Annotated in this window: 54 protein-coding genes, 2 pseudogenes and 1 riboswitch; of the genes and pseudogenes, 30 read left to right on the top strand and 26 right to left on the bottom strand. The window is 70.0% G+C overall.

The annotated features are described in order from the left end of the window. Positions 1 to 348 (bottom strand): Fur family transcriptional regulator (locus tag ACTWQJ_RS01885; protein WP_443304851.1); only part of this gene is annotated, 348 nt, incomplete at its 3' end. A gap of 125 nt (positions 349 to 473) precedes the next feature. Between ACTWQJ_RS01885 and ACTWQJ_RS01880 the strand changes: the two genes are divergently transcribed. Continuing rightward, positions 474 to 1,946, top strand: a complete 1,473-nt coding sequence (locus tag ACTWQJ_RS01880) for a catalase (protein ID WP_443304850.1) — start codon at positions 474 to 476, stop codon at positions 1,944 to 1,946. A 93-nt stretch (positions 1,947 to 2,039) separates the two neighbouring features. Here the strand turns inward: ACTWQJ_RS01880 and ACTWQJ_RS01875 are convergent, their stop codons facing one another. Further along, positions 2,040 to 2,432 (bottom strand): CBS domain-containing protein, encoded by a 393-nt coding sequence (locus ACTWQJ_RS01875; RefSeq protein WP_443304849.1) that lies wholly within the window; start codon positions 2,430 to 2,432, stop codon positions 2,040 to 2,042. 124 nt (positions 2,433 to 2,556) lie between these two features. After that, a complete protein-coding gene (locus ACTWQJ_RS01870; protein WP_443304848.1) occupies positions 2,557 to 3,408 on the bottom strand; it encodes an inositol monophosphatase family protein in 852 nt (283 codons plus the stop codon). 150 nt (positions 3,409 to 3,558) lie between these two features. Here ACTWQJ_RS01870 and ACTWQJ_RS01865 point away from each other — a divergent pair, with 150 nt between their 5' ends. Beyond that, entirely contained in the window at positions 3,559 to 4,167 is a 609-nt protein-coding gene (locus tag ACTWQJ_RS01865) for a TetR/AcrR family transcriptional regulator (RefSeq protein WP_443304847.1), read from the top strand. 9 nt (positions 4,168 to 4,176) lie between these two features. On the opposite strand, the gene ACTWQJ_RS01860 is transcribed toward ACTWQJ_RS01865, so the two are convergent. The 4 genes from ACTWQJ_RS01860 to ACTWQJ_RS01845 all read right to left on the bottom strand — a co-directional run bounded on the left by ACTWQJ_RS01860 (position 4,177) and on the right by ACTWQJ_RS01845 (position 7,844). Next, positions 4,177 to 4,500: a DMT family transporter gene (locus ACTWQJ_RS01860; protein WP_385513396.1), complete on the bottom strand. Its 324-nt coding sequence runs from the start codon at positions 4,498 to 4,500 to the stop codon at positions 4,177 to 4,179. Between the two features lie 136 nt (positions 4,501 to 4,636). Then, on the bottom strand, positions 4,637 to 5,647 hold the full coding sequence (gene rsgA / locus ACTWQJ_RS01855; RefSeq protein ID WP_443304846.1) for a ribosome small subunit-dependent GTPase A: 1,011 nt from the start codon (positions 5,645 to 5,647) through the stop codon (positions 4,637 to 4,639). An 18-nt stretch (positions 5,648 to 5,665) separates the two neighbouring features. Then, the gene (gene aroA, locus ACTWQJ_RS01850) at positions 5,666 to 6,982 is read right to left on the bottom strand and encodes a 3-phosphoshikimate 1-carboxyvinyltransferase (RefSeq protein ID WP_443304845.1); all 1,317 of its coding nucleotides are present in this window, start codon (positions 6,980 to 6,982) and stop codon (positions 5,666 to 5,668) included. Between the two features lie 148 nt (positions 6,983 to 7,130). After that, positions 7,131 to 7,844: a M50 family metallopeptidase gene (locus tag ACTWQJ_RS01845; RefSeq protein ID WP_443304844.1), complete on the bottom strand. Its 714-nt coding sequence runs from the start codon at positions 7,842 to 7,844 to the stop codon at positions 7,131 to 7,133. Between the two features lie 49 nt (positions 7,845 to 7,893). Here ACTWQJ_RS01845 and ACTWQJ_RS01840 point away from each other — a divergent pair, with 49 nt between their 5' ends. The 10 genes from ACTWQJ_RS01840 to ACTWQJ_RS01795 all read left to right on the top strand — a co-directional run bounded on the left by ACTWQJ_RS01840 (position 7,894) and on the right by ACTWQJ_RS01795 (position 18,040). Continuing rightward, complete coding sequence (locus ACTWQJ_RS01840) at positions 7,894 to 8,709, top strand: SOS response-associated peptidase (protein WP_443304843.1); 816 nt, start codon at positions 7,894 to 7,896, stop codon at positions 8,707 to 8,709. A gap of 1 nt (position 8,710) precedes the next feature. Next, entirely contained in the window at positions 8,711 to 9,337 is a 627-nt protein-coding gene (locus tag ACTWQJ_RS01835) for an alpha/beta hydrolase family protein (RefSeq protein WP_443304842.1), read from the top strand. Positions 9,338 to 9,593: 256 nt separating this feature from the next. Beyond that, positions 9,594 to 10,289: a sigma-70 family RNA polymerase sigma factor gene (locus ACTWQJ_RS01830; RefSeq protein WP_206307036.1), complete on the top strand. Its 696-nt coding sequence runs from the start codon at positions 9,594 to 9,596 to the stop codon at positions 10,287 to 10,289. Then, positions 10,286 to 10,600 (top strand): mycothiol system anti-sigma-R factor, encoded by a 315-nt coding sequence (rsrA, locus tag ACTWQJ_RS01825; RefSeq protein ID WP_224736765.1) that lies wholly within the window; start codon positions 10,286 to 10,288, stop codon positions 10,598 to 10,600. The genes ACTWQJ_RS01830 and rsrA overlap by 4 nt, the downstream gene beginning before the upstream one ends. A 143-nt stretch (positions 10,601 to 10,743) precedes the next feature. Further along, positions 10,744 to 12,057, top strand: a complete 1,314-nt coding sequence (locus ACTWQJ_RS01820; RefSeq protein WP_443304841.1) for an HD-GYP domain-containing protein — start codon at positions 10,744 to 10,746, stop codon at positions 12,055 to 12,057. After that, positions 12,054 to 13,310 carry an HD-GYP domain-containing protein gene (locus tag ACTWQJ_RS01815; protein ID WP_443304840.1) on the top strand — a complete coding sequence of 419 codons (1,257 nt, stop codon included), beginning with the start codon at positions 12,054 to 12,056 and terminating at the stop codon, positions 13,308 to 13,310. The genes ACTWQJ_RS01820 and ACTWQJ_RS01815 overlap by 4 nt, the downstream gene beginning before the upstream one ends. Before the next feature lie 178 nt (positions 13,311 to 13,488). Further along, positions 13,489 to 14,469 carry a tetratricopeptide repeat protein gene (locus ACTWQJ_RS01810; RefSeq protein WP_224736768.1) on the top strand — a complete coding sequence of 327 codons (981 nt, stop codon included), beginning with the start codon at positions 13,489 to 13,491 and terminating at the stop codon, positions 14,467 to 14,469. Between the two features lie 183 nt (positions 14,470 to 14,652). Next, positions 14,653 to 15,303, top strand: a complete 651-nt coding sequence (gene def / locus ACTWQJ_RS01805) for a peptide deformylase (RefSeq protein ID WP_443304839.1) — start codon at positions 14,653 to 14,655, stop codon at positions 15,301 to 15,303. 281 nt (positions 15,304 to 15,584) lie between these two features. Next, the gene (gene cyc1 / locus ACTWQJ_RS01800) at positions 15,585 to 16,670 is read left to right on the top strand and encodes an epi-isozizaene synthase (protein WP_443304854.1); all 1,086 of its coding nucleotides are present in this window, start codon (positions 15,585 to 15,587) and stop codon (positions 16,668 to 16,670) included. Then, positions 16,667 to 18,040 carry a bifunctional albaflavenone monooxygenase/terpene synthase gene (locus tag ACTWQJ_RS01795; RefSeq protein ID WP_443304838.1) on the top strand — a complete coding sequence of 458 codons (1,374 nt, stop codon included), beginning with the start codon at positions 16,667 to 16,669 and terminating at the stop codon, positions 18,038 to 18,040. The genes cyc1 and ACTWQJ_RS01795 overlap by 4 nt, the downstream gene beginning before the upstream one ends. A gap of 15 nt (positions 18,041 to 18,055) precedes the next feature. On the opposite strand, the gene ACTWQJ_RS01790 is transcribed toward ACTWQJ_RS01795, so the two are convergent. Next, complete coding sequence (locus ACTWQJ_RS01790; protein ID WP_443304837.1) at positions 18,056 to 19,018, bottom strand: GlxA family transcriptional regulator; 963 nt, start codon at positions 19,016 to 19,018, stop codon at positions 18,056 to 18,058. 93 nt (positions 19,019 to 19,111) lie between these two features. On the opposite strand from ACTWQJ_RS01790, the gene ACTWQJ_RS01785 reads away from it, so the two are divergent. Next, positions 19,112 to 19,354, top strand: a complete 243-nt coding sequence (locus ACTWQJ_RS01785) for a hypothetical protein (RefSeq protein WP_443304836.1) — start codon at positions 19,112 to 19,114, stop codon at positions 19,352 to 19,354. Here the strand turns inward: ACTWQJ_RS01785 and ACTWQJ_RS01780 are convergent. The 8 genes from ACTWQJ_RS01780 to ACTWQJ_RS01745 form a co-directional block, all read right to left on the bottom strand. Next, the gene (locus ACTWQJ_RS01780) at positions 19,267 to 20,277 is read right to left on the bottom strand and encodes a ribonucleotide-diphosphate reductase subunit beta (RefSeq protein WP_443304835.1); all 1,011 of its coding nucleotides are present in this window, start codon (positions 20,275 to 20,277) and stop codon (positions 19,267 to 19,269) included. The genes ACTWQJ_RS01785 and ACTWQJ_RS01780 overlap by 88 nt on opposite strands. After that, positions 20,277 to 22,658, bottom strand: coding sequence for a ribonucleoside-diphosphate reductase subunit alpha (locus ACTWQJ_RS01775; RefSeq protein WP_443304834.1), 2,382 nt, complete (start codon positions 22,656 to 22,658; stop codon positions 20,277 to 20,279). The genes ACTWQJ_RS01780 and ACTWQJ_RS01775 overlap by 1 nt, the downstream gene beginning before the upstream one ends. A 123-nt stretch (positions 22,659 to 22,781) precedes the next feature. Beyond that, positions 22,782 to 22,917, bottom strand: a riboswitch (cobalamin riboswitch). A gap of 52 nt (positions 22,918 to 22,969) precedes the next feature. After that, complete coding sequence (locus tag ACTWQJ_RS01770) at positions 22,970 to 23,476, bottom strand: GNAT family N-acetyltransferase (protein ID WP_443304833.1); 507 nt, start codon at positions 23,474 to 23,476, stop codon at positions 22,970 to 22,972. Positions 23,477 to 23,556: 80 nt separating this feature from the next. Beyond that, positions 23,557 to 25,167, bottom strand: coding sequence for a monocarboxylate uptake permease MctP (gene mctP / locus ACTWQJ_RS01765; protein WP_443304832.1), 1,611 nt, complete (start codon positions 25,165 to 25,167; stop codon positions 23,557 to 23,559). Then, positions 25,164 to 25,427, bottom strand: a complete 264-nt coding sequence (locus ACTWQJ_RS01760) for a DUF3311 domain-containing protein (protein WP_443304831.1) — start codon at positions 25,425 to 25,427, stop codon at positions 25,164 to 25,166. The genes mctP and ACTWQJ_RS01760 overlap by 4 nt, the downstream gene beginning before the upstream one ends. 98 nt (positions 25,428 to 25,525) lie before the next feature. After that, a complete protein-coding gene (locus tag ACTWQJ_RS01755; protein ID WP_443304830.1) occupies positions 25,526 to 25,732 on the bottom strand; it encodes a YbdD/YjiX family protein in 207 nt (68 codons plus the stop codon). After that, a complete protein-coding gene (locus ACTWQJ_RS01750; protein WP_443304829.1) occupies positions 25,698 to 27,842 on the bottom strand; it encodes a carbon starvation CstA family protein in 2,145 nt (714 codons plus the stop codon). The genes ACTWQJ_RS01755 and ACTWQJ_RS01750 overlap by 35 nt, the downstream gene beginning before the upstream one ends. A 74-nt stretch (positions 27,843 to 27,916) precedes the next feature. Continuing rightward, complete coding sequence (locus tag ACTWQJ_RS01745) at positions 27,917 to 28,681, bottom strand: GntR family transcriptional regulator (RefSeq protein ID WP_443304828.1); 765 nt, start codon at positions 28,679 to 28,681, stop codon at positions 27,917 to 27,919. Between the two features lie 393 nt (positions 28,682 to 29,074). Here ACTWQJ_RS01745 and ACTWQJ_RS01740 point away from each other — a divergent pair, with 393 nt between their 5' ends. From ACTWQJ_RS01740 to ACTWQJ_RS01725, 4 genes are all read left to right on the top strand, one after another. Then, a complete protein-coding gene (locus ACTWQJ_RS01740) occupies positions 29,075 to 30,349 on the top strand; it encodes an extracellular solute-binding protein (RefSeq protein ID WP_443304827.1) in 1,275 nt (424 codons plus the stop codon). Positions 30,350 to 30,429: 80 nt separating this feature from the next. Further along, complete coding sequence (locus ACTWQJ_RS01735) at positions 30,430 to 31,416, top strand: carbohydrate ABC transporter permease (protein WP_443304826.1); 987 nt, start codon at positions 30,430 to 30,432, stop codon at positions 31,414 to 31,416. Beyond that, the gene (locus tag ACTWQJ_RS01730) at positions 31,413 to 32,243 is read left to right on the top strand and encodes a carbohydrate ABC transporter permease (RefSeq protein WP_443304825.1); all 831 of its coding nucleotides are present in this window, start codon (positions 31,413 to 31,415) and stop codon (positions 32,241 to 32,243) included. Before ACTWQJ_RS01735 ends, ACTWQJ_RS01730 begins: the two co-directional genes overlap by 4 nt. Before the next feature lie 8 nt (positions 32,244 to 32,251). After that, a complete protein-coding gene (locus ACTWQJ_RS01725; RefSeq protein WP_443304824.1) occupies positions 32,252 to 33,742 on the top strand; it encodes a glycoside hydrolase family 3 protein in 1,491 nt (496 codons plus the stop codon). Positions 33,743 to 33,937: 195 nt separating this feature from the next. Here ACTWQJ_RS01725 and nagB read toward each other — a convergent pair whose 3' ends face one another. Next, positions 33,938 to 34,723: a glucosamine-6-phosphate deaminase gene (gene nagB, locus ACTWQJ_RS01720; RefSeq protein WP_443304823.1), complete on the bottom strand. Its 786-nt coding sequence runs from the start codon at positions 34,721 to 34,723 to the stop codon at positions 33,938 to 33,940. A 296-nt stretch (positions 34,724 to 35,019) separates the two neighbouring features. Here nagB and ACTWQJ_RS01715 point away from each other — a divergent pair, with 296 nt between their 5' ends. The 3 genes and pseudogenes from ACTWQJ_RS01715 to ACTWQJ_RS01705 all read left to right on the top strand — a co-directional run bounded on the left by ACTWQJ_RS01715 (position 35,020) and on the right by ACTWQJ_RS01705 (position 38,108). After that, complete coding sequence (locus ACTWQJ_RS01715) at positions 35,020 to 36,108, top strand: SIS domain-containing protein (protein ID WP_443304822.1); 1,089 nt, start codon at positions 35,020 to 35,022, stop codon at positions 36,106 to 36,108. A 23-nt stretch (positions 36,109 to 36,131) separates the two neighbouring features. Further along, positions 36,132 to 36,260 (top strand): annotated as a pseudogene (locus tag ACTWQJ_RS01710) (TetR/AcrR family transcriptional regulator); the annotation flags it as partial. Between the two features lie 381 nt (positions 36,261 to 36,641). Then, complete coding sequence (locus tag ACTWQJ_RS01705; protein ID WP_224737322.1) at positions 36,642 to 38,108, top strand: sensor histidine kinase; 1,467 nt, start codon at positions 36,642 to 36,644, stop codon at positions 38,106 to 38,108. 173 nt (positions 38,109 to 38,281) lie between these two features. On the opposite strand, the gene ACTWQJ_RS01700 is transcribed toward ACTWQJ_RS01705, so the two are convergent. Next, positions 38,282 to 38,539 (bottom strand): WhiB family transcriptional regulator, encoded by a 258-nt coding sequence (locus ACTWQJ_RS01700; RefSeq protein WP_003992873.1) that lies wholly within the window; start codon positions 38,537 to 38,539, stop codon positions 38,282 to 38,284. A 318-nt stretch (positions 38,540 to 38,857) separates the two neighbouring features. Continuing rightward, positions 38,858 to 39,826: a diacylglycerol/lipid kinase family protein gene (locus ACTWQJ_RS01695; protein ID WP_224737311.1), complete on the bottom strand. Its 969-nt coding sequence runs from the start codon at positions 39,824 to 39,826 to the stop codon at positions 38,858 to 38,860. A 227-nt stretch (positions 39,827 to 40,053) separates the two neighbouring features. On the opposite strand from ACTWQJ_RS01695, the gene ACTWQJ_RS01690 reads away from it, so the two are divergent. Beyond that, positions 40,054 to 40,506, top strand: a complete 453-nt coding sequence (locus tag ACTWQJ_RS01690) for a hypothetical protein (protein WP_443304821.1) — start codon at positions 40,054 to 40,056, stop codon at positions 40,504 to 40,506. 3 nt (positions 40,507 to 40,509) lie between these two features. Here the strand turns inward: ACTWQJ_RS01690 and ACTWQJ_RS01685 are convergent, their stop codons facing one another. From ACTWQJ_RS01685 to ACTWQJ_RS01675, 3 genes are all read right to left on the bottom strand, one after another. After that, positions 40,510 to 41,652: an RNA polymerase sigma factor SigF gene (locus ACTWQJ_RS01685; protein WP_443304820.1), complete on the bottom strand. Its 1,143-nt coding sequence runs from the start codon at positions 41,650 to 41,652 to the stop codon at positions 40,510 to 40,512. 17 nt (positions 41,653 to 41,669) lie between these two features. Further along, a complete protein-coding gene (locus ACTWQJ_RS01680; RefSeq protein ID WP_129802215.1) occupies positions 41,670 to 42,083 on the bottom strand; it encodes an anti-sigma regulatory factor in 414 nt (137 codons plus the stop codon). A gap of 262 nt (positions 42,084 to 42,345) precedes the next feature. Beyond that, on the bottom strand, positions 42,346 to 42,606 hold the full coding sequence (locus ACTWQJ_RS01675; protein ID WP_224737314.1) for a UBP-type zinc finger domain-containing protein: 261 nt from the start codon (positions 42,604 to 42,606) through the stop codon (positions 42,346 to 42,348). A gap of 61 nt (positions 42,607 to 42,667) precedes the next feature. On the opposite strand from ACTWQJ_RS01675, the gene ACTWQJ_RS01670 reads away from it, so the two are divergent. Beyond that, positions 42,668 to 44,263 (top strand): Na+/H+ antiporter, encoded by a 1,596-nt coding sequence (locus ACTWQJ_RS01670; RefSeq protein ID WP_443304819.1) that lies wholly within the window; start codon positions 42,668 to 42,670, stop codon positions 44,261 to 44,263. Positions 44,264 to 44,471: 208 nt separating this feature from the next. Here the strand turns inward: ACTWQJ_RS01670 and ACTWQJ_RS01665 are convergent, their stop codons facing one another. Both ACTWQJ_RS01665 and ACTWQJ_RS01660 read right to left on the bottom strand, forming a co-directional pair. Further along, complete coding sequence (locus ACTWQJ_RS01665; RefSeq protein ID WP_443304818.1) at positions 44,472 to 45,380, bottom strand: 1-aminocyclopropane-1-carboxylate deaminase/D-cysteine desulfhydrase; 909 nt, start codon at positions 45,378 to 45,380, stop codon at positions 44,472 to 44,474. Positions 45,381 to 45,402: 22 nt separating this feature from the next. Beyond that, positions 45,403 to 45,993 (bottom strand): N-acetylmuramoyl-L-alanine amidase, encoded by a 591-nt coding sequence (locus ACTWQJ_RS01660; protein ID WP_443304817.1) that lies wholly within the window; start codon positions 45,991 to 45,993, stop codon positions 45,403 to 45,405. A 296-nt stretch (positions 45,994 to 46,289) separates the two neighbouring features. Between ACTWQJ_RS01660 and ACTWQJ_RS01655 the strand changes: the two genes are divergently transcribed. From ACTWQJ_RS01655 to ACTWQJ_RS01645, 3 genes are all read left to right on the top strand, one after another. Next, on the top strand, positions 46,290 to 47,696 hold the full coding sequence (locus tag ACTWQJ_RS01655) for a family 2B encapsulin nanocompartment shell protein (RefSeq protein WP_443304816.1): 1,407 nt from the start codon (positions 46,290 to 46,292) through the stop codon (positions 47,694 to 47,696). A 130-nt stretch (positions 47,697 to 47,826) separates the two neighbouring features. Next, positions 47,827 to 48,960, top strand: coding sequence for a family 2 encapsulin nanocompartment cargo protein polyprenyl transferase (locus ACTWQJ_RS01650; RefSeq protein ID WP_443304852.1), 1,134 nt, complete (start codon positions 47,827 to 47,829; stop codon positions 48,958 to 48,960). 184 nt (positions 48,961 to 49,144) lie between these two features. Further along, complete coding sequence (locus tag ACTWQJ_RS01645) at positions 49,145 to 49,765, top strand: GNAT family N-acetyltransferase (protein WP_443304815.1); 621 nt, start codon at positions 49,145 to 49,147, stop codon at positions 49,763 to 49,765. Here the strand turns inward: ACTWQJ_RS01645 and ACTWQJ_RS01640 are convergent. Continuing rightward, positions 49,762 to 50,352 (bottom strand): TetR/AcrR family transcriptional regulator, encoded by a 591-nt coding sequence (locus ACTWQJ_RS01640; protein ID WP_443304814.1) that lies wholly within the window; start codon positions 50,350 to 50,352, stop codon positions 49,762 to 49,764. The genes ACTWQJ_RS01645 and ACTWQJ_RS01640 overlap by 4 nt on opposite strands. A gap of 118 nt (positions 50,353 to 50,470) precedes the next feature. On the opposite strand from ACTWQJ_RS01640, the gene ACTWQJ_RS01635 reads away from it, so the two are divergent. From ACTWQJ_RS01635 to ACTWQJ_RS01615, 5 genes are all read left to right on the top strand, one after another. After that, positions 50,471 to 51,055, top strand: coding sequence for a dihydrofolate reductase family protein (locus ACTWQJ_RS01635; protein ID WP_443304812.1), 585 nt, complete (start codon positions 50,471 to 50,473; stop codon positions 51,053 to 51,055). A gap of 26 nt (positions 51,056 to 51,081) precedes the next feature. Beyond that, complete coding sequence (locus ACTWQJ_RS01630) at positions 51,082 to 51,306, top strand: hypothetical protein (RefSeq protein WP_443304811.1); 225 nt, start codon at positions 51,082 to 51,084, stop codon at positions 51,304 to 51,306. A 109-nt stretch (positions 51,307 to 51,415) separates the two neighbouring features. Continuing rightward, on the top strand, positions 51,416 to 51,829 hold the full coding sequence (locus ACTWQJ_RS01625; protein WP_443304810.1) for a YciI family protein: 414 nt from the start codon (positions 51,416 to 51,418) through the stop codon (positions 51,827 to 51,829). Between the two features lie 34 nt (positions 51,830 to 51,863). After that, on the top strand, positions 51,864 to 53,090 hold the full coding sequence (locus tag ACTWQJ_RS01620; RefSeq protein WP_443304809.1) for an RNA polymerase sigma factor: 1,227 nt from the start codon (positions 51,864 to 51,866) through the stop codon (positions 53,088 to 53,090). A 38-nt stretch (positions 53,091 to 53,128) separates the two neighbouring features. Next, positions 53,129 to 53,389: a hypothetical protein gene (locus tag ACTWQJ_RS01615; protein ID WP_443304808.1), complete on the top strand. Its 261-nt coding sequence runs from the start codon at positions 53,129 to 53,131 to the stop codon at positions 53,387 to 53,389. Here the strand turns inward: ACTWQJ_RS01615 and ACTWQJ_RS01610 are convergent. Then, positions 53,376 to 53,479: pseudogene (locus ACTWQJ_RS01610) on the bottom strand (VOC family protein); the annotation flags it as partial. The gene ACTWQJ_RS01615 and the pseudogene ACTWQJ_RS01610 overlap by 14 nt on opposite strands.

Here is a 53,479-nt window from a genome sequence, read left to right as displayed (position 1 = left end):
GCGCTCCGAGTCCGGGAGGTCGGCCAGCGGGTTGCCGTTGGGATGGACGTCGCGGATCGCGCCGCACTGGGCGCACACCAGGTGGTGGTGGGGCCGGTGGGCGTTCGGGTCGTACCGCTTGGCGCGCTTGTCGGTGGCGACCTCGAGCACCTCACCGAGGGACACCAGCTCGCCCAGCGTGTTGTAGACGGTCGCCCGGGAGATCTCGGGCAGCTTGGCGACAGCCCGCGCATGGACCTCGTCGGCCGTCAGGTGGACGTGTTCGCCGTCGAGGACCTCGGCCACGACGCGCCGCTGCGCGGTCATCCGCCATCCACGTCCGCGCAGTCGTTCCAGAAGGTCACTCATAAAGCTCAGCTTAGCAGCTGGTAACCAGTTTACGAACAGGTGTGGCTTTAGAGCTCTACTTGACTTAGACAGTGTCCATTGTAGGATCGAACCTGGTTTTGGCCGAGGGACAGGAACGGTCAGGAATGACGCAGGAGGCGCACGTGACGCAGGGACCGCTTACGACGGAGGCCGGTGCCCCGGTCGCCGACAACCAGAACAGCGAGACCGCGGGCGTCGGCGGCCCGGTGCTCGTCCAGGACCAGCTCCTGCTCGAGAAGCTCGCCCACTTCAACCGTGAGCGCATCCCGGAGCGGGTCGTGCACGCCCGTGGCGCCGGTGCCTACGGCACCTTCACGGTGACCGCCGATGTGACCAGGTACACGCGTGCCAAGTTCCTCTCCGAGATCGGCAAGCAGACCGAGGTCTTCCTGCGCTTCTCGACCGTGGCCGGCAACCTGGGTGCGGCGGACGCCGTCCGTGACCCGCGTGGCTTCGCGCTGAAGTTCTACACCGAGGAGGGCAACTACGACCTCGTCGGCAACAACACCCCGGTGTTCTTCATCAAGGACGCCATCAAGTTCCCCGACTTCATCCACACGCAGAAGCGCGACCCGTACACCGGCTCGCAGGAGGCCGACAACGTGTGGGACTTCTGGGGGCTCAGCCCGGAGAGCACCCACCAGGTGACCTGGCTGTTCGGCGACCGCGGCATCCCCGCCTCGTACCGCCACATGAACGGCTACGGCTCGCACACGTTCCAGTGGAACAACGAGGCCGGCGAGGCCTTCTGGGTCAAGTACCACTTCAAGACCGACCAGGGCATCAAGAACCTGACCGCCGAGGAGGCGGAGATCCTGGCGGGCAAGGACCCCGACTCGCACCAGCGCGACCTGCGCGAGGCCATCGAGCGCGGCGAGTTCCCGACCTGGACCGTGCAGGTGCAGATCATGCCGGCGGCGGACGCGGCGACGTACCGCTTCAACCCGTTCGACCTCACCAAGGTGTGGCCGCACGAGGACTACCCGCCGATCGAGATCGGGAAGCTGGAGCTCAACCGCAACCCGGAGAACATCTTCGCCGAGGTCGAGCAGTCGATCTTCTCCCCGGCGCACTTCGTGCCCGGCATCGGCCCGTCCCCGGACAAGATGCTCCAGGGCCGCCTCTTCGCCTACGGCGACGCCCACCGCTACCGCGTCGGCATCAACGCCGACCACCTGCCGGTGAACCGCCCGCACGCCACCGAGGCGCGCACCAACTCCCGTGACGGCTATCTGTACGACGGCCGCCACAAGGGCGCGAAGAACTACGAGCCGAACAGCTTCGGCGGCCCGTTCCAGACGGACCGGCCGCTGTGGGCCTCCAGCTCGGACTTCACGGCCGGCACGGGCAACCACCCGGCGCCGGTGCACGCCGAGGACGACGACTTCGTCCAGGCGGGCAACCTCTACCGCCTGATGTCCGAGGACGAGAAGGAGCGCCTGATCAACAACCTGGCGGGCAGCATCGCCGGGGTGTCGCGCGACGACATCGCCGAGCGTGCGATCAACAACTTCCGCCAGGCGGACGGTGACTTCGGCAAGCGGCTGGAGGCCGCCGTCCAGGCCCTGCGGGACTGACACCGACCAGCACTGGATCGCTTGCCGTGGCAGCGGGCCGGGTTCCTCGGGGAGCCCGGCCCGTTCCGCGTCTGAAGGTGACTGTTCGGAGGGTCAGGCCGGTACCTGCTGCCGGGCCGGTACCCAGCAGCGGATGATGTCGCGGACCGAGACGATGCCGACGGGTTCGCCGCGGTCGAGGACGATGAGATGGCGGAAGCCGCCGTGCGCCATGGCACGGGCCGCCTCCTCCAGGGTCCAGGCCGGGGCGGCGAAGACGACGTCGGTGGTGGTGTGGGCGTGGGACAGCTCCGTGTCCGGGTCCTGGCCGAGGCCCACGGAGTTGAGGATGTCCCGCTCGGTGAGGATGCCGATGCCGCCGGCGTCGGGGTCGAGGACCACGGCCGCACCGACCCTGCGGGCGGACATCAGGGCGGCTGCCTGGCGAAGCGTGTGGGTGGGGCCGATGGTGAGGACCACCGTGCTCATGGCGTCGCGGACGAGCATGGGATGGAGCCACCTCCTGAGGAAGCCCCGGCTTCGGTCATTGCACTTTGTTCACCGTTTCACAAGTTCACAAGGCCGGGGATTCTCAGAGTGACAGGCGAAGAGAGGGTCAACAAGGGGGCGTTCAGTAGCGCTGGTTGAGGTAGCCGAGCAACTCGTCGTGGAGCAGGCCGTTCGACGCGGCCGCGTTGCCGCTGTGCGGGCCCGGACGGCCGTCGAGACCCGTGAAGGTGCCGCCGGCCTCCGTCACGATGATCGCGTTCGCGGCCATGTCCCAGAGCGACAGCTCGGGCTCGGCGCACATGTCGACCGAGCCCTCGGCGACCATCATGTACGGCCAGAAATCGCCGTACGCGCGCGTGCGCCAGACCTCGCGGGTGAGGTCCAGGAAGCCGTTCAGACGGTCCTGCTCCTCCCAGCCGGACAGGGAGGAGTACGCGAACGAGGCGTCCGACAGCTTGGAGACACGGGAGACGTGCAGCCGGGTGGCGGAGGACAGGCTGCGCCCGGTGAAGGCGCCGTGGCCCTTCGCGGCCCACCAGCGGCGGCCCAGCGCGGGGGCGGAGACGACGCCGACGACGGGCTGGTATCCGCCCTCCCGTCGCCCACCACCACCCTCAAACGAGCCGCTTCGCGGCGCCTCGATCGGACCCGCCTCCATCAGCGAGATGAGGGTGGCCCAGACGGGGACGCCGCGGACGTAGTTCTTGGTGCCGTCGATCGGGTCGATGACCCAGCGGCGCGGGCCGGTGCCCTCGATGCCGTACTCCTCGCCGAGGATCGCGTCGCGGGGGCGGGCGCGTTGGAGCTGGCCGCGGATGAGCTCCTCGGCCGCCCGGTCGGCCTCGGACACCGGCGTCATGTCGGGCTTCGTCTCGACCTTGAGGTCGAGGGCCTTGAAGCGGTCCGTCGTCGCGGCGTCGGCGGCGTCCGCGAGGACGTGGGCGAGACGCAGGTCGTCGAGATAGTCGGGCATGAGCGAACGGTATCTGGATCTGTTGGTACGGGGCTATGGGGGGCGGCGTGGGAGGGGTGCCCTGGTGCGCCCCCTCCGCGCCTGTGCGAACCCTTGACAGTGCCCCCGGGCGCGTCAAATCTGGGCAGGAATTCGTTGTCCCGGGAGGCGATGATGCCTGCAGCGCGGGAGTCCCTGCTGGATGCCGCTTACACGGCGCTCGCCCGTCGGCCGTGGGCCGCGGTGCGGATGGTGGACGTGGCCGCGGCGGCCGGGGTGTCCCGGCAGACGCTGTACAACGAGTTCGGCAGCAAGGACGGGCTGGCCCGGGCGCTGGTCCGCAGGGAGGCCGACGGGTATCTCGCCGGCGTCGAACGCGCACTGGCCACCCACAGCGACGCCCGCGAGCGGCTCACCGCCACCGCGGAGTGGACCATGTCGGCCGCCCGGGAGAACGCGCTGGTGCGGGCCATGCTCACCGGCTGCTGGAACGAACGGCTGCCCGCACCGAGGCTGTCGGCGGTGCCGTCCTCCTCCGCGGTACCCGCACAGCGGCGCGCCGACGGGCCGCTGCCCTCGCCCGGCGACTTCGTGGCGCTGGTCCGTGACCGCGCGGTGGCGGTGCTGGCCGGTCCCGGCGCGCCCAAGTCGGACACCGCCGACCTGGCCCGCTCCTGCGAACTGGTCGTCCGCCTCGCGCTGTCCTGCGTGGCCGCACCGCCCGCTGAGGGCGGGGTCGCGGATCTGGTGCGCGGGGCCCTGTACCGGCAGCCGGTGTGAGCCCTCGGGTCAGTGGGCCGAGCCGGACAGCTGGAGGCCGATGATGCCGATGATCACCAGGCTGATCGAGACGATCTTCAGCGTGGACACGATGTCGCCGAGGAAGACCATGCCGTAGATGGCGGTGCCGGCCGCGCCGATGCCGGTCCACACCGCGTAGGCCGGGCCCACGTCGAGCTTTTTCAGGGACAGCGTCAGCAGGCCGAAGCTGCCCAGTGCGAAGATGCAGAAGGCGACGGTCGGCCACAGCCGCGTGAAGCCGTGGGACAGCTTCAGGCAGACGGCGAAGCCGGTTTCGAGCAACCCGGCCACGATGACCAGCAGCCACGCCATGTGCTGTCCTCCCCGTACGTCCACGTTCTGTGACCGCTTGTCAGGCTTTGCTCACCCTTGGGATCCGGCCTAGCGATTATGCCCTTACCGGACCCGCCGGGAGGCAAACCCCGCGTGAAGAGAAACAACGCGCGGGTCAGTCGCCTTCCCTGCGCTCCCGCGTGGCCAGCAGCCGGCGCAGCGAGTACAGGCGGGCGGGGTCGGCATGGCCCTCGGCCACCCAGGCGTCCAGCGCACAGTCCGGCTCGTCGTGACTGCACGCGCGCGGGCAGCCCTCCGTGCCCGGTTCCAGGTCGGGGAAGGCGTGGATCACCCGGGACGGGTCGACGTGGGCGAGGCCGAAGGACCGTACGCCGGGGGTGTCGATCACCCAGCCGTCCGTGCCGGACAGCGGGAGCGCCAGGGCCGACGTCGTGGTGTGCCGGCCGCGGCCCGTCACCACGTTCACATGCCCGGTCAGGCGGCGGCGCTCCTTGGGCACCAGCGCGTTGACCAGGGTCGTCTTGCCGACGCCGGAGTGGCCGACGAAGGCCGTGATCTTGCCGTCCAGTTGTTCCCGTACGCGGTCCGCAGCCTCGCCGCTCTCCAGTTCTTCTTGGCTGGTGACGACGTACGGGATGTCCAGGTGGCCGTAGAGCTCCAGGAGCTTGTCGGGCGGGGCGAGGTCCGACTTGGTCATGACCAGGAGGGGTTCGAGTCCGCCGTCGTACGCGGCCACCAGACAGCGGTCGATCAGACGCGGGCGCGGCTCCGGGTCGGCGAGGGCGGTGACGATGGCCAGCTGGTCGGCGTTGGCGACGACCACCCGCTCGTACGGGTCGTCGTCGTCCGCGGTGCGGCGCAGGACCGAGGTGCGCGGCTCGATGCGGACGATGCGGGCGAGGGAGTCCTTCTTGCCGGACAGGTCGCCGACGATGGCCACGCGGTCGCCGACGATCGCCGCCTTGCGGCCCAGTTCGCGGGCCTTCATCGCCATCACGATCCGGTCGTCGACCAGGCAGGTGAGCCGGCCGCGGTCGACGGTGAGGACCATGCCCTCGGCGGCATCCTCGTGCTTGGGCCGGATGTTCGTACGCGGCCGGTTGCCCTTGCGGTTGGGGCGGGAGCGGATGTCGTCCTCGTCGGTGTGCTTGCCGTAGCGGCGCATGACCTGATCCCCGCGTCCCTACGCCCCGAGCATCCCGGTCCACAGGTCGGGGAAGTCCGGCAGGGTCTTCGCCGTCGTCGCCACGTTCTCGATCTGCACGCCCTCCACCGCGAGGCCGATGATCGCGCCGGCGGTGGCCATCCGGTGGTCCTCGTAGGTGTGGAAGATCCCGCCGTGCAGTGGGCGCGGGCGGATGTGCAGGCCGTCGGCCGTCTCCGTCACGTCACCGCCGAGTTCGTTGATCTCCTTGGTGAGGGCGGCCAGCCGGTCCGTCTCGTGCAGGCGCAGGTGGGCCACCCCGCGCAGGGTGGACGGGGAGTCGGCGAGGGCGGCGACCGCCGCGATGCCGGGGGTCAGCTCGCCCACGTCGCCGAGGTCCACGTCGATGCCGTGGACCGCGCCCGATCCGGTGAACTCGAGGCCGTAGTCGGTCAGTTCGCAGGAACCGCCCATCTCGGTGAAGATCTCGCGCAGCCGGTCGCCGGGCTGGGTGGTGCGCGACGGCCAGTCCGGGATCAGCACCTTGCCGCCGGTCACCAGCGCCGCCGCCAGGAACGGCTGGGCGTTGGACAGGTCCGGTTCGATGGTCAGGTCACGGCCGAGCAGGGCGCCCGGAGTGACCCGCCAGACGTTCGGCTCGCCGCCCGACTCCGGGGTGTCGACCTGGGCGCCGACCGCGCGCAGCATGTCGACGGTCATGCGGATGTGCGGCATCGAAGGGAGCGTCGAGCCGGTGTGGCGGACCTCGACGCCCTGGTTGAAACGCGGGCCGGACAGCAGCAGCGCCGACACGAACTGGGACGAGGAGGAGGCGTCGATCTCGACCGGGCCGCCGTCCAGGGCGCCCCCGCCGTGCACTGTCAGCGGCAGCGCGCCGCGACCGTCGTCGTCGATCCGGGCGCCGAGGACGCGCAGGGCGTCGATCACGCCGTTCAGCGGGCGCTCGTACGACCTCGGGTCGCCGTCGAAGCGGATGGGGCCGTCGGCGAGCGCGGCGACCGGCGGCAGGAACCGCATCACCGTGCCGGCGTTGCCGACGTCGACCGTGGCCGGGCCGCGCAGACCGGCCGGGAGCACCCGCCAGGCCTCGCCGGTGCCGTCCGGACCCACGCCCTCCTCGATGGCGACGCCCATCGCACGCAGGGCACCCGCCATCAGGAGCGTGTCACGGGAACGCAGCGGGCGGCGCAGCCAGCCGGGCTCGGAGGCGAGGGCGGCGAGCACCAGGGCGCGGTTGGTGACCGACTTGGACCCGGGCACGTGGACCGTGGCATCGACGGCTCCGCTCGCGTGCGGGGCGGGCCAGAGGGCGGTGTGTGCGTCGTTCGGGGCCATGGGCCCCACTCTAGTGGGAGGCCGTCGTTCGGGTGCGGCGGCGTCGTGGCTGGTCGCGCCCACGGTGGGGTCCCCCCGCTCGAGCGAAGCCGAGAGTGGGGGAGGAGCCGCATATCGATACAGCCCCGCGCCCCTTAAGGCCAGCTGGTCATGCCCCCAGCAGCCAGCGGCCCCCGCCTATCAGTGAGGAGAGGGACACGGCATGGAACAGGAACAGCCACAGGCCTGCCGGGGCGTGTGTCAGGCGGGACAGCTGGTCCGCGTCCGAGTCTCCCGCGCCTCCCCGTGAGCGCTTCGCCTGGAGTTCGAACGCCGGGCGTACGCCGCCCACCAGCAGGAACCACACCACCGCGTAGGCGAACGCCGCCTGTATCTGCGGGCCGGTCAGCCAGGACACCATCAGGAACGTACCGCCGGTCAGGATCACGGTGAGTGCCCCGTACGCGTTGCGGATCATCACCAGCATTGCCACCAGCAGTGCCGTGGCCAGCCACAGCAGCAGTGTGATGCGCCCCGTGGCGAGCAGCGCGGCGCCGCCGAGGCCGAGCAGCGGGGGAGCGGTGTAGCCGGCGGCGGCCGTGAGGATCATGCCGAGGCCGTACGGCTTGCCGCGGCTGACGGTGAGGCCGCTGGTGTCGGAGTGCAGCCGTATGCCGGTCAGGGTCCGGCCGGTCAGCAGGGCGACCAGGCCGTGGCCGCCCTCGTGGGCGATGGTGATGGCGTTGCGGAAGACGCGCCACAGGCCGTGCGGGACGATCACCGCGAGGGCGGCGACCAGGGTGGCGATCACCACCCACACGTCGGGGTCGGGCTGGATGCCGATGAGCTCGTCCCACAGAGAGGTGGCTGTAGTGCTGTCCATGTTTCTGGGGCGCTCCCTCTGATCGGCGGAGTCTGGCAGTGTGACACGTATGTGCGGACGGTATGCATCGAGTCGTGGGCCCGAGGATCTCGCAGGAATCTTTGAGATCGAGAAGTGGGAGCCCGAGGAGACCCTGGAGCCCGACTACAACGTGGCACCGACCAAAGAGGTCCACGCGGTCCTCGACCGTCCTCTGAAGGACGTCGACGACCGGCGCCCGGTTCGCCAGCTGCGCAAGCTGAAGTGGGGACTGGTCCCGTCCTGGGCCAAGACGCCCGAGGGCGGCGCCCGGATGATCAACGCGCGCGCGGAGACGGTCCACGAGAAGCCGGCCTTCCGCCGCGCCTTCACCACCCGCCGCTGCATCCTGCCCGCCGACGGCTACTACGAGTGGGTCACCGGCAAGCAGGAGCGGGACCTGGAGGTCGAGGGCAAGAAGAAGCGGCCGCGCAAGCAGCCGTACTTCGTGCTCCCCGCCGACGGGTCGGTGTTCGCGATGGCCGGGCTGTACGAGTTCTGGCGCGACCGGACGCTGCCCGACGATCACCCGCAGGCCTGGTGGGTCACCTGCTCCGTCATCACCACGGAGGCCGAGAAGAGCCCGCTGGCCGTGGCCCCCGCCGACGGCCCGTACACCCTCGCCGACATCCACCCCCGGATGCCGCTGATGCTCACCCCGGACCGCTGGGACGCCTGGCTCGACCCGTCCCGCACCGACCCCGACGACCTGCGGGAGCTGCTCGCCCCGCCCCCGCCCGGCCTGATGCGCGCCTACCCGGTGCCCACGGCCGTCAGCAACGTCCGCAACAACGGCCCGGAGCTGCTCAGGGAGCTCGAAGGCCCCGAAGAGGGCACACTCTTCTGATGTGAGCGAGATCATCGAGACGGACGCCGGTACCGCCCGCATCACCTGGCACAAGGCGCGCAAGGCCAGGCTCGTTCTGGCCCTCGGCCACGGCGCCGGCGGTGGCATCGAGGCGCGCGACCTCGAGGCAGTCGCGGACGTGCTGCCCGGGCACGGGGTGAGCGTCGCCCGCGTCGAGCAGCCCTGGCGGGTCGCCGGGAAGAAGATGGCCCCCGCGCCGAAGACGCTCGATGTGGGCTGGCGCGGGATCTGGCCGGCCCTGGCCAAGCCCGGGCTGCCGGTCGTCGCGGGCGGACGCAGCGCGGGCGCCCGGGTCGCCTGCCGTACGGCGACGGAGCTCGGGGCGGCGGCGGTCCTCGCCCTCGCCTTCCCGCTCCACCCGCCGGGCAAGCCGGAGAAGTCCCGCGCCGAGGAGCTGCTCGGGGCCGGGGTGCCGACCCTCGTCGTCCAGGGCGGCAACGACCCGTGGGGGAAGCCCGCGGAGTTTCCCGAGGGTTCCCACGAGCTGGTCGAGGTGCCGTACGGCGATCATGCTTTCGCGGTGCCGAAGCGGGCGGAGATCACCCAGGAACAGGCCCTGGAGATCCTCACAGACGCGGTGGTGCAGTGGACCGGGTCACTCGGGTAAAGCTTCGGGAATGCCGGGGCCCCGACCACTGTTGAGGCGGACAGAAGTGCTGATGACCAGCGCCGACGTCGTAGGAGAGGAAGTCCGCCGCATGGGTTCGATCTACTGCCCGAGCCGCAGCAGCCGCACTGACCTGGACTGGACGGTGCTGCACGCGGCCAAGGCCGCTCCTATTCGAGCGGCGGCGGGTGCGGATCGTCGTCTATCCTCCGATTCTGGTGGGACTGCATTCGGTCTCGCCCGGAATCTTGAGGAGGTGGGTCCGGTCACCGGTACCGACGCAGGGGCCGACAACGGCCAGGCGGAGCTGCCCGAGGGCCAGGGCATCAGCGCGGACTCGAGCACGGAGTCGACCGCTCAGCGCAGTGCGCGCTTCGAGCGGGACGCGCTCGAGTTCCTCGACCAGATGTACTCGGCCGCGCTGCGCATGACACGCAACCCGGCCGACGCCGAGGACCTGGTGCAGGAGACGTACGCCAAGGCGTACGCGTCCTTCCACCAGTTCCGCGAGGGCACCAACCTGAAGGCGTGGCTGTACCGGATCCTCACCAACACCTTCATCAACTCGTACCGCAAGAAGCAGCGCGAACCCCAGCGCAGCGCGGCCGAGGAGATCGAGGACTGGCAGCTCGCCCGTGCCGAGTCGCACATGTCGACGGGCCTGCGCTCCGCGGAGTCGCAGGCGCTCGACCACCTGCCCGACTCGGACGTGAAGGAAGCGTTGCAGGCGATCCCCGAGGAATTCCGCATCGCCGTCTATCTCGCGGACGTAGAGGGCTTTGCGTACAAGGAGATCGCGGACATCATGGGGACACCCATCGGTACGGTGATGTCCCGGCTGCACCGGGGCCGCCGTCAACTGCGCGGCATGCTCGAGGACTACGCCCGTGAGCGGGGGCTGGTCCCGGCGGGCGCCGGGGAGTCGAACGAAGCGAAAGGCTCGGGCTCATGAGCTGCGGAGAGCCGCACGAGACGGACTGCAGTGAAGTCCTGGACCATCTGTACGAGTTCCTCGACAGTGAGATGCCGGACGTCGATCGCGAGAAGATCCAGCACCACTTCGAGGAATGCTCGCCGTGCCTGGAGAAGTACGGCCTGGAGCAGGCCGTGAAGAAGCTGGTCAAGCGGTGCTGCGGGCATGACGACGTGCCCACCGACCTGCGGGCCAAGGTCATGGGGCGGATCGATCTGATCCGCTCCGGGCAGACCGTGCCCGAGCACGACGTGACGGCCACGCCCCAGGCCACCCCGCAGGAATCCTGAAACTTCGGGGACGGGATTCCGCTACGGGGTCCCGTCACCCGAACGTGCTAATCGGCCGTCCGTCGGCCGCGCCCTCCCCCTCACCGCCCTAAGCTCCGGAGCCTGGACAGGCACGGTCGGGGGACCGGGGGAGGGGCGTCGTCATGGAGGCGGTTCCGGCGCGCGCACGTGTGTACGTCGCCTGTGTCGTCCTCGGTGCCCTGGTCTGCCTGCTGCCGCTGCCGACGGTACGTGCGTCGTGGTGGGCGATGACCCTGCTGGCCGTTCTGTACGCCGGTGGTGAGTGGCTCGCCCGCAGACGCATCGCCGGCGCCTTCCACCCCGTCCTGCTCGCCGGGGCGTTTCTGCTGCCGCCGGCCGCCGCGGCGCTGGTCGCCCTGCCGGGGGCGCTGCTGTCGCCGGTGGAGCGGCGCCCTGTCGGGCTCCGGCGGATCTGGCGGGCCGCCCAGCTCACCCTCGCGGTGTGGGCCGCCGCCCGCGTCCATGGCGCGCTCGGCGGGCGGGACGCCGTGGTCGCGCCCGACTTTCCCTACGCCCTTGTGCCGGCCGGGGCCGCCGTGCTGGCGTTCTGCCTGGTGCTGACCGTGCTGGACGGGGGGATTCTCGCGCTCGCCGAGCACGTGCCCGTGCGGGCCGCCTGGCGGGGGCTCTTCCCCCGGTCACTGGCGCCGCTCGCGGTGCACGGCCTCGCCGGGCTGATGATGGCCGTGCTGTGGCGCAGCCCGTACGGACCGCCCGCCTCCCTGCTCGTACTGCTGCCCATGTGCGTGTCCTGGTGGGCCTTCGCGCAGTACCACCGGGAGCGGGGGGCCCACCAGGCGACGATCCGTGCGCTGGTGCAGGCCGTCGACATCAAGGACGAGTACACGCGCGGGCACAGTGAGCGCGTCGGGCAGGCCTCGATGATGATCGCGCGCGAACTGGGCATGGACGACGGGCGGGTGGAGGTCCTGCGGTTCGCCGGGATTCTGCACGACGTGGGGAAGCTGGGGGTTCCCACGCGGCTGCTGCGCAAGGACGGGCCGTTGACGCCCGATGAGCGGCGGGTGATCGAGCTGCATCCCGAGTACGGGCACGAGATGGTGCGGGGGATTTCGTTTCTGGGGGAGGCCCGGGCGGCCGTACTGCACCATCACGAGCGGTTGGACGGGAGCGGGTATCCGTACGGGCTCATGGGGAGCCAGATTCCTGAGTCCGCTCGGGTGGTCGCGGTGGCGGATGCGTTCGATGCGATGACGTCCACGCGGTCCTATCGGCGGGGGCGGCCTGTTGCGGCCGCGCTGGAGGAACTTGAGCGGTGTGCGGGGGCACAGTTCGATCCTCGGATGGTTGCGGCTTTGCGGCGGGCTGTCCTGCGGTGTGGATGGCATCCGGCGGTGACTGCTGACGGCGTGCAGTCCCGTCGCCTTTACCCACCACACTCACCCGTTTCCAGTCGGGCAGGAGCGCACCGTTGAGACCCCGTCGGTTGCGCTTGCCCCTCCTTCTCATTCATGTCTCCGCCGGGCTCCTCGCCTCCGTGTCCCTCGGCGTCACCCTCTGGACCGGCCTCGAAGAGCGCGGTGTCGCCCTTGCCTTCGGGGTGCTCGTCACCGTCGGGGAGCTGGCCCGGTGGACGGGGCCGCAGGTCAGGGAGGCGGCGCCACTCGGGGCCGCGGGAGCGTTGTCGTACGCCCTGCTCGGCGAGGACGCCGGGAACCCCACCGCACACGGCGTCGCCCAGGTCGTCAGTGTCGTGCTCGCCGCCTCACTGGTCGGATGCGTGCCGGACATCGGCCGCGGGCGGGGTCCCGTGGTCGATCATCTGGCCCGGCGGGTACTCACCGTGGGGTTCGCCGCCCTGTGTTTCCAACCCCTGTACAAGCAGGGGTTGTTCGGGGACTGGAGCGGGCCCGCCTACGCGCTGCTGCTGATCGCCCTGCTCACGGTGAGCGTGCTGTGCGACGCCGTGCTCGCCGCGGCACTGGCGCACTCCCGTACCGGGTGGCCGTTCGGGCCGCTGCTGCGGGACGAGCTGCGGGCCATGCCCGGCATCGGGTCGGCCGTGTGCGCGACCGGGGCGGTGATGGCGCTCGCGGTCGCCGTCGTCGGGCTGTGGGCGCTGCCCGTGTTCTGTCTGCCGCTGCTGCTCGCGCAGGTGTCCCTGCGGCGGTACGCGGCCGTGCGGACCACCTACCGGCAGACCATCGCCTCCCTCGCCCGGGCCACCGAGATAGCGGGGTACACGCCGGCCGGGCATGCTCGCAGGGTGGCCGCGCTCAGCCGGGCCGTCGGGCGGGACCTGGGGCTGAGCGAGCCCGAGCTCACCGTGCTCGAGTACGCGGCCCTCATGCACGACATCGGGCAGCTCAGCCTGGTCGATCCGGTGCCGGCCGGGGCCACGGCCGCGCTGCCCGCCGCCGAGCAGCGACGGATCGCGCTGCTGGGCGGGGCCGTCGTACGGCAGACCGGGGTCGACCCCTCGGTCGCGGTCGTCGTGGAGCGGCAGGCCGACCCCTACCCGGAGCAGCCGGTTGCCGCCCGGATCGTACGGGCCGTGAACGCGTACGAGGAGAAGGTGCGCGACGCCGGGCCCGGCGGGCCCCTGACGGCGCTGGAGGAGCTGCGGCTGGGGACCGCCGGGGACTACGCTCCCGAGGTCGTCGAGGCGCTGGCCCGGGTGCTGTGGAATCAAAGGGGCGGCGCGGTGGGGGTCCCCCCAGGTGTTTAGCTCTGGGGGAGCCTCAGGCAGGGTGGTGGCGGGCGACGGGCGGGAGGGTCTGACCCTGCCTGTGGCTGGGTAACCCATGGGTAATGAGCGTCCTTCCAGCCGCACGTGGTTGGATGCGAAGGGAAGGGTGTCCGGGGGCACAGGCCAGCCCACCGAACGGAACTGGCAGGCGGGAATCGTGAGGATCTTCGGCAAGGGACGGCACCGGCCCTCCGCCTCCTGGCGGCAGGCCACCGACCGCGCGTTCACGCTGATCGGGGACGGCCGGTACGAGGACGCGGGCGCGCTGCTGACCCGGGCCGCCGACCTGGAGCCCTGGCTGTCGGAGTCCTGGTTCAACCTCGCCCTGCTGCACAAGTTCCGGCACGACTGGGAGCAGGCCAGGGCGGCGGGCCTCAGGGCCGTGGCCCTGCTCGACCGGGAGACCGGCGCACCCGACTGGTGGAACGTCGGTATCGCCGCCACCGCCCTGCAGGACTGGCCGCTGGCCCGGCGCGCCTGGCAGGCCTACGGGCTGCATGTGCCCGGCGGCGCCACGGCGTCCGGCGAGCCCGTCGGCATGGACCTCGGCAGCGCAGCCGTACGGCTGTCGCCGGAGGGCGAGGCCGAGGTGGTGTGGGGGCAGCGGCTGGATCCCGCGCGGATCGAGGTGCAGTCCATTCCACTGCCGTCCTCCGGGCGGCGCTGGGGCGAGGTCGTACTGCACGACGGCGTGCCGCACGGAGAGCGGACGACTGCCGCGGGGCACTCCTATCCGGTCTTCGACGAGATCGAGCTGTGGGCGCCCTCGCCGGTGCCGACCTGGGTGGTCCTCCTGGAGGCCGACACCGAGGCCGACCGGGACGCCCTGGAGCAGCTGGCGGCCGACGCCGGGTTCGCCGCGGAGGACTGGTCGTCGTCCGTGCGGCTGCTGTGCCGGCTGTGCTCGGAGTCGCGGATGCCGGCGGACGAGGGGGACGGGGAGCACCTGGATCCGCACGATCACAGCGAGCCCGGTCATCCGGGGCCGCTCGGCCATCGCACGGACGGGCAGCTGTGGGTGCCCGAGCGCGAGTGCGGGGTGGCTGCGCCGGCTTCGCTGGTACGGGGGTTGCTGGACGGGTGGGTTGCTGACTCGCCTGACTCTCGGGACTGGCGGGATCTGGAAGAGGTTTGCTGAGGACCGAGTCCCCCTGCGGGTCCGTTGTGGCTGGTCGCTCCCCCACTCTCGGCTTCGCTCGAGCGGGGGGACCCCCATCGCGGCGGAGCCGCATATTGACACTGCCCGCGCCCCTGACGGGGCGCTCCCCGTACCCTGTATCAGCATCACACCCCAGTTTTTGCAGGAAGGCGTACGTCGGTCATGGCGCAGCAGGACACCGATCAGCAGCACGCGGGCGTGCTCCCCGTGGACGACGAGGGCTTCGTCATCGACACGGAGGACTGCGAGGAGCGCGAGCAGGCATACCGCGAGCGCGGCACCTCGCGCCCCATCACGGTCGTGGGCAACCCGGTCCTGCACAAGGAGTGCAAGGACGTCACCACCTTCGACGACGAACTGCTGAAGCTGGTCGACGACATGTTCGCCAGCCAGCGCACCGCCGAGGGCGTGGGCCTCGCCGCCAACCAGATCGGCGTCGATCTGAAGGTCTTCGTCTACGACTGCCAGGACGACGCGGGCGTCCGGCACGTCGGCGTCGTGTGCAACCCCAAGCTGGTGGAGCTGCCCGCCGAGAAGCGCCGGCTGGACGACAGCAACGAGGGCTGTCTGTCGGTGCCCACCGCGTACGCGCCGCTCGCGCGGCCGGACTACGCCGAGGTGACCGGGCAGGACGAGCGGGGCAACCCGATCAAGGTGCGCGGCACCGGCTACTTCGCTCGGTGTTTGCAGCACGAGACGGACCACCTGTACGGGTACCTCTACATCGACCGGCTCTCCAAGCGCGAACGCAAGGACGCGCTGCGGCAGATGGCCGAGAACGAGCCCCGCTATCCCGTGGTCGCGAACGGCTGACCGACCTCACCACTCTCCTGCACGCGGCGTCTGATCAGGGTTCCCTCCCCGATCAGGCGCCGTTCGTCTGTCCGTCGCACGTTCGATCGCATGTGGTCTGCCGGTGATCCAAAACCAGTCAGGGGAGAGGGGAATCTCGGCACTGTGGGGTAGTGAATGAAGCAAATCCGTTCCCAGAACGGTCAGTTGTAGTGCTGAATGGAAGTGCGGGGATACGCAACGGCGCACGCCCGGCACAGCGGGAAGGGCGTGCCCAACTGGCGGCTGAGAGGGGTTTGTTCGTGCCTGCTTTCCCACACAGCACCACATCGACCGCAACAGCGATCGCCATCCCACCGTCGCTGTCTCTCCCGATGATCGAGGCGGCGTTTCCCAGGCAATTGCACCCGTATTGGCCCAGGCTCCAGGAGAAGACCCGCACCTGGCTCCTGGAAAAGCGGCTCATGCCGGCGGACAAGGTTGAGGAATATGCCGACGGCCTGTGCTACACCGATCTCATGGCGGGGTACTACCTGGGTGCCCCGGACGAGGTGCTCCAGGCGATTGCGGACTACAGCGCGTGGTTCTTCGTCTGGGACGACCGCCACGACCGTGACATCGTCCACCGCCGGCCGGCGGCCTGGCGCCGGCTGCGCGGCCGCTTGCACGAGGCGCTCGATTCTCCCCGGAACCATCTGCACCACGAGGATCCCGTGGTCGCGGGACTCGCGGACAGTGTGCTGCGGCTGTACTCGTTCCTGCCCCGCACCTGGAACGAGCGGTTCGCCCGGCACTTCCACGAGGTGATCGAGGCGTACGACCGGGAATTCCGCAACCGCACCGAGGGAATCGTGCCCACGGTCGAGGAATATCTCGCGCTGCGCCGGCTCACGTTCGCGCACTGGATCTGGACCGACCTGCTGGAGCCGAGCGCCGGACAGGAACTCCCGGACGGCGTGCGGAAGCACCCGGCATATCGGAGGGCGGCGCTGCTGAGTCAGGAATTCGCCGCCTGGTACAACGACCTCTGTTCGCTGCCCAAGGAAATCGCGGGCGATGAGGTCCACAATCTCGGAATCAGTCTCATCACCCATGAGGGGCTGACGCTGGAAGAAGCAGTGGTGGAAGTGCGGCGGCGGGTCGAGGAATGCATCATCGAATTCCTCGCCGCCGAACGGGAGGCCGTGCGGTTCGCCGACGGCCTCGACGACGGAACGCTGCGTGGCAAGGAACTGAGCATTGCCGTGCGCGCCTGCCTCACGAATATGCGGAACTGGTTCAGTTCCGTCTACTGGTTCCACCACGAATCCGGCCGTTACATGGTCGACAGCTGGGACGACCGGTCCACGCCCCCGTACGTCAACAACGAAGCGGCAGGTGAGAAATGACCGTCGAGTCTGTGAAGCCCGACGCCCCGGCACACGCGTCGGAACTGCGCGAACCACCCCTCGCGGGCGGCGGTGTCCCGCTCCTCGGCCACGGCTGGAAGCTGGTCCGCGACCCGCTGGCCTTCATGTCCCGGCTGCGCGACGACGGCGACGTCGTCCGGCTGAAGCTCGGCCCGAAGACGGTGTACGCCGTCACCACCCCGGCCCTCACCGGAGCCCTGGCGCTGAGCCCCGACTACAAGATCGACGGCCCGCTGTGGGAGTCCCTGGAAGGCCTGCTCGGCAAGGAGGGCGTGGCCACCGCCAACGGGCCCACCCACCGGCGCCAGCGACGCACCATCCAGCCCGCCTTCCGGCTCGACGCCATCCCGGCGTACGGGCCGATCATGGAGGAGGAGGCGCATGCGCTGACCGAGCGCTGGAAGCCCGGCGAGACCATCGACTGCACTTCCGAGTCCTTCCGGGTCGCCGTGCGCATCGCGGCCCGGTGCCTGCTGCGCGGCGAGTACATGGACGAGCGGGCCGAGCGGCTGTGCGTCGCGCTCGCCACCGTGTTCCGCGGTATGTACCAGCGCATGGTCATGCCGCTCGGACCGCTGTACAAACTGCCGCTCCCCGCCAACCGGGAATTCAACCGGGCGCTGGCCGATTTGCATCTCCTGGTCGACGAGATCGTGGCCGAGCGCCGGGCATCCGGTCAAAAGCCGGACGATTTGCTGACGGCGTTGCTGGAGGCGAAGGACGACAATGGCGACCCCATCGGGGAACAGGAGATCCACGACCAGGTCGTCGCGATACTCACTCCCGGAAGCGAAACGGTGGCGTCCACGATCATGTGGCTGCTCCAGGTGCTCGCCGAGCATCCGGAACACGCGGACAAGGTCCGGGACGAAGTTGAATCCGTGACCGGCGGGCGGCCCGTCGCATTCGAGGACGTCCGGGGGCTCACGCACACGAACAATGTCGTCGTCGAGGCGATGCGTTTGCGTCCGGCCGTATGGATTCTGACGCGGCGCGCCGTCACCGACACCGAACTCGGCGGCTATCGCATTCCGGCCGGTGCGGACATCATCTACAGCCCGTATGCGATCCAGCGCGATCCGCGTTCGTATGCGGACAACCTGAAGTTCGACCCCGACCGGTGGCTTCCGGAACGCGTCAAGGACGTGCCGAAATACGCCATGAGCCCGTTCAGCGTGGGCAACCGCAAGTGCCCGAGTGACCACTTCTCGATGGCCCAGCTGTCGCTGATCACGGCAGCGGTGGCGACCAGGTACCGCTTCGAGCAGGTGGCCGGGTCCAACGACACGACCCGGGTGGGCATCACGCTGCGCCCGCACAAGCTGCTGCTCAGGCCGGTGCCGAGGTGACGGCCGGGCGCGCGTTCAGGCGGCCTGAGGCCCTCTGAACGTGCGCCGGTAGGCGTTCGGGGTCGTTCCCAGCGCCCGTACGAACTGATGGCGCAGCGCGGCCGCGTTCCCGAACCCCGTGCGGCCCGCGATCGCGTCCACCGTCTCGTCCGTCGCCTCCAGCAACCGCTGGGCCAGCAGCACCCGTTGGCGCAAGATCCAGCGGTACGGAGTCGTCCCCGTCTCCTGCTGGAAGCGGCGGGCGAAGGTGCGCGGGGACATCAGGGCGCGGGCGGCGAGCTGCTCGACGGTCACCTCCTGGTCGAGGTTGCGCTCCATCCACACCAGCACCTCGGCGACCGTGTCGGCCTCGGAGCGGGGCAGCGGCCGCTCGATGTACTGGGCCTGGCCCCCGTCGCGGTGCGGCGGCACGACCATCCGCCGGGCGATCCGGTTGGCGACCTCCGGGCCCTGCTCCTTGCGCACGATGTGCAGACAGGCGTCGATGCCGGCGGCGGTGCCGGCCGAGGTGATCACCGGGTCCTCGTCGACGTAGAGCACGTCCGGTTCGACGATCGCCCGCGGATACTGCCGGGACAGCTCGGCCGCGTGCCGCCAGTGCACGGCACAGCGCCGCCCGTCCAGCAGCCCCGCGGCACCCAGGACGAAGACGCCGGAGCACACGCTGAGCACCCGCGCACCCCGGTCCACGGCCCGGTTCAGGGCGTCGAGCAGCTCGGGCGGGAAGCTCCGGGACTCGTAGCACGCACCGGCCGGTACGGCGATCAGGTCGGCCGTCTCCAGACGCTCCAACCCGTGCTCGACCTGCATCGAGAAGCCGGCGTTGGAGCGCAGCACCGGCCCCTCGGCCGAGGCGACCGCGAAGTCGTACACGGGCAGTCCGTCGTCGCTGCGGTCGATACCGAAGACCTCGCAGATGACGCCGAGTTCGAAGGGGTTCACGCCGTCGACGAGGACGGCGGCCACGTTCTGCAGCATGCCCCCAGTGTGCCTCAGGAGTGGCAGTAATTCGAGGATCTACGGCAGACCTGCCACTGTTGGTAAGGAGTATCCGGCGCGACAGTGGTGTCTATGAACACGAACCAGATCGAAGCCCTGATCGGAATGCTGGCCGTCCTCGCACTCTTCGCGATCATGGTCCTCCCCTCACTGATCGGCATCGCCCACGACCGGCGCGTCGACCGACAGCTCAGGGAGGCCCAGGACCACCACAGGGAGAAGGAGGCTCAGAAGTCCTCGTCCAGGTCGACGGTGCCCTCCACCGCCACCTGGTACGCCGAGGGACGCCGCTCGAAGAAGTTGGTGAGCTCCTGAACTCCCTGCAGCTCCATGAAGGAGAAGGGGTTCTCGGAGCCGTACACCGGGGCGAAGCCGAGGCGCGTGAGGCGCTGGTCGGCGACGCACTCCAGGTACTGCCGCATCGAGTCGGTGTTCATGCCCGGGAGGCCGTCACCGCACAGGTCGCGCGCGAACTGCAGCTCGGCCTCGACGGCCTCCCGCAGCATGTCGGTGACCTGCTGCTGGAGCGCCTCGTCGAACAGCTCCGGCTCCTCCTTGCGGACGGTGTCCACGATGTCGAAGGCGAAGCTCATGTGCATCGTCTCGTCACGGAACACCCAGTTGGTGCCGGTGGCCAGGCCGTGCAGCAGGCCCCGGCTGCGGAACCAGTAGACGTATGCGAAGGCGCCGTAGAAGAACAGGCCCTCGATGCACGCGGCGAAGCAGATGAGGTTGAGCAGGAAGCGGCGACGGTCGGCCTGTGTCTCCAGGCGGTCGATCGACTCCACCGAGTCCATCCACTTGAAGCAGAACTCGGCCTTCTCGCGGATGGAGGGGATGTTCTCGACCGCCGCGAAGGCCGCCGCGCGGTCCTCCGGGTCGGGGAGGTAGGTGTCCAGCAGCGTCAAGTAGAACTGGACGTGGACGGCCTCCTCGAAGAGCTGACGACTCAGGTACAGCCGGGCCTCGGGGGAGTTGATGTGCTTGTAGAGCGTCAGCACCAGGTTGTTGGCCACGATCGAGTCGCCCGTCGCGAAGAAGGCGACCAGACGGCCGATCAGGTGCTGCTCACCATGTGACAGTTTGGCGAGATCTGACACATCCGAATGGAGGTCGACCTCCTCCACGGTCCAGGTGTTCTTGATGGCGTCCCGGTAGCGCTCGTAGAAGTCCGGGTAGCGCATGGGGCGCAGGGTCAGCTCGAAGCCGGGATCGAGCAGGTTCTGATTGCTGGGCATTACTGGCAGGCCTCGCAGGACTCGGGGTTTTCCAGGGAGCAGGCGACCGCCTCGTCGGGGGCCGGCTGCTGTACGGGGACGGTGGCTTGCGCCGCGCGGGCGATGCGGGTCGCCGGGCGGGAGCGGAGGTAGTACGTCGTCTTCAGGCCCTGCTTCCAGGCGTACGCGTACATCGAGGAGAGCTTGCCGATGGTCGGCGTCTCCATGAACAGGTTCAGCGACTGGGACTGGTCCAGGAACGGCGTGCGGGCGGCCGCCATGTCGATCAGGCCGCGCTGCGGGATCTCCCACGCCGTGCGGTAGAGCCGCCGTACGTCCTCGGGGATCCAGGTGAAGTCCTGCACCGAGCCGTTCGCCTCGCGCAGCGCCTCACGGGTGCGGGTGTCCCAGACGCCGAGGTCCTTGAGGTCCTGCACCAGGTACGAGTTGACCTGGAGGAACTCGCCGGACAGCGTCTCGCGCTTGAAGAGGTTCGACACCTGCGGCTCGATGCATTCGTACACACCGGCGATCGAGGCGATCGTGGCGGTCGGCGCGATGGCCAGAAGCAGGGAGTTGCGCAAGCCCGTTTCGGCGATCCGCGCCCGCAGCGCCGCCCAGCGCTCCGGCCAGGCCGGCTCGACGCCGTAGTGGTCGGGGTGCAGAACACCCTTCGCGGTACGGGTCTTCTGCCAGGCCGGCAGCGGGCCGTTGCGCTCGGCCAGGTCGGCGGAGGCCTCGTACGCGGCGAGCATGATGCGCTCGGCGATGCGGGTGGAGAGGGCCTTGGCCTCGGGTGAGTCGAAGGGCAGGCGCAGCTTGAAGAAGACGTCCTGCAGGCCCATCGCGCCGAGGCCGACCGGACGCCACTTGGCGTTGGACCGGCCCGCCTGCTCGGTCGGGTAGAAGTTGATGTCCACGACGCGGTCGAGGAAGGTGACGGCGGTACGGACGGTGGCGTCCAGCCGCTCCCAGTCGATGCCGCCGGTCGCCGGGTCGGCGAAGGCGCCCAGGTTGACCGAGCCGAGGTTGCAGACCGCCGTCTCCCCGTCGTCGGTGACCTCCAGGATCTCCGTGCAGAGGTTGGAGGAGTGGACCACGTGACCCGGCTCGGCGGTCTGGTTGGCGGTGCGGTTGGCGGCGTCCTTGAAGGTCATCCAGCCGTTGCCGGTCTGCGCGAGGGTGCGCATCATCCGGCCGTAGAGGTCACGGGCCGGGATGGTCTTCTTGGCGAGGCCTGCTGCCTCCGCCTTGCGGTACGCCGCGTCGAACTCCTCGCCCCACAGGTCGACCAGCTCGGGCACGTCCGACGGCGAGAACAGCGACCACTGCTCGTCGGCGTCGACCCGGCGCATGAACTCGTCCGGGATCCAGTGCGCGAGGTTGAGGTTGTGGGTGCGCCGGGCGTCCTCGCCGGTGTTGTCACGCAGCTCCAGGAACTCCTCGATGTCGGAGTGCCAGGTTTCCAGGTAGACCGCGGCCGCGCCCTTGCGCCGCCCGCCCTGGTTCACCGCGGCGACCGAGGCGTCGAGGGTCTTCAGGAACGGGACGATGCCGTTGGAGTGGCCGTTCGTGCCGCGGATCAGGGAGCCGCGGGAGCGGATGCGGGAGTACGCGATGCCGATGCCGCCGGCGTGCTTGGAGAGGCGGGCGACCTGGTGGTAGCGGTCGTAGATGGAGTCCAGCTTGTCCTTGGGGGAGTCCAGGAGGTAGCAGGACGACATCTGGGGGTGCCGCGTACCGGAGTTGAAGAGCGTGGGGGAGGACGGGAGGTAGTCGAGGCGGCTCATGAGCCCGTAGAGCGCGGCGACTTCGTCGACGGACCGGGGGCCCGTCTTTGAACCGAACACAGTGTCCTCGGCGAGGCCGGCGGCGACGCGCAGCAGGAAGTGCTGGGGCGTCTCGACGACCTTGCGCGTGTGGGGGTGCCGCAGGAGATAGCGGCTGTGCAGGGTGCGCAGGCCGAAGTAGCCGAAGCGGCCGTCGGCTTCGGGGTCGACGAGGGCGTCGAGGCGGTCGGCGTGGATGCGCACGAACTCGGCGGTGCGGTCGGCGATCAGGCCCTCGCGGTGTCCGACGGCGACGGACTCGGTGAAGGACGTGACGCCCTGGGAGGCGGCCTCGGCGGCGATGCTGATCGTCAGCAGGCGGGCGGCCAGCCGGGAGTAGGCGGGGTCCTCGGAGATGAGGCCGGCGGCCGCCTCCGTGGCCAGCTCGCGCAGCTCCGTCTCGTCCGCCCGCGCGGACCGGCCGCGCAGCGCGGCGGCGGCGACCCGTCCGGGGTCGGCGTCGGGGAGGTCGGCGGTCAGCTCGGTCAGGGTCCGCAGCAGCGCGGCTCCCGGACCGTCGCTCTCGACCGGAGGCACTGAGGCTGAAGCCGGTTCGGCTGGCGCGATGGTCACGTGGGGCTCTCCCTCGCTCGGCACGGGGCCTTGCGGAGGGCAGGGGGCAGCTCACGAGCGCACACGGCGTCGCGTCCACCGGCCCATTCCACGAGGCCCGGACGTCATGGCACCCGGGCCGGATGGCCGGGCGCACTGTCGGCAGGTCCTCGGACTGACTCTCGTACGACGACATGCGGGCATACGTGTACGAGTACACCGTTGCGGGACAGTTCCGGATTCGCACCGGATTCCCCTGCGCGACAGCGAGCATGAGCATACATCTTGTGCCGGGTTCGCGGAGCACCCCCAGATGTTGTGTCCTGCTGGTTTCAGAGCGTCAACTGGTAGGTGAGGAGAGTGATGTCGTCGAGGTGCGGTACGGGGTTCCAGTCGCGTTCGGGTGTGCGGGTGAAGCCCAGGCGTTCGTAGATCCGGTGGGCGGTGTGCATGGTGCGCTGGGTCGACAGGACGATGCGTGTGCAGCCGGCGATGGCCCGTGCGCGGACTATGCAGGTGCGGACGAGCGCCTCGCCGGCGCCACGGCCTCGCGCCTCCTGAGCCACGGCCAGCATGCGTATCTCGGCCTCGCCGGGGCCCGCGATGTCGGCCATGGGACCGCCGGACGGTACGAAGGTCACGCCGCCCAGGACGTGTCCGTCCGCCACGGCGATCAGGACGTCTGCGGCGGCGGCTCGCTTGGCCACGTCTCTCAGTTCGACGAGGTACTCGTCGCTCTCGCCGAAGTCGAGGAGGCCGTCCTGGAGGTAGGCCTGGGCGGTGATTTCGCCGATGAGCTCGTACTCGTCGGGCACTGCCTGCCGGATCGTGATGTCCATGAAGGCGAGTGTGCCGGAGGGGTACGGCAGCGGGCCGCCGAGTTTCTTGCTCTCGGCGTCCCGCTGGGGGTTTCGTGTGGTCAGTGAGCGGCGTTGGCAGTCGCCGGAGGCAGTTCCGCCTGCACTCCCGGGTCGCCCGCCTCCCCCGTGTAGTCCTCCGGGCTTGTCTCGTCGATGCCCTCCGGGGCCTTGGCGGCCTTCAGGGCGAAGGTGAGGACCACTGTCACGACCAGGTTCAGGACGAACGCCGTCAGGCCGATGTACCCGATCTCCCCGATCCCCGGGATCTCCGCCGACGAGCCGCCGAAGTGCTTCTGCGTCGGCGAGGCCACACCGTACGCGGCGACCGTGCCGTAGATCATGCCGACCGCCCAGCCGGCGAGCAGTGCCCAGCGGTGGAACCAGCGGGTGAACAGGCCGCCGACCAGGGCCGGGAAGGTCTGCAGGATCCAGATGCCGCCCAGGAGCTGGAAGTTGATCGCGACGGTCTTGTCCATGCCGAGGACGAAGATCAGCGCGCCCACCTTCACCAGCAGGGACACCAGCTTGGAGACCTTGGTCTCCTGTGCGGGCGTGGCGTCCGGCTTCAGGAAGTCCTTGTAGATGTTCCGGGTGAAGAGGTTGGCCGCCGCGATCGACATGATCGCCGCCGGCACCAGCGCGCCGATGCCGATCGCCGCGAAGGCGACGCCCGTGAACCAGTCCGGGAACATGTTCTCGAAGAGCTGGGGGATCGCCAGCTGGCCGTTCTCCACCTTGATACCGGCCGCGATCGCCATGAAACCGAGCAGGCCGAGCAGGCCGAGCATCAGCGAGTACAGCGGCAGGATCGTGGAGTTGCGGCGGATGACGTCCCGGCTGCGGCTGGACAGCACGGCCGTCACGCTGTGCGGGTACATGAACAGCGCGAGCGCCGAGCCCAGCGCCAGGGTGGCGTACGTCCACTGCGAACCGTCGGTCGGTACGAGCCCGCCCGCGCCCGCCTCGGTGTACTTGTCGCTCGCCGCGGCGAAGATGTCGTCGAAGCCGCCCAGCTTGATCGGGATGTAGATGATCGCGACGGCGATGACGAGGTAGATCAGCGTGTCCTTCACGAACGCGATGAGGGCCGGCGCGCGCAGACCCGACGAGTACGTGTAGGCGGCCAGCACACCGAAGGCGATCAGCAGCGGCAGGTCCTTGATGAACCAGTGCGTGTTCTCGCCGCCGCCGACGCCCAGGACGTCCAGCACGGCCTGGATGCCGACCAGCTGGAGCGCGATGTACGGCATCGTGGCGAGGATGCCGGTCACCGCCACCGCCAGCGACAGGCCCTTGGAGCCGAAGCGGCCGCGGACGAAGTCCGAGGTGGTGACGTAGCCGTGCTTGTGCGAGACCGACCACAGCCGCGGCAGGAAGACGAACATCATCGGGTAGATGAGGATCGTGTAGGGCACGGCGAAGAAGCCGGCCGCGCCCGCCGCGTAGATCGCCGCCGGGACCGCCACGAACGTATAGGCGGTGTAGAGGTCACCGCCGAGCAGGAACCAGGTGATCCAGGTGCCGAACGACCGGCCACCCAGACCCCATTCGTCGAGGCTGTGCTCGTTCTCCGCCTTGCGCCAGCGTGCGGCCAGGAAGCCCATGACCGTCACGGCGACGAAGAAGAGGATGAAGACGGTGAGTGCGACGCCGTTCACGCCGTCCTTCATGACCCGGCACCCCCCTCGGACTTGCGGGCGCGCTGGTCACGCTGCCACAGCTGGTACGCGATCATCGTCAGGACCGTGGAGATGACCACCCAGGCCATCTGGTACCAGTAGAAGAACGGGATGCCGAGGAAGGCCGGGTCGGTCTTGGCGTACGAACCGACCCACAGCATCGCCACAAAGGGCGCTATGAGGCAGAGGGCGATGATGACGCGCACGGGCGTCACCACCGCCGCTCTGTTCACTTCTGGGGCTTGTGACATCTGGCGGCTCCGTCCCCTCACTGATCACCTGGTGTAATGCGCAGGCAATGTAGGTCACGGTGTCGCACATCCGGAAGCCCTGGTTCACATATCGGTACTCAGCAGCAGCGGAACCCCTGCCTCGGGTCCCTTTCCTGCTGGTCTGTCCGCATTCGCTCGAACTCTCGCCGGGACGGCACCTCCGCCTCCGGATGATCCTTGCGGACGTGCGCCACATAGCGGTCGTAGGCCGACTCGTCGGTCAGCTCCCGCACGTACCAGTGCACCCCGCTAATCACGCGGCGCAGCAGCACCGACGGCCGCATGGCGCTCCTCCTCCTTCTCCTCCCGGCTCGGGAACAGCCCGGCCGGCGCGACGATCTTCGACTCGACGTACGGCGCCTCGCTCAGCGTGGACAGCGCGGGGCGCCGGATGTGCCGGATGCAGATCCGGGTCGCGTCCACGATCACCACGACGATCAGGAGGGCGAGTACGGCGGACAGGACGCCGTCCACCGTGGAGTTGGTGACGACGGTGTGCATGTCGTCCATGGTCTTGGCCGGCGGCAGGATCTCCCCGCGGTCGATGGCGTCCTGGAACACCTGACGCTGCTTGAAGAAGCCGACCTTGGGGTCACTGGAGAACACCTTCTGCCAGCTGGCGGTCAGGGTGACCGTCGCGTCCCAGGCGAGCGGAATGCCGGTGATCCAGGCCCACTTGAGGCGGCCGGACTTCACCAGGAGGGTGGTGCAGACGGCGAGGGCGACCGCCGCCAGCAGCTGGTTGGAGATACCGAAGACCGGGAACAGCTGGTTGATGCCGCCGAGCGGTTCGTGGACGCCCACCCAGAGGAAGTAGCCCCACAGACCGCAGACGATCGCGCTGGTGATGACCAGGCCCGGCTTCCAGCTGACGTTCTTGAACGGGCGGTAGATGTTGCCGAGGGTGTCCTGCAGCATGAAGCGGCCCACGCGTGTGCCGGCGTCCAGTGCGGTCAGGATGAACAGCGCCTCGAACATGATCGCGAAGTGATACCAGAACGCCTTGAGGCCTCCGCCGGTCACCTCGGAGAAGATCTGCGAGACGCCGACGGCGAGGGTGGGTGCACCGCCGGTGCGGGACAGCAGGGTCGACTCCTCGACGCTCTCCGCGGCTGCGGCGAGGTCGGCCGGGGAGATCTGGTAGCCCCAGCTGCCCACCACCTGCGAGGCGTTCTCGACCGTCGTGCCGATGACCCCGGAGGGCGCGTTCATCGCGAAGTACAGGCCCGGGTCGATGATGCTGGCCGCGACCAGCGCCATCACGGCGACCGACGACTCCATCAGCATGGAGCCGTAGCCGATCATCCTGACCTGTGTCTCCTTCTGGATCATCTTCGGCGTCGTACCGGAGGAGATCAGCGAGTGGAAGCCGGAGAGCGCACCGCAGGCGATGGTGATGAAGACGAACGGGAAGAGTGAGCCCGCGAAGACCGGGCCGTCGCCGCGCGACGCGAAGTCGGTGACCGCGTCCATCTTCAGCGTCGGCAGCGCGATGACGACACCGAGGGCGAGCAGCACGATCGTGCCGATCTTCATGAAGGTGGACAGATAGTCGCGAGGTGCGAGCAGCATCCACACCGGCAGGATCGAGGCGATGAAGCCGTACGCCACCAGCCAGATCACCAGCGTGGAGGGGGCGAGGGTGAAGGTGTCGGCCCAGGAGGACTCGGCGACCCAGCGGCCCGCGACCAGCGCGAGCAGCAGCAGCGCGACGCCGATGAGGGAGACCTCGGCGACCCGGCCCGGCCTGAGGACCCGCAGGTAGAAGCCCATCAGCAGCGCGATCGGGATGGTCATCGCGATGGAGAAGGTGCCCCACGGGGAGGCCGCGAGGGCGTTGACGATGACCAGCGCCAGCACGCCGAGCAGGATGATCATGATGGCGAACGCGGCGAGCAGTGCGGCCGCGCCGCCGAACGGGCCGATCTCCTCGCGTGCCATCTGTCCCAGCGACCGTCCGTCGCGCCGGGTGGAGAAGAACAGCACCACCATGTCCTGCACCGCGCCCGCGAAGATGACACCGACGATGATCCAGATCGTGCCGGGGAGGTATCCCATCTGCGCCGCGAGCACGGGGCCGACGAGCGGGCCGGCGCCGGCGATCGCCGCGAAGTGGTGGCCGAGCAGGACGCGGCGGTCGGTGGGGTGGAAGTCGATGCCGTTGTTGAGGCGCTCGGCCGGGGTGGCGCGGGTCTTGTCGACCTTGAGGACCTTGTACGCGATGAACTTGGCGTAGAAGCGGTAGGCGATCGCGTACGAGCCGAGGGCCGCAGCGACCATCCAGGCCGCCGAGACCTCCTCCCCGCGCGACAGTGCGAGCACGGTCCAGCCGGCGGCGCCGACCAGTGCAACGAGGGTCCAGATGACGATGGTTCGGGCATTCGCTGTGCGCACGGGTCGTCCTCCCGTCGGCTGCGATGACGGAAGGACCGTAGGGCAGGAATGTGATCTGCGCTACACCCCGAGCGCTACTCTTGTGGACGCTTCAACCTCGCAACGAACTTGTAGCGGTCGCCGCGATACACCGAGCGCACCCACTCCACGGGCTTGCCTTCCCGGTCCAGTGAGTGGCGGGAGAGCATCAGCATCGGAAGTCCCACGTCGGTGCCGAGCAGCCCCGCCTCGCGCGGAGTCGCCAGCGACGTCTCGATCGTCTCCTCGGCCTCCGCGAGATGGACGTCGTACACCTCGGCGAGGGCGGTGTAGAGGGACGTGTACTTGACGAGGCTGCGGCGCAGTGCCGGGAAGCGCTTCGCGCTGAGGTGGGTCGTCTCGATGGCCATCGGCTCGCCGTTGGCCATACGCAGCCGCTCGATGCGCAGCACGCGCCCGCCGGCGGAGATGTCGAGGAGGCCGGCGAGGGTGTCGTCCGCGGTGATGTAGCCGATGTCCAGCAGCTGTGAGGTCGGCTCCAGGCCCTGCGCGCGCATGTCCTCGGTGTACGAGGTGAGTTGCAGCGCCTGGGACACCTTCGGCTTGGCGACGAACGTGCCCTTGCCCTGGATGCGCTCCAGCCGGCCCTCGACCACCAGCTCCTGCAGCGCCTGCCGCACGGTGGTGCGGGAGGTGTCGAACTCCGCGGCCAGTGTGCGCTCGGGCGGGACCGGCGTGCCGGGCGGCAATGTCTCCGTCATGTCGAGCAGGTGCTTCTTCAGGCGGTAGTACTTGGGCACGCGCGCCGTACGGACGGGCGTCCCGTTCTCGTTCTCCGCACTGCTGACGTCAGTGCTCATGCTCCGCCTTCCCGGCTCCTGTACCGACACGACGGACGTCCGTCGGTCACGGCTCACATCGTGGCACGGCTCCGCGCGAGAGGTTCCCCGCGTTCCGTGATCCCCTCTGTATACCGTCGACGCCTCAGTTGGTCTAGTCCACCACGTCCAAGTGGTCTACCTGAAGTGTGCCGTGCGGAGTCGCTGTTATCGACGGGTTCTTACTTAAAGGTTCCTGCATATGTAGGTCCCATAACGGCTGGTCGGGGCCTACGCGAGACCCTTGACACGCCATATGGTCTGGGCCAAGCTCCCCGTACTGGTCTACACCATTGGTCCAGGTCCCGGCCCCAGGGCGGTACATCGGTCACCGCGGGGACGAGGGGGGTTTGTGGCATCCCTGAGGAGGGTGGCGTGAAGCGCAAGCTGATATCCGCGATCGGTGTCGCGGCGATGATGGTCTCCATTGCGGCGTGCGGGGGCGACAACGGCGACGAGGGCAAGACCGGAGCGGACGGCTATGCGGGCCAGACGCTCACTGTGTGGGTGATGGACGGCTCCTCGCCCGACCAGTGGCAGAAGGACGTCGCCGCGGCCTTCGAGAAGAAGACCAAGGCGAAGGTCAAGTTCGAGATCCAGCAGTGGAACGGCATCCAGCAGAAGCTCACCACCGCCCTGTCCGAGGAGAACCCGCCGGACGTCTTCGAGATCGGCAACACCCAGACCCCGGCCTACGCCAAGACCGGCGGCCTCGCCGACCTCGCCGACCTCAAGTCGGAGATCGGCGCGGACTGGACCGAGTCGCTGAACAACTCCTCGGTCTTCGAGGGCAAGCAGTACGCGGCGCCCTGGTACTTCGCCAACCGCGTCGTCATCTACAACAAGAAGGTCTGGGAAGACGCCGGCATCAAGGAGACGCCGAAGACCCGCGACGAGTTCTACGACGCCCTGAAGACGATCGGCGACAAGACCGACGCCGAGCCGATCTACCTGCCCGGCCAGAACTGGTACCACTTCGTCGGCCTGGTCGTCGGCGAGGGCGGCGAACTGGTCAAGAAGGACGGCGACAAGTACGTCTCCAACCTCGCCGACCCCAAGGTCGCCGCCGCCATGGAGACGTACCAGAAGTTCCAGGCCCTCTCCAAGGCGCCCAAGGACAAGGACGAGGCCACCCCGCAGCAGGGCGAGGTCTTCGGCAAGGGCAACGTCGGCGCGTTCATCGGCATGGGCTGGGAAGCCGGCATCGCCATCGAGGCCAACCCGAAGATCGAGAAGGAGATCGGCTACTTCACCATCCCCGGTGACACGGCCGACCAGCCCGAGGGCGTCTTCCTCGGTGGCTCCAACCTCGCGGTCGCCGCGGGCAGCGAGAAGCAGGCGCTCGCCAAGGAGTTCCTGAAGATCGCCCTGTCGGACAAGTACGAGGGCCAGCTGGCCAAGCTCAACGGCGTCATCCCGAACAAGGAGTCGCTGCAGTCCAACCTGACGGGCAACGCCGCCGCCGAGGCCGCCGCACCGGCCGCCGCGGGCGGTGGCACCACACCGCTGATCCCGGAGTGGGCCGCGGTCGAGAACGCGCCCAACCCGATCAAGACCTACATGACCGCCGTGCTCAACGGTAAGTCCCCGGCCGAGGCCGCGGCACAGGTCGAGGACGAGTTCAACAAGCGGCTGTCGCAGGAGAGCTGAGCGCAACGGGGGCGGGGGCCGCACGTGCACCGTACGGTCCCCGCCCCTGGTTCACGTAGGTCGAGAGAGAGATCGCGAGCATGACCGTGCAGACCGAACGGCCGCCCTCCGGTCCGGTGGAGGTGCGCAAACCCGGCGGCTCGGCATCCGGCGAGCCCAGGCCGCGCGGCGCGGCACGCCTCGGGGCGTCGGTCCCGTACCTGTTGCTGCTGCCGGCCTGCGCGGCCACCGTGCTGCTGCTGGGCTGGCCGCTGCTGAAGGACGTACTGCTGTCCTTCCAGAACCTCAACATGGCGCAGCTGATCCAGCACGTCACCGAGTGGAACGGCATCGAGAACTACCGGAAGGTCCTCACCGGCGAGGACTTCTGGCGGGTCACCCTGCGCTCGATCCTGTTCACGGCGGTCAACGTCGCGCTGATCATGGTGCTGGGCACGCTGGTCGGCCTGCTGCTCGCCCGCCTGGGCAAGCGGATGCGGCTGACGCTGCTGCTCGGCCTGGTGCTGGCCTGGGCCATGCCGGTGGTCGCCGCGAGCACCGTCTACCAGTGGCTGTTCGCCCAGCGCTTCGGCGTCGTCAACTGGGTCCTGGACAGGCTCGGCTGGCACTCGATGGCCGACTACAGCTGGACCAGCAGCCAGATGTCGACGTTCTTCGTCGTCACCCTGCTGATCGTCTGGATGTCCATCCCGTTCGTCGCCATCAACCTCTACGCGGCGACCACCACCATCCCGGGCGAGTTGTACGAGGCGGCCTCCCTCGACGGCGCCGGCGGCTGGCGGAGTTTCACCACCGTCACCCTGCCGTTCCTGCGGCCCTTCCTCTACGCGACGACGTTCCTGGAGATCATCTGGGTCTTCAAGGCGTTCGTGCAGGTCTTCACCATCAATGGAGGCGGTCCCGACCGGCTCACCGAGATCCTTCCCGTCTACGCCTACGTCGAGGGCGTGGGCAACCAGCACTACGGCATGGGCGCGGCGATCGCCGTCCTGACCATCCTGATCCTGCTCGGCCTGACCGCCTACTACCTCAGGATCGTGCTCAAGCAAGAGGAGGACGAGCTGTGAAGCGCTCGCTCTTCGGCCGCCTGTGGCCCAACGTCACGGCCGTCGTGTTGTTCATCGGCTTCGTCTTCCCCGTGTACTGGATGTTCGCCACGGCCTTCAAGCCGACCGGCGACATCATCTCCGAGGACCCGGTCTGGTTCCCGACGGACGTCACGCTCGACCACTTCAAGACCGCGACCGACGCCGACCACTTCTGGACGTTCGTCACCAACTCCCTGACCGTCACCGTCCTCGCCGTGGTCTTCTCCCTGGTCATCGCGCTGGCCGGCTCCTTCGCCCTGGCGCGGATGCGCTTCAGGGGGCGGCGTGGCTTCGTCCTCGGCTTCATGGTCGCCCAGATGGCGCCCTGGGAAGTCATGATCATCGCGATGTACATGATCGTGCGCGACGCGTCGATGCTCAACAGCCTCGTGCCGCTGACGCTCTTCTACATGATGATGATCCTGCCCTTCACCATCCTGACGCTGCGCGGCTTCGTCGCCGCCGTGCCCATGGAGCTGGAGGAGGCGGCGATGGTCGACGGCTGCACCCGCGTCCAGGCCTTCCGCCGGGTCATCCTGCCCCTGCTCGCGCCGGGTCTGATGGCCACCTCGATGTTCGGCTTCATCACCGCCTGGAACGAGCTGCCGCTGGTCCTGGTGCTGAACAAGGACGCCGAGGCCCAGACGCTGCCGCTGTGGCTGACCAGCTTCCAGAGCGTCTTCGGCAACGACTGGGGCGCGACCATGGCCGCCTCGTCCCTCTTCGCCATCCCGATCCTGATCCTCTTCGTCTTCCTGCAGCGCAAGGCCGTCAGTGGTCTGACCGCCGGCGCCGTGAAGGGATAACGCCCTCGATGACGACATTCGCCAGCGATACCGACACGCTCACCCGTGACGCGCTGACGGTCCTCCAGCCCGGCTTCACCGGCACAACGGCCCCGGACTGGCTGCTGCGCCGCCTCGGCGAGGGCCTCGCCTCAGTCGGTCTGTTCGGCCGCAACATCGCCTCGCCCGAGCAACTCGCCGACCTGACCGCCCAGTTGCGCGCCGAACGCGACGACGTCCTGGTCGCCATCGACGAGGAAGGCGGCGACGTCACCCGCCTGGAGGTCCGCACCGGCTCCTCCTTCCCGGGCAACCACGCCCTCGGCGCGGTGGACGACGTGGACCTGACGACGGAGGTGGCTGCCGAGCTCGGCCGCCGACTGGCAGCCTGCGGGGTGAACTTCAACTGGGCCCCGTCGGCGGACGTCAACTCCAACCCCGGCAACCCGGTCATCGGGGTCCGCTCCTTCGGCGCCGACCCCGCCCTGGTCGCCCGGCACACCGCCGCCTACGTCACCGGCCTGCAGTCCGCCGGTGTCGCCGCCTGCACCAAGCACTTCCCCGGCCACGGCGACACGGCCGTCGACTCCCACCACGCGGTGCCCCGCATCGACGCCGACCTGTCCGTGCTCGGCGACCGTGAACTCGCCCCGTTCCGCGCGGCCATAGCCGCCGGTACGAAGGCGGTGATGAGCGCCCACATCCTCGTCCCGGCCCTGGACCCGGACCGCCCGGCAACCCTGTCGGCAAGGATCCTGACGGGCCTGCTCCGCCGCGACCTCGGCTACGACGGCCTGATCGTCACCGACGGCATGGAAATGCAGGCCATCTCGGGCACGTACGGCATCGAACGCGGCAGCGTCCTCGCCGTCGCGGCCGGCGCCGACGCGATCTGCGTGGGCGGCGGCCTGGCCGACGACGAGACGGTACGGCGGTTGCGCGACGCCCTCGTGGCTGCGGTGCGCGCCGGTGAACTCGCCGAGGAGCGGCTCGCGGACGCGGCGGAACGGGTCCGCAGGCTGGCGCGGTGGACGGCGACGTCGGCCGCGAAGGTGGCCGGCGCCGACAGTGAGGTGGGCCTGCGTGCGGCCCGCCGAGCGCTGAAGGTGACCGGCGCGGCCCCCTTCACCCCCCTCACCGCGCCCCCCTACGTCGCCTCCCTCACCCCCGAGGCCAACATCGCCGTCGGCGACGAGACCCCCTGGGGCGTGACCGCGGACCTGGCGACCCTGCTGCCCGGCACCGAGGCCGGCACCTTCGCGGGGGAGGACGCGGGACCCGCGGCCCTCAAGGCAGCCGGCCCCCGCCGCATCGTGGCCGTCGTCCGCGACGAACACCGCCACCCGTGGATGGCAGCTGCCCTCGGCACCCTCCTCACGGCACGCCCCGACACGATCGTGGTCGAGATGGGCGTCCCCCAGGCGGCTCCCCGAGGCGCCCTCCACATAGCCACCCACGGCGCATCCCGCGCCAGCGGCCGGGCAGCGGCGGAACTCATAGCGGGCGTGCACTGCGCGTAGCTGCGGGCAGTCGTGCCTCCCCCAGTGCCTTAAGGGCCTGGGGGGGACCCCCAGGGCGGCACGGGTGGGCGCAGCGGCACCCCGCCGGCGCGGGCGAGCCAAGCAGCCGCCCACACCAGCCGACCCGTACCGAAAGGTGCCGGTCACCCCATCTGCGGGGCGACCGGCACCTTCACGTGTCCCAGTTCGACAGCGTCAAATCCCCTGCCACTCCGGCTTGTTGGCATACGTGTGGCGGAAATAGTCGGCGAGCTTCAACTTGGCCGCAGCCCCCTCGTCCACGACAACCGTCGCATGCGGATGAAGCTGGAGCGCAGAGGCCGGGCACACCGCGGCGACCGGCCCCTCGACCGTCGCGGCGACCGCGTCCGCCTTGCCCTCGCCGGTCGCGAGCAGCACCAGGTGCCGCGCCTCCAGAATCGTCCCGATGCCCTGCGTGATGACATGATGCGGCACCTGGTCGATGTCGCCGTCGAAGAAGCGGGCGTTGTCGATCCGGGTCTGCTCGGTCAGCGTCTTGATCCGGGTGCGCGAGGCGAGCGACGAGCACGGCTCGTTGAACCCGATGTGCCCGTCGGTGCCGATCCCGAGCAGCTGGAGGTCCACCCCGCCGGCCTCGCCCAGCGCCCTGTCGTACGCCTCACAGGCCCCCGGCACGTCCTCGGCCGTACCGTCCGGTCCCATGAACGCGCCCATCTCGATGCCGAGCGGCTCCAGCACCTCGCGTCGCAGCACCGAGCGGTACGACTCCGGATGCTCGGCCGGCAGCCCCACGTACTCGTCGAGCTGCGCGATCCGCGCCCGCGAGACGTCGGCGGCGCCGGAGCGCACCTTGGCCGCCAGCGCCTGGTAGACGGGCAGCGGGGTCGAGCCGGTGGCCACGCCGAGCAGCGCGTCGGGCTTGCGCCTGAGCAGCTGCGCCATGGCCTCGGCGATCAGCTCGCCGCCCGCCTCGGCGTCGGGAACGATGACAACTTCCACGCTGGGCCTGCCGATCTGGAGAGGACGCGAAGGGCACCCGAAAGGGCATGTGGTTTAGACCAATCTAGCAGGGCTCGGCCTCCCGTCCCAGGCACGTATGAGCCCACCGGCCGGCCCTGGCCATGACAGCTGCCCCCAGGGGCGCGCATCGCCCCGCCGCAGGGCCGCCGGCGGAACTGGGCAGGCGCCGCCCGTCCCGGGGGAGTGGAATGGGAACGTCAGGAGAGAGCAGTCAGGACAGAGCCGCCCAGGACCGAGCCGTCAGGACAACAACAGGGCGAAACGCGGAGGACCCCATGACCGCCACGACCCCGTACCCTCACGACCCCCATGCGCCCCACACCGACGTCCCTGGCCGGATCATGGCCCGCGAGATGGCCCAACAGCCCGCCGTACTCAGGCGGATCCTGGACGAGGGCGCCCCGGCCATCCGCCAGGTGGCCCGGGAGATCGCCGCCCGCACACCCCGTTTCGTACTGCTCTCCGCCCGTGGCACCTCCGACAACGCCGCGCTGTACGCCAAGTACCTCCTCGAAATCCGCCTGGGCCTGCCCTGCGGTCTCAGCTCGATGTCCACCACGACGGCCTACGGCGCCCGCCCCGACCTCACCGACGTCCTCCTCGTCACCGTCAGCCAGTCCGGCGGCTCCCCTGACCTCGTGGCCTCCACCCGGGCCGCCCGCGAGGCGGGCGCGATCACCCTCGCGGTGACCAACAACCCGGACTCCCCGCTGGCCGGCGTCTCCGAGTACCACATCGACATCCTGGCCGGACCCGAGAGAGCCCTCCCCGCCACCAAGACCTACACCGCCTCCCTCCTCGCGCTCTACCTCTTCGTCGAGGGCCTGCGCGGCGGCGAGGGCGCCCCCGCGAAGGTGCTGCCGGACCTCGCCGAACAGCTGCTCGCCCGGCAGGACGAGGTACGCGCCCTCGCCGCCCGCTACCGCTTCGCCGAGCGCATGGTGATCACCTCGCGCGGCTACGGCTACCCCACGGCCAAGGAGGCCGCCCTCAAGCTGATGGAGACCAGCTACATCCCCGCCCTCTCCTATTCCGGCGCCGACCTGCTGCACGGCCCCCTCGCCATGGTCGACAACGTCTCCCCGGTCATCGCGGTCGTGACCGACGGCAAGGGAGGAGAGGCCCTCCAGCCCGTCCTCGACCGGCTGCGCGGCCGTGGCGCCGATCTGTGCGTCATCGGCCCCCGGAGCCAGGTCGAGCGCGCCGCCGTGGGCTTCGTCCTGCCCACCGACGGCGTGGCCGAGGAGGTCCAGCCCGTCCTGGAGATCATCCCCCTCCAACTCCTGGCCTACGAGATCACCATCGCCCGCGGCCAGGACCCGGACGCCCCACGCGCCCTGGCGAAGGTGACGGAGACCCGGTGAGGGCGGCCCGCTGAACGGGCCCTGCTGCACGGCTCGCCCGCCACACGGGCGCGATGATCCAGGGCGTGTCACAACAGGCGCGCAACGGCGCGAGCCGGGCGGAACCGGAAGCGCTCGCGGAAATTGCCATGGCCATCTGGCCCCGCAGCTGAGCCAAGCGGGTTAGGCTTCGAAGCGCCAACACCACACAGCCTTCAACAACAACTGCCCCCGCTCCATGGACACGCACAATGGTCTAGTCCACAATGGGCAGTGGTCCACCATGCGCTTGGGGACCAGAAAGAGCCTCCGTCTTCCCCGCACAGGAAGGCGGATCGAGGGACCGGAGCTCTCTGCCCTGACTGCCCGGCTCCTCATCTTCGGCCGACCGGGACCGCACACCCCGCGGCCGATGTTGCTCCGGGCTGCGGTGCCGGGAGGGTTGAGGGTCCCTCTCAGGCGCCGCGGCCCGCGGGTGTTTCAGAGTCCCTTGCGGACTCCAGGCGCTTTTAGGACCTGCACAAACCCCCAGGTACGCTCGCAACGTGCCCTCCATGAACGAACTGGTCCGCCAGCACACCGCCCTCGACGACTCCGACCTCGAGTGGCTCCATCTGCTGGTCTCGGAGTGGCAGCTGCTCTCCGACCTCTCCTTCGCCGACCTCGTCCTGTGGGTCCCCACCCGCGACGGCACCCGCTATGTCTCCGTCGCCCAGATGCGGCCCAACACCGGCCCCACCTCCTACCAGGACGACATGGTCGGCCACCTCGTCCCGCGCGGCCGCCGTCCCATGCTGGACGCCGCGCTCGACGAGGGCCGCATCGTGCGCGAGGGCGACCCGGAGTGGCGCGAGGAGGTCCCGGTCCGGGTCGAGTCGATTCCGGTACGACGGGACGGCCGCGTCCTCGGCGTCATCGCCCGCAACACCAACCTCCTCACCGTCCGCACCCCGAGCCGCCTGGAGTTGACCTACCTCCAGAGCGCCTCGGACCTCGCCCAGATGATCGCGGCCGGCGCTTTCCCCTTCGCGAACCAGCAGGTCGACATGGACGCCTCGCCCCGCGTGGGCGACGGACTGATCCGGCTCGACGCGGACGGCATCGTCCAGTACGCCTCCCCGAACGCCCTCTCCGCCTACCACCGCATGGGCCTCGCCGCCGACCTCGTCGGCCATCACCTGGGCCGGACGACCGCCGAACTCGCCCCCTCCCGCGGGCCGGTGGACGAGGCGCTCGCCAAGGTGGCCAGCGGATGGGCGCCGCGCGAGTTCGAGATCGAGGCCAATGACGGCGTGATCCAGTTCCGCGCGATCCCGCTCAAGCCCAAGGGCACCCGCATCGGTTCGCTGGTCCTGCTCCGGGACGTCACCGAACTGCGGCGCCGCGAGCGGGAGTTGATCACCAAGGACGCGACCATCCGGGAGATCCACCACCGGGTGAAGAACAACCTCCAGACGGTGGCTGCCCTGCTGCGCCTCCAAGCCCGGCGCATCGAGTCCGAGCGGGGGCGCGCGGCCCTCGAAGAGGCGGTGCGGCGGGTCGGCTCGATCGCGATCGTGCACGAGACGCTCTCCCAGAACCTGGACGAGCGCGTGGAGTTCGACGAGATCGCCGACCGGGTGCTGGCGATGGTCGCGGAGATCTCGCCGGGCAAGGTCACCGGCCGGCGCACCGGCCGCTTCGGCATCCTCGACGCCGAGGTCGCGACCCCGCTGTCGATGGTGCTGACCGAGGTGCTGCAGAACGCCCTCGAGCACGGCTTCCGCGAGGGCGACACCGGCACGGTCGAGGTCTCGGCCGTCCGTGGCGGTACGACGAAGGAGTCCCGCCTCCTGGTCACCGTCCAGGACGACGGGGTCGGCCTGCCCGAGGGCTTCGACCCGCACACCTCCGGCAACCTCGGCCTGCAGATCGTACGGACGCTGGTAGAGGGCGAGTTGGGCGGGACCTTCGACATGGTCCCGGCTCCGGAGCGCGGCACACAGGTGATCCTGGACATCCCGGTGCGGGCGCAGAAGTGATCAACACGCCGACGTGATCAACACAGCAAAAAGCCCCGGACCTTGTGGTCCGAGGCCAGTGCTCGTTGCTGCTGCTAAGCGCATCGGGGGTACTGCGCGCTGCGGCTCGGGGGCGGGAGTTACGTACTCGCTGTACGCGCCGCCAAGCTCAGGCTGTCAGCGGGGTGGGTGTGTCAGGCGGAGGCCTGACGGGCCCGGTTGCGGGCGGCGCGGCGCTTCATGGCGCGGCGCTCGTCCTCGCTGAGACCACCCCAGACGCCGGAGTCCTGGCCGGACTCGAGCGCCCACTGCAGGCACTGCTCGATAACCGGGCAGCGACGGCAGACGGCCTTGGCTTCCTCGATCTGCAGCAGCGCAGGACCGGTGTTGCCGATGGGGAAGAAGAGCTCGGGGTCTTCCTCGCGGCAAACGGCGTTGTGACGCCAGTCCATGGCTGCTACCTCTCCTTGAATTACGTGCAGGTTGCTTGTGAATGTGAACGCTTTCACGAATCCCTCAACAAGTGAAGGGCCGACCGCCAGGTTCCCTGGCGTGGTCCTGTGGTTTGAAGAGGGGTTCCGGTGATCTGTGGAGGCTGGTGTTGCGGGCCGTCCCGATCGCCATGTAGAGACTCGCAAACCTCGGCGGCGGATACAACCCCTTCCGGAAAGTTTTTTTTGATTCCTCGGTGTCGACTAGGTCACAGCCGTACTTCCATGGGGTGGACCCTGGCCTAAACGTTCGAGTGAAAGGACTTTAGCCCCTTCTGCTCACACAATCACACGCAGTGCACGGCGTACGCCTGTGAACGTCACGCTCGTACGCAGTCCCAGGTGGTCGCCGTCCATCTGAAGGGGCAGCGGCGCCTTCGAATGCAAGGTGAACTCACTCAGGTCGTGCAGGGACACGGCGTGCTTGCCATGGGGTCCGCGCTCGGGGGACGAAGTGAGCAACTGGGTGCCATACCGGGCAACCGCGGCCGTGGACATACGGCTGAGGCCGAACACGTCGAGCCCGGTGTCGAACGAGGCCTTAGGTGACGCGTACATGGGGCGATTGCCGAGAAACGTCCAGGGGGCCGTGTTGGACGCTATGCACAGGAGCAGATCCGTCACGGCGTCCTCGCCGGCCTGCTCGAGCGTGATCGTGCCCTTCCGCCGGCTGGGCTCGCCCAGCAGCTGGCGCATCACCTGGCGGACGTAGAGCGCGTGGGTCGACTTCTTGCCGCGCTCGCGCTGCTGCTCGACCCGCCCGACCACGCCCGCGTCGAAGCCGAGCCCCGCGTTGAAGGTGAACCAGCGGGACGGCACCGCCTCGTCCTCGGTGCCGGGCGGGCCCGAGGTCAGCCCCAGTCCGACGGTCCGCTCGCTGCCCTGGCGCAGGGCGTCCAGCAGGGCGCCGGTGGCCTCGACGGCGTCGTTGGGCAGGCCCAGGGCGCGGGCGAAGACATTGGTGGAACCGCCGGGGACCACGGCGAGGCCCGGGAGGTGGTCCGGGGCGGGGCCGGCGTGCAGGAGGCCGTTGACGACCTCGTTGACCGTGCCGTCGCCGCCGAGGGCCACGACGAGGTCGATGTCGTCGCTCTCCGCCGCCTGCCGGCCCAGGTCGCGCGCATGCCCGCGGTACTCGGTGGTGACGGCCTCCAGCTTCATCTCGCTGGCGAGGGCGTGGATCAGGACATCGCGCGTACGTGCGCTTGTGGTGGTTGCCGCCGGATTGACCACGAGAAGTGCACGCATGACTGGCAGGGTACCTACTGGGGGGTACCGGGCCCAGACCGGATGGGGGATCCAGCGGGAGATCGAGGCGTGAGCCTGGCCACGGCGGCTTCCTGCCGCGGCCGTGACTCCGACGCGGGCGGTCGCGCCGACTCGGGCGGTACGCCGCGGCCCTCAGCTTCCGCCCCCTCCTCGCCGCCCCCGAGCCTCCACGCGGAGCCCTCCGCGGCGAGGGCTACCCTTCAGGGGTGAGCTCTCCGCAGAACCCCGCGTCCGAAGCCGCCGAAGAGGCGGGTCCCCGTCCCGTCCGGCTGACCGCAGCCGCGGCGCTGACCGCGCTGGAGGGGTTCGCGCTGGTGGTCGGCGGTGCCTGGGTCGCCGTACTCGGGCTCACCGGGCACCCGGACGACCGGCAGCAGGCCGTGACCGGGGGCGTCACCCTGATCGTGCTCGCGCTGCTGCCGCTGCTCGCCGCCCGCGGACTGCTGGGCCGGCGCAGCTGGAGCCGCGGCCCGGCGCTGATCACACAGATCATCGCGCTGCCCGTCGCCTACAACCTGCTCCAGGCCGACAGCATGGCCATCCCGGCGGGCATCGCGCTGGCGGTCGTGGCCGTCGCGGCGCTCGTCCTGCTGATCAACGCCGAGACGACCCGGGCCCTCGGGATCCGGGGACCCGGCAACGCGCAGGACCAGAAGTAGCCGCTACTCCTCCACGAGCAGCTTCTCCCGCAACTGCGCCAGCGTCCGCGCCAGCAGCCGCGACACGTGCATCTGCGAGATGCCGACCTCCTGCGCGATCTGCGACTGGGTCATGTTGCCGAAGAAGCGGAGCAGCAGGATCCGCTTCTCGCGGGGCGGAAGGTCCTCCAGCAGCGGCTTGAGCGACTCCCGGTACTCGACGCCCTCCAGCGCCTCGTCCTCCGCGCCGAGCGTGTCGGCGACGGCCGGAGACTCGTCGTCCGTGTCGGGGACGTCCAGGGACAGCGTGGAGTACGCGTTGGCGGACTCCAGGCCCTCCAGGACCTCCTCCTCCGAGATGGACAGCTTCTCGGCGAGCTCGTGGACCGTGGGGGAGCGGCCGTGCAGCTGCGAGAGCTCGGCCGTCGCGGTGGTCAGCGACAGTCGCAGCTCCTGCAGCCGGCGCGGAACGCGCACGGCCCAGCCCTTGTCGCGGAAGTGCCGCTTGATCTCGCCGACGACCGTCGGGGTCGCATACGTGGAGAACTCGACACCGCGGTCCGGGTCGAAGCGGTCGACCGACTTGATCAGGCCGATGGTGGCGACCTGGGTGAGGTCGTCCAGCGGCTCGCCCCGGTTGCGGAAGCGGCGCGCGAGGTGCTCGACGAGCGGCAGGTGCATACGGACCAGCTGGTTGCGCAGTTCCGCGTACTCCGGGCTGCCCTCCTTCAGCTTGCGCAGCTCGACGAACATGGCGCGCGCCCCGCTGCGGTCCTGGGGGTCGTGCTGCGTGGCCTGAGTGGCCTGCGCGCCCTGTGTGGCCGGCGCATCATGCTCGGAGTATCGCTCGTGCTCGCTCATCGTCCCGCCCGTCGCCCTTCCCCGAGCCCTCGCCTCCTCCCCCACTCTCGACTTCCCTCGAGTGGGGGGACCCCCATGGGCAGGGGGCACCCCGATCCGCCGTTCCAGAGGCGCGCTCTGTACGGCACCTTCCTGAGCCCGCTGCCCCTCGTCCGGGAAGCCGGCCTCCGCCGTGTCGTCGGAGTCGTCCTCCGGGTGCGGCCGGGCCTGCTCAGGGATGCCGTCGATGCCGTCCATGCGTCGGGAACCGCCCGGACCGCTGTCCTCGGCCGACAGCTCCCGTGTGCTGCGCTCTTCGTCCCGCACCGGCCCGTCCCCGTCCCTCACGTCGGCCCGGGTCCCGCGCCGCGCTGTTTGTAGAGGCTGATCGAAACGGTTTTGTCGTCGTCCACGGCGGAGGAGACCTTGCCCGCCAGAGCGGACAGGACGGTCCAGGCGAAGGTGTCCCGCGAGGGGGCGTGACCGTCCGTGGTCGGCGCCGAGACGGTGACCTCGAGCGAGTCGTCGACGAGCCGGAAGACACAGCTGAGCACCGAGCCGGGCACGGCCTGCTGGAGCAGGATCGCGCAGGCCTCGTCGACCGCGATGCGCAGGTCCTCGATCTCGTCGAGGGTGAAGTCCAAACGGGCCGCGAGGCCGGCCGTGGCCGTCCGCAGCACCGACAGGTAGGCACCCGCAGCCGGCAGCCGGACTTCCACGAAGTCCTGGGTCGCGGGCTCGCCTGCGATCTGGGACACCCTCACCTCCAAGGTGGTACAAGCTTTACGGGGCCGAGGGTCGCCCCTCGGGGTAACGCGATGTGTGGTTCAGCGGTGACGCTACCGCGCTCCCCAGTGTCCTGTCCCCCGGGACCCCGCCCCTTGCTGTCACTCATAGTAAACACATGAATACGCACAGTGGCTAGAGGGTGGGCGGCCCCAATTGGGAAGAGCGCGCGCCGGGTTGACGTACCCAGACGTCAGACGGTCGAACCGTCCGGTTCCGGGTCGTCGGCGCACCTCATGCGAGGACGTGGTCGACGAAGCACCACCGCCAGCTCTCGCCGGGTTCGAAGGTCCGCATCACCGGGTGACCGGACGTGTTGTGGTGCTCCGTCGCGTGCCGGCCCGGCGAGGAGTCGCAGCAGCCGACGTGACCGCAGGTGAGGCACAGCCGCAGCTGCACCGGGTGCGTGCCGTCCGCCAGGCACTCCGGGCAGGTCTCGGTCAGGGGACCGGGTTCCGGGTGCGGCAGCGCGTCGACATGCGTGCACTGTTTCATGATTGCCAGGTTACGACGGCTGTGCGGAAGACCGCGCGGAAAATGAGGGCGGGCGAATTCCATGGACGTGATGCCACTGTTGCTGCTGGTGGCGGGCAGCGCCGCGATCGCGGCGGCCGGACGGCGCACCCCCGTACCGGCACCGCTGTTGCTGGTGGCGGTCGGGCTGGCGGTGTCGTATGTCCCAGGGGTCCCGGAATATGCCCTGGACCCGCATATCGTCCTGCCCCTCATCCTGCCGCCGCTGCTGCACACCGCGGCCACCGACAGCTCCTACCTCGACCTGCGGGCGCAGCTGCGGCCTGTTGCGCTGCTGTCGGTGGGGTACGTGCTCTTCGCGACCTTCGCGGTCGGCTGGGCCGCCTATCTGATCGTGCCGGGCCTGCCGCTGACCGCGGCCCTGGTGCTGGGCGCGGTGGTGGCGCCGCCGGACGCCGTCGCGGCCACGGCGATCGCGCGCCGGGTGGGACTGCCCTCCCGGATCACGACCATCCTGCAGGGCGAGTCCCTGGTGAACGACGCCACCGCGATCACCGCCTACCGCGTGGCCCTCGCGGCCGCCGTCGGCGAGGGTGCCACCTGGGCCGGCGGAATCGGCGAGTTCCTCCTCGCGGCGGTCGGCGGCATCGGCGTCGGACTGGTGCTGATGGTGCCGATCCACTGGCTGCGCACCCACCTGAGGGAGCCGCTGCTCCAGAACACCCTCTCCCTGCTGATCCCGTTCGTCGCGTACGCCGTCGCCGAGCAGGTGCATGCCTCCGGCGTCCTCGCGGTCGTCGTGGTCGCCCTCTACCTCGGACACCGCGCGTGGGAGGTCGATTTCGCCACCCGGCTCCAGGAGACGGCGGTATGGAAGATGGTTGCCTTTGTTCTGGAATCAACGGTTTTCGCGCTCATCGGACTGCAGCTGCCGGTGGTCCTCAGGGGGCTCGGGGAGTACGAGGGGCTGGACGCCGCCTGGTATGCGGTCGCCGTCTTCCTGGTCGTCGTCGTGACCCGGTTCGTGTGGGTGTATCCGGCGACCTTCCTGCCCGGCATGCTGTCGGCGCGCATCCGGGAACGGGAGGGGAGTCCGAGTGGGAAGAGCGCGTTCATCGTCTCCTGGGCCGGTATGCGGGGCGTGGTCTCGCTCGCCATCGCCTTCTCGATCCCGCAGACCGTGAACGGCGGGGAGCCCTTCCCCGGCCGCACCCTGATCCTCTTCCTCACCTTCACGACAGTGATCGGCACGCTCGTCATCCAGGGCCTCACCCTGCCCCCGATCATCCGGCTCCTCAGGCTGCCCGGCCGCGACCTCCAGGCCGAGACGCTCGCCGAGGCCAATGCCCAGGCGCAGGCCTCCCGGGCCGCCGAGCGCCGCCTGGACGAGCTCCTCTCCGACGAACGCAACGCGCTGCCCGGGCCGCTCGCCGACCGGCTGCGCTCGGTCCTGGAACGCCGCCGCAACGCCGTCTGGGAACGCCTCGGCCAGCCCAACCCCGTCACCGGCGAAACCGCCGACGACACCTACCGCCGTCTCGCCCGCGAAATGATCAGCGCCGAGCGCGAGGTCTTCGTGAAACTCCGCGACGGCCGCTACATCGACGACGAGATGCTCCGCACCCTGCTGCGCCGACTGGACCTCGAGGAGGCGGCTGCCTATCGGGAGGCGACCTAGTGCCCCGGCAGGCAACGTTCGCCCCGTCGCGACGCCCGGCACGCTCCCCCACTGCCTTAAGGGCGTGGGAGGTGCCCCCACTCGCCGCACCGGCCGAAAGCCCAAGTACGCCCAGTACGAGGACTTCCGGCCGGCACGCCGAGAGCACGCACCGGACGCCGCTCCTTGACGGGCAAACGTTGCCTGCCGGGGCACTAGCCGGGGCCGTTCACGGAAACGGCCGGCCGGTGATCACCGCCGCCAGCGTCGTCCCGCGCGGGAACGCGCCCTCCTGCGTCAGGGCGATGAGTCCGTACAGCATCTTGGCGACATAGAGACGTTCGACGGGCAGTCCGTGGCGGCTTTCGAAGTCGTCGGCGAAGGAGTGGAGTTCGGGGGTGGTGCGGGCGTAGCCGCCGAAGTGGAAGCGGTCGTCGAGCTGCCAGTCGCCGCGCGGGCCGCCGAGGGCCGCTTCCTGGAGGGAGCGTATGTCGGCGGTGAGGAAGCCGCCCTTGAGGACCGGGAAGCCCAGGGCACGCTGGCCGGGGGCCAGTCCCGCCGCGAGGCCGGCCAGGGTGCCGCCGGTTCCGCAGGCAAGGGCGACGACGTCGGCCCGGCCGTGCAGCTCCTCGCCGAGGGCCCGGCAGCCGCGTACGGCGAGGGGGCTGCTGCCGCCCTCGGGGACGACGTACGCGTCCTCGGCACCGGCGGCGCGCAGGACGGCGGAGAGGGTCTCCGGGTCGGTCTTGTGGCGATAGGTCGACCTGTCGACGAAGTGCAGACGCATGCCGTCGGCCGCGCACCGGGCCAGGGAGGGGTTGAGGGGGCGGTCGGACAGTTCCTGGCCGCGGACCACGCCGATGGTGGTCAGGCCGAGGAGGCGGCCCGCGGCGGCGGTGGCGCGCAGATGGTTGGAGTAGGCGCCGCCGAAGGTGAGGATCGGGCGGCCCGCCGCCGCAGTGAGATGGGGTGCGAGTTTGCGCCACTTGTTGCCGATGAGGTCGGGGTGGATCAGGTCGTCACGCTTGAGGAGGAGGCGGACGCCCCGCCGGGTGAGGCGGTCGTCGTTCACTTCCTGCACGGGGGAGGGGAGCCGCGGGTGCAGGACGGCGAGGTCGGGGGCGTCGGGACCGGTCACCCGGCCATTGTCGCCCGGTGTCCTATTTCAGCCGGTCGCGGATGCGCTCCCGCATCGACGCCATCGTGAATCCGCGCGGATCCATCTTCCCCGGCTGCCACTCGAGGTGGCCGATGACCGACCGCTCGTTCCAGCCGTGCTGCCGGCACACCGCGGCGGCCGCCCGCTCGATGGCCTCCAGCTGCACCGCGGGCCAGGGATCCTCGCCGTCGCCGAGGTTCTCGCACTCGAAGCCGTAGAAGTGGCGGTTGCCGTCGGTGTTCGCCTCGTTGTCCGGGGGGAGCGCCCGCTCCGCGATCACCGCGCGCAGGACGTCGTCGTCGCCCAGGCCGGCGTGGTTGGCGCGGCCGTAGCCGACCAGATGGACGGTGCCGTCCTTGGTGATGACGCCGTGGCACAGCGGCCCCGGCAGGCCCGCGTAGCCGTCCCGGCAGAGCTCAACGGTCCGCTCGCTGCCCCGGGTCACCGTGTGATGGATCATCACGCCGTGGACGGGGCCCCAGGGGCCCTTGTGATTGCGGTTGTGATGTCTCCAGTCGCCCACTTCGACGACCGTGACGCCTTCCGCGCGCAGGCACTGCAGAAACCTGTCCGCGAACATCGGTGAGGACATGGGCGCCTCCTTCGGTGCGGTGCGACGACCGCCCGTCGCGGCCGCCTCATACCGCTGCTTGTACCGAAGCGACGACAAACGGAACCACTCGTTCGCACAGCGTGCGAGCGGATTCGGTCAGCGCCGCGGGCACTGCGCGCCGCTCGACAGGATCCCCGTGTGTGCCCGCCCGGCAATGATCCATTCCCGCTCTTTCGGGTAATAGCACGACCACGATGCGTGATGGAAGTGTTGCTCGCGGAGATCGGTGCCCGGCGCACACCGCTGCCAGGGCATGACCGGGAGGGCAATTCCTTATGTCGGTAGGCGAAGAGATCCGCACCGAGCAGACCAGGCCGCAGCAGAGCCTCGGTACGGCGGCCGCGCGGAACCTGGCCACCACGACCAAGTCCGTACCCCAGATGCAGGAGATCAGCTCACGCTGGCTGCTGCGCATGCTGCCGTGGGTGGACGTGCAGGGCGGCACGTACCGCGTGAACCGGCGGTTGAGTTACGCGGTCGGCGACGGACGCATCACCTTCGTGCAGACCGGCGACCGCGTCGAGGTGATCCCCGCGGAGCTGGGTGAGTTGCCGGCGCTGCGGGCGTACGAGGACGAGGAGGTCCTGGCGGATCTGGCCCGGCGCTGTGTGCAGCGCGAGATCGCCGCGGGGGAGGTGATCGCCGGCTTCGGCAACCAGACCGACGAGGTGTACCTGCTGGCGCACGGCAGGGTGGAGAAGATCGGCACGGGCCCGTACGGCGAGGACGAGAGCCTCGGCGTCCTCGCCGACGGGGCATACCTCGGCGACCAGGCGCTGCTCGACCCGGACGCCATCTGGGAGTACACGGCCCGCGCGATCACGGCCTGTACGGTGCTCGTCCTGTCCCGGCGGGACGTCGAGCAGATCGCGGAGCGCGCCGACTCGCTGCGCGAGCACCTCCGGCAGCGGCGGGCGATCCCGCAGCAGCGCACCAACAAGTACGGCGAGAAGGAGATCGACCTGGCCGCCGGCCACTCCGGCGAGCCGGACATCCCGCACACTTTCGTCGACTACGAGGCCCGGCCCCGCGAGTACGAACTGAGCGTCGCCCAGACCGTGCTGCGCATCCACACGCGCGTGGCCGACCTCTACAACCAGCCGATGAACCAGACCGAGCAGCAACTGAGGCTCACCGTAGAGGCGTTGAAAGAACGTCAGGAGCACGAGCTGGTCAACAACCGCGAGTTCGGTCTGCTGCACAACTGCGAGTACGACCAGCGGATCCAGCCGCACGACGGCGTGCCCGGCCCCGACGACATGGACGAGCTGCTCAGCCGGCGCCGCGGCACCAAGCTGTTCCTCGCCCACCCGCGCGCGATCGCCGCGTTCGGGCGTGAACTGAGCAAGCGGGGACTGGTGCCGGAGACGATCGACGTCGGCGGCAACCGCATCCCCACCTGGCGCGGTGTCCCCATCTACCCCTGCAACAAGATCCCGGTCACCGAGGCCCGGACGAGCTCCATCATCGCCATGCGTCTCGGCGAGGCCGACCAGGGCGTCATCGGTCTGCGGCAGTCCGGCCTGCCGGACGAGATCGAGCCGAGCCTGTCGGTGCGGTTCATGGGCATCAACGAACAGGCGATCATCAAGTACCTGGTGACGGCCTACTACTCGGCGGCGGTTCTCGTCCCGGACGCGCTCGGCGTACTGGAGAACGTCGAGATCGGCCGCTGGCGGTGACCCAGCCCGCAGACACGTCGTGTCCCCGCCCGTCAGGGCGGGTACACCTCCGGGTATGCGTCCGACCGGAACGGAAACGCCACCGTCCGCGGACTCTCCGAGGGGGGATCCCGGTTCCATGACCGAGTCCATGACCGAGTCCACGACCGCGTCCTTGGCGGAGGCCGATCAGCGGCCCGCCGGGGCGCTCGAGAGAGGGAGTTCCATCGCGACCGACACGGACAGCCGGCCGGGGCCGTTCGACGGCCACGAGGCCGTGGCGATCCTGGAGCGTGCGCGGACGTCGGTCGACCCCGAACTGCGCGCGGCGATCGAGTCGCTGCCCGGCTCGATGCGCCGGATCGCGCGCTACCACTTCGGCTGGGAGCACGCCGACGGCACACCCGCGGCGGGCAACGCGGGCAAAGCGATCCGCCCGGCGCTGGTTCTGACGACGGCCGCCGCGCTCGGCGGACCCAAGGCACGGGCGGCGGCCGTACGGGCGGCCGCGGCGGTGGAACTGGTCCACAACTTCACGCTGCTGCACGACGACGTGATGGACCGGGACACCACGCGCAGGCACCGGCCCACCGCGTGGACGGTGTTCGGCGACACCGACGCGATCCTCGCCGGGGACGCCCTCCAGGCGCTCGCCCTGCGGCTGCTCGCGGAGGATCCGCACCCGGCGTCCGCGGCTGCCGCCGCCCGGCTCGCGGCCTGCGTCGTGGAGCTGTGCGAGGGTCAGCAGGCCGACACGGCGATGGAGGGCCGCAGCCCCGCGGAGGTCACCCTCGGCGAGGTGCTCGCCATGGCCGAGGCCAAGACGGGGGCGCTGCTGGGCTGCGCCTGCGCCCTGGGCGCGCTGTACGCCGGGGCGTCGGCGGCCGATGCCGAGGCCGTGGACGCGTTCGGCCGTGAGGCCGGGCTCGCCTTCCAGCTCATCGACGACGTCATCGGCATATGGGGCGACCCGAGCCGCACCGGCAAACCGGTCGGCGCGGACCTCGCCGCCCGCAAGAAGTCCCTGCCGGTGGTTGCCGCGCTGACCTCCGGCACACCGGCCGCCGTCGAACTCGCCGAGCTGTACCAAGTCCCGTACGACGGCGGGGACCTGGAGCCGACGGTGCTGGCCGTGGAGCGGGCCGGCGGACGCGACTGGGCCCAGGGCCAGGCGTCCGACCGGATGGCGCGGGCGATGCAGGAACTGTCCCGCGCGATCCCGGACCCGGAGGCGGCGGGCGGCCTGCTCGCCCTCGCGGAGTTCGTGACGCGGCGGACCGGCTGAGCGCCCGAACCGAACCCCGGAGCCACCGGGGCGTGCGGCTCCTGACCCCGCACACCCCGGTCGGCTCCGGCCCCGGCGGGTCCCGCACATCCCCACGGTGCGCGGGGCCCGTCCTCTGTCAGTGTCGGCCGATAGGCTTCAACTGCCAGAAGATCGACGGCTGCTGAGACGACGGGGGACGGGCGTGGGTACGGGGATCAGGGCTGCGGGGGAGGGCGACCGGGAGCTGGTGGTCCGCTTGCTGGATGATGCGTTCCGGGACGACCCGGTCAGCAGTTGGGTCTTCCCGGGCGAGGAGTACCGCCGCAGGACCCATCACAAGCTCATGGCCGCGTTCACCGACATCGTGCTCGCCGCCGGTCGGATCGACATCACCCAGGACGGCTCGGCCTGCGCACTGTGGCTGCCGACACCGGCGGCCGACCCGTCGGGCGAGGCCGCCGGCGGGCATGCCGACGCCGAGGGCCCGGCCCTGGTCCGGGCGGCCGTCGACCCGGCGAACGAACGCATCGAGGTGATCGGCAGGCTGACGGCGGAGATCCACCCCACCGACCGCGCCCACGACTACCTGTGGATGATCGCCGTGACCCCCGAACGTCAGGGCGAGGGCCTGGGCACCGCGCTCATCGACGCGGCCCTCGGCCGCTGTGACCGGACCGGCCTGCCCGCCTACCTGGAGGCGAGCAACGCCCGCAGCCGCGCCCTCTACGAGCGGCTCGGCTTCGAGCCCACCGGCACGCCCCTCGACCTCCCGGACGGCGGCCCCCGCATATGGCCCATGTGGCGCGAGCCGCTGAGCCGTTAGTCCTCCGGCACCACCACGCGTACGATCCGCTCCAGCAGCCCTTCCGGCACCTCCACCCCCGGCAGTACGCCCTCCAGTACTCCCGGCAGGGTCAGGTGCTCGATGATCAGGCCGAGCATCGCGAGATAGAGCACGGCGACGGTCTCGTCACCGCCGGGCAGCCCGGCCTCGCGGTGGAACCGCATGCCGTCCTCCAGGTCCCCGCGCACCGACTTGGTGTACGACTCGCGCAGGCCGGGGCGCCGGGTGGCTTCGAGGCGCAGCTCCAGGAGGGCCAGGTAGCCGGTGCGGTCGCGGGTCACGCGGTTGATCAGGTCGTGCATGAGGGCGACGACCAGGGCGCGGTCCTTCGGCGCCTTCATCAGCTCGTCGAGCACGTCGGGGTCGGGGGCGAGGCGCAGGTGCAGCCGGTCGTCGATCTGGCGCAGCAGGTCGTCCCGGGCGGTGAAGTAGTTCGAGGCGGTGCCCACGGGCACCCCCGCCTCGGCGTCCACCGCCCGGAACGTCAGCCCGCGTGCCCCTTCCCGCGCCAGCACCTCGATCCCGGCGTCGACCAGGGCCGCCCGGCGCTCCGGATTGCCGGCCATACGGAATCTCCTCTCCCACTTGAGCCATGGCTCGGAAACACCCTTGCAACCACTACAGTCGAAGTACTACAACTGGAGTGGTCAAGGGAACGAACGCAGCCTACGAAAAGAGACCAGCTTGCGAAAGCTCGTGTACTACATCGCCTGCTCGATCGACGGCTTCATCGGCGACCCGAGCGGCGACGCCTCGTCCATGCTGTCCTTCGTCGACCCGGAGTTCCTCGAGTACCTCACGACGGAATACCCGGACACCCTGCCGACCCACGGCCGCCGCCCCCTCGGCATCGACGACCTGCCGAACAAGCGGTTCGACACCATCATCCAGGGCCGCACCAGCTACGACCTGGCGCTGAAGGAGGGCATCACCAGCCCGTACGCCCATCTGCGCGAGTACGTCGCCTCGCGCACCCTGAAGGAGTCACCCGACCCCAACGTCGAGATCATCGCCGAGGACCTGGTCGGCAAGGTCCGCGAACTGAAGGCGGAGGAGAGCGAGTTCGACATCTACCTGTGCGGCGGCTCGCAGCTCGCGGGCGAGCTGATCGACGAGATCGACGAACTCGTCGTCAAGACGTACCCGATCGTGCTGGGCAGCGGCATGCCGATGTTCGGCTCCGGCTCCGCCGTCCACGAGTTCACCCTGGAGTCGACGCGCACCTTCGGCAACGGAGCGCTTGTAAGGACGTACAGCAGGAAGCGCTGAGCCGCCGTCCGCCCTACCCTGAGAACATGGACAGCGAAAAAGTCTGTCCCGTCTGCGGACAGCCAGTCGAAACGGTCGTCCGGCGCCACAAGACGCTGGGCGCATGGGTGCCGACGTGGGTTGCCGGCCCGTGCCGGAACCCCAAGTGCGAGGCATACGCCGGAGGCGACGCCGAGCCCGTCACCGAGCGGCGGCCCGGCCCGCTCGCGGCAAAGGAGCCCCATCACGTGAGTCAAGCCGAGAAGTCCTGAACCGAACTGCCCAGGAAATTCCGGAAGCCGTGTCGAGAATCCGGGGTCGGCTCCGACGTCCCGTACGAGAGCCGCCCATGAGGGGCGGCCGAGCCGAAGGAGCGGACCCATGAAGTACCTGGTCATGGTGCAGGGCACACAGGCGGACTACGAGGCGATGCGGGGCAAGGGCTCCGCGCAGTCCCCGGCCTGGAGCGAGGAGGAGCTGCAGGCCATGTACGCCTACATGAACGCGATCAACAACGACCTCTCCGAGTCCGGCGAACTCGTCGACGGCCAGGGGCTCGCCGAGCCCGCCCGGACCCGGCTGGTCACGCTGGGTGAGGACGGAAAGGCCGTGATCACCGACGGGCCGTACAGCGAGACCAAGGAGCTGCTCGCCGGCTACTGGGTCCTGGAGTGCGAGAGCCTGGAGCGGGTCACGGAGATCGCCGACCGGGTGACCCGTTGCCCCCAACCGGCCGGTGCCCCCAACTATCCGGTGGTGATCCGGCCCATCCTGGACGGCGCGGGGGACATTTGAGCCTTCGAGCAGACGACGGCCGTCCGAGCCTTCGATGAACCGCCCCGACGAGATCGAGGACCTGCTGCGCCGGCACGCGCCGCAGGTCCTCGGCGCCGTCGTGCGACGGTACGGGCACTTCGACACCGCCGAGGACGCCGTACAGGAGGCACTCCTCGCGGCTGCCGACCGTTGGCCGTCGGACGGTGTCCCGGACAATCCGCGCGGCTGGCTGATCAGGGTCGCCTCACGTCGGCTGACCGACGCGCTGCGCAGCGAGGAGGCGCGGCGCCGGCGCGAGGAGCGAGTGGCTGCGCTCACCCCGCCCGACACCTTCATCGCCCCGCCGCCGGGCGCGGACCGCGCCCCGCGCGAGGACGACACCCTCACCCTGCTCTTCCTGTGCTGCCACCCCGATCTGACCCCGCCCGCGCAGCTCGCGCTCACCCTGCGGGCGGTCGGCGGTCTGACGACGGCGGAGATCGCCCGGGCCTGCCTGGTCCCGGAGGCCACCATGGCGCAGCGGATCAGCCGGGCCAAGCAGAAGGTGCGGGGCGTGCGCTTCGGGCGGCCGGACAACTGGGCGGAGCGTCTGCCCGCCGTGCTGCACACCCTCTACCTCATCTTCAACGAGGGCTACACGGCGACCTCCGGCGCAGCGCTCCAGCGGCGCGAACTGGCGGGCGAGGCGATCCGGCTCACCCGCACGGTCCACCGCCTGCTCCCCGACGACGGCGAGGTGGCCGGCCTGCTGGCCCTGATGCTGCTCACCGACGCCCGCCGCGACGCGCGTACCGGCCCGCACGGCGAGCTCGTCCCGCTCGACGAACAGGACCGCGACCGCTGGGACGAGGCGGCGATCGACGAGGGCGTCGCCCTGGTCACCCGCGCGCTGGCCGGGGGACGCCCGGGCCCGTACCAACTGCGCGCCGCGATCGCGGCGGTGCACGACGAGGCCCCGTCCGCCGAGGCGACCGACTGGCGGGAGATCCTCGGCCTGTACGACATCCTGGTACGGCTGGTGCCCGGCCCCGTCGAACGCCTCAACCGTGCCGTCGCCATCGCCATGGCCGACGGACCGCGCGCCGGCCTCGCCGAACTGGACGCGCTGGAACCCGACTTGAGCGCGAGTCACCGCCTGGACGCCGTGCGCGCCCACCTCCTGGAGCGGACCGGGGAGTACGAGGCCGCCCGCGCCGCCTACGAGTCGGCGGCCGCCCGGACGCTGAGCCTGCCGGAGCAGCGGTACCTGCAGGCACGGGCGGCGCGACTAAGACCGTAACGTTGTCCCAAGTGCCAGTGGCACAGGGAGGGTTGCGTGTGAAGGAGTCCGGTAGCAGGCGTCGTACGGCATGGCGGTGGGCCTTGGCGGTGTGGACGGTGACGGTGATCGTCGGGGGCGGACTCACCCTGTGGCTGCAGGACTCGGCCGAGCCGCCGGAGCCGTACGGCCGGCAGGAGTCGAGCCCGACGCCGACACCGCTGTCCGAGGAGGACGGGAACACCGTGTGCCCGAGGCCCACGCCCCCACCCGATGAGGGCGGCGTGTACGACTACGCCTGTGTGATCAAGGTCGGCTAGGCAGCCTTCCCGTCTCCGGGTCCCGCCCCGTCAGGCAGTACGTGCCGCCCGCCGGGTCGCGCATCACCGTCCAGTGGGCGCCGCGGTGCA

Origin of the sequence: Streptomyces sp. KR55 (assembly GCF_052245645.1) — a bacterium.
GTDB classification, from domain to species: domain Bacteria; phylum Actinomycetota; class Actinomycetes; order Streptomycetales; family Streptomycetaceae; genus Streptomyces; species Streptomyces flavusporus.
The sequence above is the reverse complement of the archived record's forward strand: the minus strand, read 5'-3'. Positions and strand labels throughout refer to the sequence as shown.

Coding starts and splice junctions, on each gene's coding strand:
- ACTWQJ_RS01660 (WP_443304817.1), bottom strand. CDS start 45,993: ATGTCCTCACCGATGTTCGCGGACAGGTTTCTGCAGTGCCTGCGCGCG.
- ACTWQJ_RS01755 (WP_443304830.1), bottom strand. CDS start 25,732: ATGCGGCCGTCGGTGCTGCTGCGCCGCGTGATTAGCGGGGTGCACTGG.
- ACTWQJ_RS01650 (WP_443304852.1), top strand. CDS start 47,827: ATGACCGAGTCCACGACCGCGTCCTTGGCGGAGGCCGATCAGCGGCCC.
- ACTWQJ_RS01715 (WP_443304822.1), top strand. CDS start 35,020: ATGACCGCCACGACCCCGTACCCTCACGACCCCCATGCGCCCCACACC.
- rsgA (WP_443304846.1), bottom strand. CDS start 5,647: ATGCGCCGCTACGGCAAGCACACCGACGAGGACGACATCCGCTCCCGC.
- ACTWQJ_RS01770 (WP_443304833.1), bottom strand. CDS start 23,476: ATGGACATCACGATCCGGCAGGCAGTGCCCGACGAGTACGAGCTCATC.
- ACTWQJ_RS01820 (WP_443304841.1), top strand. CDS start 10,744: ATGGAGGCGGTTCCGGCGCGCGCACGTGTGTACGTCGCCTGTGTCGTC.
- ACTWQJ_RS01620 (WP_443304809.1), top strand. CDS start 51,864: ATGAACCGCCCCGACGAGATCGAGGACCTGCTGCGCCGGCACGCGCCG.
- aroA (WP_443304845.1), bottom strand. CDS start 6,982: ATGGCCCCGAACGACGCACACACCGCCCTCTGGCCCGCCCCGCACGCG.
- ACTWQJ_RS01790 (WP_443304837.1), bottom strand. CDS start 19,018: ATGCTGCAGAACGTGGCCGCCGTCCTCGTCGACGGCGTGAACCCCTTC.
- ACTWQJ_RS01705 (WP_224737322.1), top strand. CDS start 36,642: ATGAACGAACTGGTCCGCCAGCACACCGCCCTCGACGACTCCGACCTC.
- mctP (WP_443304832.1), bottom strand. CDS start 25,167: ATGAAGGACGGCGTGAACGGCGTCGCACTCACCGTCTTCATCCTCTTC.
- ACTWQJ_RS01875 (WP_443304849.1), bottom strand. CDS start 2,432: ATGCTCGTCCGCGACGCCATGAGCACGGTGGTCCTCACCATCGGCCCC.
- ACTWQJ_RS01745 (WP_443304828.1), bottom strand. CDS start 28,681: ATGAGCACTGACGTCAGCAGTGCGGAGAACGAGAACGGGACGCCCGTC.
- ACTWQJ_RS01655 (WP_443304816.1), top strand. CDS start 46,290: ATGTCGGTAGGCGAAGAGATCCGCACCGAGCAGACCAGGCCGCAGCAG.
- ACTWQJ_RS01630 (WP_443304811.1), top strand. CDS start 51,082: ATGGACAGCGAAAAAGTCTGTCCCGTCTGCGGACAGCCAGTCGAAACG.
- ACTWQJ_RS01760 (WP_443304831.1), bottom strand. CDS start 25,427: ATGTCACAAGCCCCAGAAGTGAACAGAGCGGCGGTGGTGACGCCCGTG.
- rsrA (WP_224736765.1), top strand. CDS start 10,286: ATGAGCTGCGGAGAGCCGCACGAGACGGACTGCAGTGAAGTCCTGGAC.
- ACTWQJ_RS01780 (WP_443304835.1), bottom strand. CDS start 20,277: ATGCCCAGCAATCAGAACCTGCTCGATCCCGGCTTCGAGCTGACCCTG.
- ACTWQJ_RS01785 (WP_443304836.1), top strand. CDS start 19,112: ATGAACACGAACCAGATCGAAGCCCTGATCGGAATGCTGGCCGTCCTC.
- ACTWQJ_RS01675 (WP_224737314.1), bottom strand. CDS start 42,606: ATGAAACAGTGCACGCATGTCGACGCGCTGCCGCACCCGGAACCCGGT.
- ACTWQJ_RS01870 (WP_443304848.1), bottom strand. CDS start 3,408: ATGCCCGACTATCTCGACGACCTGCGTCTCGCCCACGTCCTCGCGGAC.
- ACTWQJ_RS01845 (WP_443304844.1), bottom strand. CDS start 7,844: ATGGACAGCACTACAGCCACCTCTCTGTGGGACGAGCTCATCGGCATC.
- ACTWQJ_RS01795 (WP_443304838.1), top strand. CDS start 16,667: ATGACCGTCGAGTCTGTGAAGCCCGACGCCCCGGCACACGCGTCGGAA.
- ACTWQJ_RS01700 (WP_003992873.1), bottom strand. CDS start 38,539: ATGGACTGGCGTCACAACGCCGTTTGCCGCGAGGAAGACCCCGAGCTC.
- ACTWQJ_RS01860 (WP_385513396.1), bottom strand. CDS start 4,500: ATGGCGTGGCTGCTGGTCATCGTGGCCGGGTTGCTCGAAACCGGCTTC.
- ACTWQJ_RS01735 (WP_443304826.1), top strand. CDS start 30,430: ATGACCGTGCAGACCGAACGGCCGCCCTCCGGTCCGGTGGAGGTGCGC.
- ACTWQJ_RS01625 (WP_443304810.1), top strand. CDS start 51,416: ATGAAGTACCTGGTCATGGTGCAGGGCACACAGGCGGACTACGAGGCG.
- ACTWQJ_RS01640 (WP_443304814.1), bottom strand. CDS start 50,352: ATGGCCGGCAATCCGGAGCGCCGGGCGGCCCTGGTCGACGCCGGGATC.
- ACTWQJ_RS01695 (WP_224737311.1), bottom strand. CDS start 39,826: ATGCGTGCACTTCTCGTGGTCAATCCGGCGGCAACCACCACAAGCGCA.
- ACTWQJ_RS01865 (WP_443304847.1), top strand. CDS start 3,559: ATGATGCCTGCAGCGCGGGAGTCCCTGCTGGATGCCGCTTACACGGCG.
- ACTWQJ_RS01840 (WP_443304843.1), top strand. CDS start 7,894: ATGTGCGGACGGTATGCATCGAGTCGTGGGCCCGAGGATCTCGCAGGA.
- ACTWQJ_RS01725 (WP_443304824.1), top strand. CDS start 32,252: ATGACGACATTCGCCAGCGATACCGACACGCTCACCCGTGACGCGCTG.
- ACTWQJ_RS01880 (WP_443304850.1), top strand. CDS start 474: ATGACGCAGGAGGCGCACGTGACGCAGGGACCGCTTACGACGGAGGCC.
- ACTWQJ_RS01670 (WP_443304819.1), top strand. CDS start 42,668: ATGGACGTGATGCCACTGTTGCTGCTGGTGGCGGGCAGCGCCGCGATC.
- def (WP_443304839.1), top strand. CDS start 14,653: ATGGCGCAGCAGGACACCGATCAGCAGCACGCGGGCGTGCTCCCCGTG.